At 64.2% G+C, this 56,328-nt stretch carries 53 protein-coding genes and 2 pseudogenes (1 of these 55 only partly in view); 27 read left to right on the top strand and 28 right to left on the bottom strand.

The annotated features are described in order from the left end of the window. The 6 genes and pseudogenes from U4Y88_RS22150 to U4Y88_RS22125 form a co-directional block, all read right to left on the bottom strand. Positions 1 to 1,256: the 5' portion of an iron ABC transporter permease gene (locus U4Y88_RS22150; RefSeq protein WP_321786366.1), read on the bottom strand. 526 nt of this gene lie to the left of the window's left edge; only the first 1,256 of its 1,782 coding nucleotides appear in the window; it begins with the start codon at positions 1,254 to 1,256; its stop codon lies off the left edge, out of view. Further along, positions 1,246 to 2,259: an ABC transporter substrate-binding protein gene (locus U4Y88_RS22145; RefSeq protein WP_321786364.1), complete on the bottom strand. Its 1,014-nt coding sequence runs from the start codon at positions 2,257 to 2,259 to the stop codon at positions 1,246 to 1,248. The genes U4Y88_RS22150 and U4Y88_RS22145 overlap by 11 nt, the downstream gene beginning before the upstream one ends. A gap of 99 nt (positions 2,260 to 2,358) precedes the next feature. Next, positions 2,359 to 3,375 (bottom strand): LacI family DNA-binding transcriptional regulator, encoded by a 1,017-nt coding sequence (locus tag U4Y88_RS22140; protein ID WP_224017598.1) that lies wholly within the window; start codon positions 3,373 to 3,375, stop codon positions 2,359 to 2,361. A gap of 205 nt (positions 3,376 to 3,580) precedes the next feature. Continuing rightward, positions 3,581 to 3,751 (bottom strand): annotated as a pseudogene (locus tag U4Y88_RS22135) (MBL fold metallo-hydrolase); the annotation flags it as partial. An 18-nt stretch (positions 3,752 to 3,769) separates the two neighbouring features. Beyond that, the gene (locus U4Y88_RS22130) at positions 3,770 to 4,096 is read right to left on the bottom strand and encodes a hypothetical protein (protein ID WP_321786360.1); all 327 of its coding nucleotides are present in this window, start codon (positions 4,094 to 4,096) and stop codon (positions 3,770 to 3,772) included. A gap of 7 nt (positions 4,097 to 4,103) precedes the next feature. Further along, positions 4,104 to 4,619 carry a sugar ABC transporter gene (locus U4Y88_RS22125; protein WP_321786701.1) on the bottom strand — a complete coding sequence of 172 codons (516 nt, stop codon included), beginning with the start codon at positions 4,617 to 4,619 and terminating at the stop codon, positions 4,104 to 4,106. A 165-nt stretch (positions 4,620 to 4,784) separates the two neighbouring features. Here U4Y88_RS22125 and U4Y88_RS22120 point away from each other — a divergent pair, with 165 nt between their 5' ends. Next, positions 4,785 to 5,678, top strand: coding sequence for a LysR substrate-binding domain-containing protein (locus U4Y88_RS22120; protein ID WP_321786358.1), 894 nt, complete (start codon positions 4,785 to 4,787; stop codon positions 5,676 to 5,678). Between the two features lie 23 nt (positions 5,679 to 5,701). Here the strand turns inward: U4Y88_RS22120 and U4Y88_RS22115 are convergent, their stop codons facing one another. Further along, positions 5,702 to 6,904, bottom strand: a complete 1,203-nt coding sequence (locus U4Y88_RS22115; RefSeq protein ID WP_321786356.1) for an MFS transporter — start codon at positions 6,902 to 6,904, stop codon at positions 5,702 to 5,704. A 106-nt stretch (positions 6,905 to 7,010) separates the two neighbouring features. Here U4Y88_RS22115 and U4Y88_RS22110 point away from each other — a divergent pair, with 106 nt between their 5' ends. Next, entirely contained in the window at positions 7,011 to 7,916 is a 906-nt protein-coding gene (locus U4Y88_RS22110) for a LysR family transcriptional regulator (protein WP_321786354.1), read from the top strand. Positions 7,917 to 7,961: 45 nt separating this feature from the next. Here U4Y88_RS22110 and U4Y88_RS22105 read toward each other — a convergent pair whose 3' ends face one another. The 4 genes from U4Y88_RS22105 to U4Y88_RS22090 form a co-directional block, all read right to left on the bottom strand. After that, positions 7,962 to 9,518: a methyl-accepting chemotaxis protein gene (locus U4Y88_RS22105; RefSeq protein WP_224017610.1), complete on the bottom strand. Its 1,557-nt coding sequence runs from the start codon at positions 9,516 to 9,518 to the stop codon at positions 7,962 to 7,964. A 200-nt stretch (positions 9,519 to 9,718) separates the two neighbouring features. Next, positions 9,719 to 11,032 (bottom strand): cytochrome c, encoded by a 1,314-nt coding sequence (locus tag U4Y88_RS22100; RefSeq protein ID WP_321786352.1) that lies wholly within the window; start codon positions 11,030 to 11,032, stop codon positions 9,719 to 9,721. Positions 11,033 to 11,037: 5 nt separating this feature from the next. Further along, complete coding sequence (locus U4Y88_RS22095; protein WP_321786350.1) at positions 11,038 to 12,807, bottom strand: GMC family oxidoreductase; 1,770 nt, start codon at positions 12,805 to 12,807, stop codon at positions 11,038 to 11,040. A 64-nt stretch (positions 12,808 to 12,871) separates the two neighbouring features. Next, entirely contained in the window at positions 12,872 to 13,777 is a 906-nt protein-coding gene (locus U4Y88_RS22090; protein ID WP_321786348.1) for a gluconate 2-dehydrogenase subunit 3 family protein, read from the bottom strand. An 82-nt stretch (positions 13,778 to 13,859) separates the two neighbouring features. Here U4Y88_RS22090 and U4Y88_RS22085 point away from each other — a divergent pair, with 82 nt between their 5' ends. From U4Y88_RS22085 to U4Y88_RS22075, 3 genes are all read left to right on the top strand, one after another. Continuing rightward, entirely contained in the window at positions 13,860 to 14,393 is a 534-nt protein-coding gene (locus U4Y88_RS22085; protein ID WP_321786346.1) for a MarR family transcriptional regulator, read from the top strand. Continuing rightward, complete coding sequence (locus U4Y88_RS22080) at positions 14,390 to 15,580, top strand: MFS transporter (RefSeq protein ID WP_321786344.1); 1,191 nt, start codon at positions 14,390 to 14,392, stop codon at positions 15,578 to 15,580. The genes U4Y88_RS22085 and U4Y88_RS22080 overlap by 4 nt, the downstream gene beginning before the upstream one ends. A 78-nt stretch (positions 15,581 to 15,658) precedes the next feature. After that, positions 15,659 to 16,693, top strand: a complete 1,035-nt coding sequence (locus U4Y88_RS22075; protein ID WP_321786342.1) for an MHYT domain-containing protein — start codon at positions 15,659 to 15,661, stop codon at positions 16,691 to 16,693. A gap of 135 nt (positions 16,694 to 16,828) precedes the next feature. On the opposite strand, the gene U4Y88_RS22070 is transcribed toward U4Y88_RS22075, so the two are convergent. The 3 genes from U4Y88_RS22070 to U4Y88_RS22060 all read right to left on the bottom strand — a co-directional run bounded on the left by U4Y88_RS22070 (position 16,829) and on the right by U4Y88_RS22060 (position 19,915). Continuing rightward, positions 16,829 to 17,134 (bottom strand): hypothetical protein, encoded by a 306-nt coding sequence (locus U4Y88_RS22070; protein ID WP_310632895.1) that lies wholly within the window; start codon positions 17,132 to 17,134, stop codon positions 16,829 to 16,831. A gap of 94 nt (positions 17,135 to 17,228) precedes the next feature. Then, a complete protein-coding gene (locus tag U4Y88_RS22065; RefSeq protein ID WP_321786340.1) occupies positions 17,229 to 18,929 on the bottom strand; it encodes a methyl-accepting chemotaxis protein in 1,701 nt (566 codons plus the stop codon). Positions 18,930 to 18,961: 32 nt separating this feature from the next. Next, a complete protein-coding gene (locus U4Y88_RS22060; protein ID WP_224017628.1) occupies positions 18,962 to 19,915 on the bottom strand; it encodes a chemotaxis protein in 954 nt (317 codons plus the stop codon). Between the two features lie 824 nt (positions 19,916 to 20,739). Here U4Y88_RS22060 and U4Y88_RS22055 point away from each other — a divergent pair. Then, positions 20,740 to 21,660, top strand: coding sequence for a proline dehydrogenase family protein (locus tag U4Y88_RS22055; protein WP_321786339.1), 921 nt, complete (start codon positions 20,740 to 20,742; stop codon positions 21,658 to 21,660). 151 nt (positions 21,661 to 21,811) lie between these two features. Beyond that, positions 21,812 to 22,984 (top strand): lysozyme inhibitor LprI family protein, encoded by a 1,173-nt coding sequence (locus U4Y88_RS22050; protein ID WP_321786337.1) that lies wholly within the window; start codon positions 21,812 to 21,814, stop codon positions 22,982 to 22,984. Positions 22,985 to 23,060: 76 nt separating this feature from the next. On the opposite strand, the gene U4Y88_RS22045 is transcribed toward U4Y88_RS22050, so the two are convergent. Beyond that, complete coding sequence (locus U4Y88_RS22045; protein WP_321786335.1) at positions 23,061 to 23,486, bottom strand: hypothetical protein; 426 nt, start codon at positions 23,484 to 23,486, stop codon at positions 23,061 to 23,063. Between U4Y88_RS22045 and U4Y88_RS22040 the strand changes: the two genes are divergently transcribed. The 3 genes from U4Y88_RS22040 to U4Y88_RS22030 all read left to right on the top strand — a co-directional run bounded on the left by U4Y88_RS22040 (position 23,485) and on the right by U4Y88_RS22030 (position 24,591). Then, entirely contained in the window at positions 23,485 to 23,664 is a 180-nt protein-coding gene (locus U4Y88_RS22040; protein WP_321786333.1) for a BON domain-containing protein, read from the top strand. The genes U4Y88_RS22045 and U4Y88_RS22040 overlap by 2 nt on opposite strands. 115 nt (positions 23,665 to 23,779) lie before the next feature. Then, positions 23,780 to 24,292: a PRC-barrel domain-containing protein gene (locus U4Y88_RS22035; RefSeq protein ID WP_321786331.1), complete on the top strand. Its 513-nt coding sequence runs from the start codon at positions 23,780 to 23,782 to the stop codon at positions 24,290 to 24,292. A 20-nt stretch (positions 24,293 to 24,312) separates the two neighbouring features. Continuing rightward, complete coding sequence (locus U4Y88_RS22030; RefSeq protein ID WP_321786329.1) at positions 24,313 to 24,591, top strand: hypothetical protein; 279 nt, start codon at positions 24,313 to 24,315, stop codon at positions 24,589 to 24,591. Here U4Y88_RS22030 and U4Y88_RS22025 read toward each other — a convergent pair. The 3 genes and pseudogenes from U4Y88_RS22025 to U4Y88_RS22015 all read right to left on the bottom strand — a co-directional run bounded on the left by U4Y88_RS22025 (position 24,588) and on the right by U4Y88_RS22015 (position 25,978). Next, positions 24,588 to 24,893 (bottom strand): hypothetical protein, encoded by a 306-nt coding sequence (locus U4Y88_RS22025; RefSeq protein ID WP_310632889.1) that lies wholly within the window; start codon positions 24,891 to 24,893, stop codon positions 24,588 to 24,590. The two genes, U4Y88_RS22030 and U4Y88_RS22025, sit on opposite strands and share 4 nt — an antisense overlap. 126 nt (positions 24,894 to 25,019) lie before the next feature. Beyond that, positions 25,020 to 25,254 (bottom strand): annotated as a pseudogene (locus tag U4Y88_RS22020) (thiamine pyrophosphate-binding protein); the annotation flags it as partial. Between the two features lie 4 nt (positions 25,255 to 25,258). Beyond that, entirely contained in the window at positions 25,259 to 25,978 is a 720-nt protein-coding gene (locus tag U4Y88_RS22015) for an IclR family transcriptional regulator (protein ID WP_321786699.1), read from the bottom strand. Between the two features lie 172 nt (positions 25,979 to 26,150). Here U4Y88_RS22015 and U4Y88_RS22010 point away from each other — a divergent pair, with 172 nt between their 5' ends. Then, entirely contained in the window at positions 26,151 to 26,903 is a 753-nt protein-coding gene (locus U4Y88_RS22010; RefSeq protein WP_321786327.1) for an SDR family oxidoreductase, read from the top strand. Between the two features lie 9 nt (positions 26,904 to 26,912). On the opposite strand, the gene U4Y88_RS22005 is transcribed toward U4Y88_RS22010, so the two are convergent. Next, positions 26,913 to 28,235 carry a serine hydrolase gene (locus tag U4Y88_RS22005; RefSeq protein ID WP_321786326.1) on the bottom strand — a complete coding sequence of 441 codons (1,323 nt, stop codon included), beginning with the start codon at positions 28,233 to 28,235 and terminating at the stop codon, positions 26,913 to 26,915. A gap of 371 nt (positions 28,236 to 28,606) precedes the next feature. Here U4Y88_RS22005 and U4Y88_RS22000 point away from each other — a divergent pair, with 371 nt between their 5' ends. Beyond that, positions 28,607 to 29,668, top strand: a complete 1,062-nt coding sequence (locus tag U4Y88_RS22000; RefSeq protein WP_224017649.1) for a porin — start codon at positions 28,607 to 28,609, stop codon at positions 29,666 to 29,668. A gap of 45 nt (positions 29,669 to 29,713) precedes the next feature. Beyond that, a complete protein-coding gene (locus U4Y88_RS21995; protein ID WP_321786324.1) occupies positions 29,714 to 30,088 on the top strand; it encodes a BON domain-containing protein in 375 nt (124 codons plus the stop codon). Between the two features lie 55 nt (positions 30,089 to 30,143). Here the strand turns inward: U4Y88_RS21995 and U4Y88_RS21990 are convergent, their stop codons facing one another. The 4 genes from U4Y88_RS21990 to U4Y88_RS21975 form a co-directional block, all read right to left on the bottom strand. Then, entirely contained in the window at positions 30,144 to 32,075 is a 1,932-nt protein-coding gene (locus tag U4Y88_RS21990; protein WP_415774484.1) for an alkyl/aryl-sulfatase, read from the bottom strand. A gap of 84 nt (positions 32,076 to 32,159) precedes the next feature. Then, positions 32,160 to 33,473 (bottom strand): MFS transporter, encoded by a 1,314-nt coding sequence (locus U4Y88_RS21985; RefSeq protein ID WP_321786320.1) that lies wholly within the window; start codon positions 33,471 to 33,473, stop codon positions 32,160 to 32,162. 76 nt (positions 33,474 to 33,549) lie between these two features. Continuing rightward, complete coding sequence (locus tag U4Y88_RS21980; RefSeq protein ID WP_321786318.1) at positions 33,550 to 34,731, bottom strand: acyl-CoA dehydrogenase family protein; 1,182 nt, start codon at positions 34,729 to 34,731, stop codon at positions 33,550 to 33,552. Between the two features lie 12 nt (positions 34,732 to 34,743). Further along, positions 34,744 to 36,315, bottom strand: coding sequence for an AMP-binding protein (locus U4Y88_RS21975; RefSeq protein WP_321786315.1), 1,572 nt, complete (start codon positions 36,313 to 36,315; stop codon positions 34,744 to 34,746). A 94-nt stretch (positions 36,316 to 36,409) separates the two neighbouring features. Between U4Y88_RS21975 and U4Y88_RS21970 the strand changes: the two genes are divergently transcribed. Both U4Y88_RS21970 and chrA read left to right on the top strand, forming a co-directional pair. Then, positions 36,410 to 37,327 (top strand): LysR family transcriptional regulator, encoded by a 918-nt coding sequence (locus U4Y88_RS21970; RefSeq protein ID WP_321786314.1) that lies wholly within the window; start codon positions 36,410 to 36,412, stop codon positions 37,325 to 37,327. Between the two features lie 80 nt (positions 37,328 to 37,407). After that, entirely contained in the window at positions 37,408 to 38,664 is a 1,257-nt protein-coding gene (gene chrA, locus U4Y88_RS21965; protein ID WP_321786312.1) for a chromate efflux transporter, read from the top strand. 2 nt (positions 38,665 to 38,666) lie between these two features. Here the strand turns inward: chrA and U4Y88_RS21960 are convergent, their stop codons facing one another. Continuing rightward, the gene (locus tag U4Y88_RS21960) at positions 38,667 to 39,716 is read right to left on the bottom strand and encodes a questin oxidase family protein (RefSeq protein ID WP_321786310.1); all 1,050 of its coding nucleotides are present in this window, start codon (positions 39,714 to 39,716) and stop codon (positions 38,667 to 38,669) included. A 37-nt stretch (positions 39,717 to 39,753) separates the two neighbouring features. On the opposite strand from U4Y88_RS21960, the gene soxR reads away from it, so the two are divergent. The 3 genes from soxR (at position 39,754) to U4Y88_RS21945 (ending at position 41,001) form a co-directional block, all read left to right on the top strand. After that, complete coding sequence (soxR, locus tag U4Y88_RS21955) at positions 39,754 to 40,239, top strand: redox-sensitive transcriptional activator SoxR (RefSeq protein ID WP_224017667.1); 486 nt, start codon at positions 39,754 to 39,756, stop codon at positions 40,237 to 40,239. A 99-nt stretch (positions 40,240 to 40,338) separates the two neighbouring features. Continuing rightward, positions 40,339 to 40,743, top strand: coding sequence for a GFA family protein (locus tag U4Y88_RS21950; RefSeq protein ID WP_321786308.1), 405 nt, complete (start codon positions 40,339 to 40,341; stop codon positions 40,741 to 40,743). A gap of 69 nt (positions 40,744 to 40,812) precedes the next feature. Then, entirely contained in the window at positions 40,813 to 41,001 is a 189-nt protein-coding gene (locus U4Y88_RS21945; RefSeq protein WP_321786306.1) for a pyridoxamine 5'-phosphate oxidase family protein, read from the top strand. Between the two features lie 34 nt (positions 41,002 to 41,035). Here U4Y88_RS21945 and U4Y88_RS21940 read toward each other — a convergent pair whose 3' ends face one another. The 3 genes from U4Y88_RS21940 to U4Y88_RS21930 all read right to left on the bottom strand — a co-directional run bounded on the left by U4Y88_RS21940 (position 41,036) and on the right by U4Y88_RS21930 (position 43,790). After that, entirely contained in the window at positions 41,036 to 41,848 is an 813-nt protein-coding gene (locus U4Y88_RS21940; protein ID WP_321786304.1) for a class I SAM-dependent methyltransferase, read from the bottom strand. 145 nt (positions 41,849 to 41,993) lie between these two features. Continuing rightward, positions 41,994 to 42,284, bottom strand: a complete 291-nt coding sequence (locus U4Y88_RS21935) for a hypothetical protein (protein ID WP_321786302.1) — start codon at positions 42,282 to 42,284, stop codon at positions 41,994 to 41,996. 210 nt (positions 42,285 to 42,494) lie between these two features. Then, the gene (locus tag U4Y88_RS21930) at positions 42,495 to 43,790 is read right to left on the bottom strand and encodes an amino acid permease (RefSeq protein WP_321786697.1); all 1,296 of its coding nucleotides are present in this window, start codon (positions 43,788 to 43,790) and stop codon (positions 42,495 to 42,497) included. Between the two features lie 597 nt (positions 43,791 to 44,387). Between U4Y88_RS21930 and U4Y88_RS21925 the strand changes: the two genes are divergently transcribed. The 6 genes from U4Y88_RS21925 (at position 44,388) to U4Y88_RS21900 (ending at position 51,523) form a co-directional block, all read left to right on the top strand. Next, a complete protein-coding gene (locus U4Y88_RS21925; protein ID WP_321786300.1) occupies positions 44,388 to 45,707 on the top strand; it encodes an FAD-binding oxidoreductase in 1,320 nt (439 codons plus the stop codon). A gap of 140 nt (positions 45,708 to 45,847) precedes the next feature. Further along, the gene (locus U4Y88_RS21920) at positions 45,848 to 47,179 is read left to right on the top strand and encodes an MFS transporter (RefSeq protein ID WP_224017679.1); all 1,332 of its coding nucleotides are present in this window, start codon (positions 45,848 to 45,850) and stop codon (positions 47,177 to 47,179) included. Between the two features lie 49 nt (positions 47,180 to 47,228). After that, the gene (locus tag U4Y88_RS21915) at positions 47,229 to 48,137 is read left to right on the top strand and encodes a dihydrodipicolinate synthase family protein (protein ID WP_321786298.1); all 909 of its coding nucleotides are present in this window, start codon (positions 47,229 to 47,231) and stop codon (positions 48,135 to 48,137) included. Further along, positions 48,137 to 49,630 carry an aldehyde dehydrogenase gene (locus U4Y88_RS21910; RefSeq protein WP_321786296.1) on the top strand — a complete coding sequence of 498 codons (1,494 nt, stop codon included), beginning with the start codon at positions 48,137 to 48,139 and terminating at the stop codon, positions 49,628 to 49,630. Before U4Y88_RS21915 ends, U4Y88_RS21910 begins: the two co-directional genes overlap by 1 nt. Before the next feature lie 98 nt (positions 49,631 to 49,728). Then, a complete protein-coding gene (gene yddG / locus U4Y88_RS21905) occupies positions 49,729 to 50,673 on the top strand; it encodes an aromatic amino acid DMT transporter YddG (protein ID WP_321786294.1) in 945 nt (314 codons plus the stop codon). A gap of 124 nt (positions 50,674 to 50,797) precedes the next feature. Then, the gene (locus U4Y88_RS21900; protein ID WP_224017687.1) at positions 50,798 to 51,523 is read left to right on the top strand and encodes a GntR family transcriptional regulator; all 726 of its coding nucleotides are present in this window, start codon (positions 50,798 to 50,800) and stop codon (positions 51,521 to 51,523) included. 24 nt (positions 51,524 to 51,547) lie between these two features. On the opposite strand, the gene U4Y88_RS21895 is transcribed toward U4Y88_RS21900, so the two are convergent. After that, a complete protein-coding gene (locus U4Y88_RS21895) occupies positions 51,548 to 52,543 on the bottom strand; it encodes a helix-turn-helix domain-containing protein (RefSeq protein ID WP_321786292.1) in 996 nt (331 codons plus the stop codon). A gap of 217 nt (positions 52,544 to 52,760) precedes the next feature. On the opposite strand from U4Y88_RS21895, the gene U4Y88_RS21890 reads away from it, so the two are divergent. The 3 genes from U4Y88_RS21890 (at position 52,761) to U4Y88_RS21880 (ending at position 56,144) form a co-directional block, all read left to right on the top strand. After that, on the top strand, positions 52,761 to 53,540 hold the full coding sequence (locus tag U4Y88_RS21890; protein WP_321786290.1) for an SDR family NAD(P)-dependent oxidoreductase: 780 nt from the start codon (positions 52,761 to 52,763) through the stop codon (positions 53,538 to 53,540). A gap of 148 nt (positions 53,541 to 53,688) precedes the next feature. Beyond that, positions 53,689 to 55,080, top strand: a complete 1,392-nt coding sequence (locus tag U4Y88_RS21885; protein WP_321786288.1) for a purine-cytosine permease family protein — start codon at positions 53,689 to 53,691, stop codon at positions 55,078 to 55,080. A gap of 26 nt (positions 55,081 to 55,106) precedes the next feature. After that, positions 55,107 to 56,144 carry a GlxA family transcriptional regulator gene (locus U4Y88_RS21880; RefSeq protein WP_321786286.1) on the top strand — a complete coding sequence of 346 codons (1,038 nt, stop codon included), beginning with the start codon at positions 55,107 to 55,109 and terminating at the stop codon, positions 56,142 to 56,144. The last annotated feature ends 184 nt before the right edge of the window (positions 56,145 to 56,328 follow it).

The following is a 56,328-nucleotide window of genomic DNA, read 5'->3' as shown; positions in this document are numbered from 1 at the left end:
AGGCCCATCACTGTGCCGGGCACGGCGAGCGAGACGGCGAACACGCCTTCGAGCACGCCGCGTCCGGGAAAGCGGCGGCGCGCAAGCAGCCAGCCCGCCAGCAACGCGGCGGCGGCGGTCAACGGCGCAGCGATCGCGGACAGGCGCAACGTTTCGAGCACCGCGTCCCACGCCGTGCCCGTCAGCACGAAGCGGCCATCGTCGAAGGCGACGCCCAGCACATCGGCGAAATGCGCGGCGGTCAGCGTGAAATCCACGCCCCACAGGCGCACGAAACCGCCCAACAGCAGCGTGCCGTAGACCGCAAGCGCGAGCCCGCACCACGGCACGCAGACGAGCGCGAGTGCGCCCTGCACGCCTGCCCCGAGCGGCGTGCCCTGCGCCGCCACCGGCTTGCCGCTCACGCTCGCGTAGCGCGCGCGGCCGAGCCACGCACGCTGCAACACGAACGCGCCGAGCGCGATCGTCAGCAGCCAGACGCCGAGCACGGCGGCGCGCGCGGCGTTCTGCTCCGCGCCCACCACGGCGAAATAGAGGTCCGTCGACAGCACGCGGAAATTGCCGCCGACCACGAGCGGATCGCCGAAATCGGCGACGCTCTCGATGAAGCACAGCAGCCATGCGTTCGCCACGCCGGGGCGCAGCATCGGCCAGGTCACCGTGCGCAGGATCGTCCAGTTCGACGCGCGCAAGGTCGCCGCCGCCTCTTCGAGCGATGCGGGCACGCGCGCGACCACGGTGCGCAGCGTGAGATACGCGAGCGGCGCGAACGCGAGACTTTGCGCGAGCACGATGCCCGGCACGCCGTAGAGCCAACGCCCCGGCGCGACATCGAACAGATCGGCGGCCTCGCGCGTGACGAGACCGTTGCGGCCGAACAGCAGGATCAGCGCGAGGCCGACCGCGAACGGCGGCGTGATCGCGGGCAGCACGGCGATGGCGCGCAACGCGGTGCGCGCGATAGGCGAACGCGCGGGCGCGCCGCGTTGCGCGAGCATGGCGAGCGCGCCGCCGATCAGCGTCGCCAGCGTGGCGCTCACGACGCCGAGCGCGAGCGTATGCCAGCCGCTGCCGCACGCGCCGCCGCTCACGCACGCGAGCGACCACACGCTGGCGTCGAACCAGTTGTGCCACGCCAGGGCTGCGGGCAGCAGCACGCTGCGCGCGAGCGGCGCGATCACGAACACGCCGAGCGCCACGCACACGGCGATCAGCACCGCGCGCGCGAAGCCGTCGAAAGCGCCATCAGTGCGCATGGGCGTAAATCTCCGTCGTCCAGCGTTCGAGCAGATGCTTGCGCACCGCCGGATCGCCGAAGCGTGCGAAGTCGTAGTCGATCAGACGAATGCCTTCGGGACGCGGCGCGTTCGCGGGAATCGCGGCGGCGCGGTTCGACGGAATCTGATAGGCGTGCGCCTTGTCGGCGAGCGATTGCACATCGGCGCGCAAGGCGAATTCGTAGAAGCGCTGCGCGAGCGCGGCATGCGCGGCGCCCGCGATCAGGCTCATGCCGCCGATCTCGTAGCCCGTGCCTTCGCAGGGCGTGACCGTCGCGATATCGAAGCCCGCCACGCGCTGCTTGACGAGGTCGTGCAGGAATTCGACTGCCACGTCGGCTTCGCCGCGCGACACGGCTTCACCCGGACCAACGCCCGTCGAGGTGTACTGGCTCACGTTCGCATTCAGGCGGCGCAGATAGTCGAACGCACCGTCCTCGCCTTTGAGCTGCACGAGCGTCGCGAGCGCGACATAGGCCGTGCCCGACGCGTTCGGATTGGCGATCTGGATCTCGCCGCGCCACGACTTCGCGAGCAGATCGCTCCAGCAACGCGGCGGCGTCTGTTTGCGACGGCGCAGCGCGTCCGCGTCGTAGCCGATGCCGAGCACGCCCTGATAGATGCCCACCGTGCGGCTCCGTCCAACCTGCGCGAAACGCTGCGCCCACGGCTGCAATTGCGCGAGTTGCGGCGAACGATAATCTTGCGTGAGGCCTTCGAACGCCGCCTGCAAATGCGCGTCGCCGGACCCGGCCCACCAGATATCGAATTGCGGATGCGCGCGTTGCGCGGCCACGAGCGCGAGCGCCTCGCCCGCGCTCTTGCGAATCATCGCGACATGCACGCCGGTCTCCTGCTCGAAGCGGTTTTTCATCAACTGGCACCACTCCAGATCGGCGGAACACAGCAGATTCAGGCGTTCGTCGGCATGCGCGGACGGCGTCGCGAGGCACAGCGCCGAGGCCAGCGCAGTTGCGGCCATGCGCAGCGAATTCTTGCACTCGATTGCAAAACGACGCGGCGGCTTGCGAAGTCGGGAGAACAGGGACATGGGATGGAACCGTGGCGAAGAGAGAACGCGTCAGCCGGTCGTGGCGCGGCGGACGAACGAAACAGAAATCACGCGGGCCTGCGTGGGCCGCGAGAAATCGCCGATACGCTCGGCGAGCAGATCGACCGCGCCTTGCGCGAGCGCGTCGGTGTTCTGGGCGATGGTCGAAAGGCGATAGCTGTCGAGCGAGGCGTGTTGAATATCGTCGAAGCCGACGACGCGCACGTCTTCGGGAATGCGCAGATTGAACGCGCGCCGCGCTTCGTCCATGAAACCGAGCGCGATCATGTCGGTCGCGCAGAACACGCCGTCGGGCACGTTGCCGCCCGCGAGCAGTTCGCGCGCCGCAAGCTGCCCCGCTTCATACGACACGATCGTGGTGTTGCACACGGTCACGCGCGCGCGGCGCACGCCGCAATTCGCGAGGCCGGCGAGAAAACCTTCGCAGCGCTGACGCGCGCCGTGGTGCGTGGCCTGCGGCCCGATAAACGCAAAGCGCAGCGCGCCGGAATCGAACAACGCGCGCGCGGCCAGTGCGCCGCCCGCTGCGTTATCGCTGTTGACGAGGTCGGCGCCTTCGAGTTCGGCGGCGCGATTGATCATCGCGACGGGCACGTGGCGGTCGAGATATTCGCGCGCGAGTGCGAGCGGCGGCGCGCCCGAGGTCATGATCACGCCCGCGATCCGGTAGCTCAGCAGCACGTGCAGCGCGTAGCCGATCTGGTCGGGATCGTCGGCGTTCATGAGGATCGGCAGCATGCCGCGCGTGCCGAGATGATGCGCGATCGGCGTGAGCAATTGCGCACGAAACGGGCTCGCGAGCGCCGACGTCACCACGCCGACGAAATTGCTGCGCCCCTGGATCGTGTTGCGCGCATTGATATCGACGTGATAATTCAGCGTGCGCGCGGCTTCGAGCACGCGTGCGCGCGTTTTCGCCGATACGCTCGCGCCCGGCGTGAACGTGCGCGAGACGGCCGAGCGCGAAACGCCCGCCATGCGCGCGACGTCCTCGGCCACGGCCCAGCTTTTCTCCTTGAGGCTCATCGGATGGATTCGGGTGGGCCGTCGCGCGGCCCATGGCTGCCAATGATGACCGCGGAGCTTAAGGGGCGTATGTGTCTGTCGCGTGACAAAGCGCCGGATGGCGGCGCGCGGATACGCCGCGGAGCGTGCTCGCGATCAGGTTTCGCGCTCGTAGCGCAGGCGATATTCGCCTTGGCTGCGCTCGATTCGCGCGAAGCCCGGTTCAATTGATATGCACAGCGGAAGGTGATTGCTCGCCTGCGTCGCGCTGCATCTTCGTCGCCTCGCTGGCGTCGATGTTCGCCAGGAAATCGAGGCTGGCGTTCAGATAACCGTCGCTGATCGCATGGATCGTGAAATCCCCCACTTGCTGACCCGGAAAAGATTGCGTGAACATCGTGATTCTCCAGATACGCTAATTGCGTGCGTATATCGTCGCGGCGGCATAGCCAAAACAACGAATGCGCGAGGTCAGCCCTGTGCGGCGTGCAATGACATGGTCGAGGTCTGCCATAAACGTGTTCATGACCTCGGGCGTGCGAAACGCAGTGAGCCGATATTGAATCTCCGCGAAGACGGGATGCCCGTAACCCTGCCGAACCGCCACATAAATCACGTGGACGTTTTTGAGGTCTGCGTCGAGCACATCGGTGCAAAGCTCGACGCAATCGCTGGACAGTCCGGCTAAATGCTCATCGGGTGGCATGTGCTCCGCGCGAATATAGAACGTCACATTTGGCATCGCGGGCCTAATCCGTCAGTTGCCCGCTCATCGGCGCATAGAAATGGACGCCTTCGGGCGCATTCCCGGCAAGCGGCGCACGGCTTTGCGGCCGTACCGCGAGCCATCGAGATTCGGGAAACTTCTCCAGCGCAACGGCTTGCATGGCCAGCGGCTTCAGGCCCATCTGGATCAGCGCCTCGGGGCCGCTCGCACTCAGCACGAGGAGTTCGTCGGCCTTGACCTCGGGCGCAAGACCGATATCGCCATAGAGATTGCGATGCCAGTCGGTAATGTGCTGCTGCCATTTGGCGAAATTGCCGCCGCCTTTCTGGCGATATTCCTCGCCCGTCAACACATCGAGACTATCGACCGTGTGAACCGCGAGATAAACGGGGCAACCCGCGCTGATCGCCTTGAAGCGTTGCGACGTGTGAAAGCCCGTTACGGAAATCAGCGCGGGCAATTTTTCGAGGCTATAAAAATTGTTCCATTCAGCTTCGCTATGGGGATCGGCGAAACTGCATTCGACGGTGTAGATCATTGGATTGTCCTTCATGACAGATAAACGCATTTCGCATTCGGATGGCACTCATTGCGTTGATGTAATGGTAATCTCCCATTTGCGGCACCGATAACGATATAAAGTCAGTCTTCAGTGACATTCACTCAAGCTGGCGTCAAACTGGCCTTGATCGGAGAGCATCCAGTGCGTCGCAAGATTCCCAGCAATTCCGCGCTGCTCGCGTTCGAGGCGGCGGCTCGGCATGGCAGCTTCGCCCGCGCCGCCGAGGAACTGTCGCTGACCGAGGGCGCCATCAGCCGCCAGATCGGGCGGCTCGAAACGTTCCTGGGCGTGACGCTGTTCAAACGCGTCGGTAATCGCGTGCGTCTCGCGCCCAATGGCATGCGCTACGCGGAGCAGGTGCGCGAGACTCTGGATCGGCTGGAACGCGACAGTCTGTATCTGATGGGGCAGCCTCTGGAGGGCGCGAGCATCGATATCGCGGCTATTCCCACTTTCGCCACGCGTTGGCTCATTCCGCGCCTGAAGCATTTTCAGCGGCGGCATCCGAATGTGACCGTGCATATCGCCGAACGCATGGAGCCTTTTCTGCTGGCCGGCAGCGGTTTCGACGCCGCGATTCATTTCGAGCATCCGGCGTGGGCCGGGATGCATCGGCATCATTTGCTGGAGGAAGTGCTGGTGCCCGTTTGCAGCCCCGCGCTGCTAGCGGAGGCTGGCGCCGATGCGTCGCTCGATGACTTGCCGCGCCTTCATCGGCGGCAAAATCCCGACGCGTGGCAGATCTACGCGCAAGAGACGGGCATCGCGTTGAGCAATTCGGCCGTTGGCGCGCGCTACGACCTGCATGCCATGCTGATCGAAGCGGCGCTCGCGGGCCTCGGCGTGGCGCTAGTGCCGCGTCTTTATGTCGGCGCGGAGCTTGAGCAAGGGCGCCTGATCGCGCCCTGGCCCGACGGGAAAGGTGTGGCGAAAAACTTTTGCCTCGTGCTGCCCGAGCCGATCGAATCGAGTGAAGGACCGATCCAGGCATTCGCGCGATGGCTGCTTGAGGAAGCACGCGGCTCGGCGAATTAAAACGGATTTAATTCCGCGCAGTTTCAATCGGATTCGTCATTGGATAATCGAGCGATCAACGGAACCAGCAAAACCGCGACGATCGCCATGGCCGCAGCCACGTAACCGATCTGGCCAATCCCGAGCTTTTCAATCGTCATGCCGCCGATGATCGCGCCCAGTCCAATACCGGCATTCGCCATCGACACATTGAGCGTGCCGGCCAGCGCCTGCGAATGCGCGGCGGCCCGCATCACGCGCACCTGACAAATCGGATAAAGCGCGGTGTTCGCGAGTCCCCAGACGCCGAGTGCAATCGCGAGTTCGAACGCGTTGCCGACCGCCAGCGTCGTCGCCGCCATGCCGACCGCGAGCACCGCCGACGCAATCAGCGTCGCGCGCAGCGGATGCGTTCCGACCAGGTGTCCACCGAGCCAATTGCCCGCGAGCCCCACTACGCCGAAGCCCATCAGCCACCAGCCCACGGCGTCGGTCGGAATATGCGCGAGCCGTTCGAGCATATCGGCGAGATAGGTGTACGACGTGAACATCGCCGTGAACACGACCACGGACAGCACGAGATTGCCGAGAAACATCGGATTCCTGAGAATCCGCATCTGATGACCGAGTTCGAGCCGCGCAGGCTTTTGAAGAACGGGCATGACGAGCAGCAGAAGCAGCGCCATCGCCAGCGAAAGCGCGGCGAGTATCCAGAACGTGCCGCGCCAGCCCACCGCGTTACCCACCAGCGTGCCGACCGGAATACCGAACACCATGGCGGCGGCGATGCCCATATAAACGTTCGACACCGCCCTGCCGCTGCGCTCAGGTCCGGCGAGCTGCGCCGCCGTCTCGCTCGACGTGCCCCAGAACACCGGCAGCGCGAGCGCGGGCAGCACGCGGCCAATGGCGACGATCCAGACGTTCGACGCCATCGCCACGAGCGCATTCGAAAACGCAAAAAGAAACAGCAGCGCGACGAATAGTTTTTTACGGTCGACATGCGAAACCAGCCCGGTCAAAAGGGGGCCGAATAACATGACCGTGAATGCGAATAGCGTGACCAGCCGGCCAGCACTGGCGATCGACATGCCGAGATCGCGCGCCATACTGGGCAGCAAACCCACAATAATGAATTCCGTGGTGACGATCACGAAAGCGGAAATAGCGAGCAGCAGCACAGCCAGCGCGCCGTTGGCCGGCGCGGTCGGATAACCGGCCGATGCAGCACGGGACGTAGACGACACGAGAACCTCCATTTCAAGGCCTCGAAATCTATCATTGACGCTTCAGAAAGTCGTGCGGCATTATTTCAAGCCATTGTTTCCATTCAGTCCAGAATAAGGGGCCATTTTGCTCCCATCCGAGCGCCTGAAAGGCATTGAGGCTTTTGTCGCCGCCGCCGAACTCGGCAGTTTCACCGCCGCTGCGGAGCGCCTGAATCTCACGACATCGGCGATCAGCAAATCCGTGGCTCGCCTGGAGTCGCGGCTCGACTGCAAGTTGTTCGAGCGCACCACGCGCCGCCTGGCGCTGACCGACGAAGGCAGTGCGTTCTACGCGACCTGTTCGAATGTGCTGAAGGAGTTGGCCGACGCCGAAGCCGTTCTCGCGGCGCACGGTTCGGTGCCGATCGGACGCTTGCGCGTCGATCTGCCCGTCGCCTTTGGCCGCTCGCGCGTGATGCCGCTGTTGCTGCGCTACGCGGAGCAGCACCCCGCCGTCACGCCGCGCGTGAGCTTCACCGATCGTTTCGTCGACGTGCTTGAAGACGGCATCGACGTGGCGGTGCGTATCGGCATCGTGCAGAGTTGGCCCGATGGTCTCGCGCGGCGTCATCTCGGCACGGAGCGGCTGATCTTTTGCGCGTCGCCTTCGTATTTGAAGCGTCGCGGCGTGCCGCGCGATATCCACTCGTTGATGAAACTCGACCGCGTGTTATATGGCCGCGCCGATGGCGGCACGTCACCGTGGCGCTTTGCCGAAGGCGCGAATGTCGAGCTACGCGACGCGCCTGAACGGCTCGTGCTCGGCAGCGCGGAGGCGCAGGTCGAGGCGGTGAAATCGGGTTTCGGCGTAGCGCAACTGGCTACATGGTTGATACGGCGTGAGCTGGACAGCGGCGAACTGGTCGAGATGCTGCCCGACCAGGCCACCGAGGGTTTGCCGCTGCATCTCGTCTGGCCGACGAGCCGGCAACTCATTCCGAAAGTGGACGCCCTGTTGAGTCTTCTGACACGCGAATTGCGTATCGACTAAAGCGGGCGTCCAGCGAAGCGAACAGGCAAACGTCGCTTATGCGGCTTACGCGCGCGCGAGTTGAAACACCGACACCGCCTCGCGCATGCGCTGCGACTGCGCTTCGAGCGCGCCCGCCGCAGCGGCCGCTTCTTCGACCAGCGCCGCATTCTGCTGCGTCACCTGATCCATCTGGCTCACCGCGTGGCCGACCTGTTCGATGCCGTCGCTCTGCTCGGACGTGGCCGTCGTGATTTCGCCCATCAGCGTCGCGACGTTGCGCACCGCGCCGACGATCTCGCCCATCGTGCTGCCGGCTTGCGTCACGAGCGCGTTGCCGCTTTCCACTCGCTCGATCGACTGGCTGATCAGTTCCTTGATATCGCGCGCCGCGCCCGCGCTACGCTGCGCGAGCGTACGCACCTCGCCCGCGACCACGGCAAAGCCGCGCCCTTGTTCGCCCGCGCGCGCCGATTCGACCGCCGCATTCAACGCGAGAATATTCGTTTGAAACGCGATGCTGTCGATCATGCCGGTAATTTCAGCAATCTTTTTGGAGCTTGCGCTGATCTCCGCCATCGTGCGCACGGCGCGATCGACCACATCGCCGCCCTGCTGCGCGAGATCGGCTGCGCCGCCCGCGAGCGAGCTGGCTTCGCGCGCGTGTTCCGCGTTCTGGCGCACCGTCGACGTCAGTTGCTCCATGCTCGCCGCCGTTTCTTCGAGCGAGGCCGATTGTTCCTCCGTGCGGCTCGACAGATCGAGATTGCCCGCCGCGATTTCGCGCGCGGCGGTATGGATCGCTTCGCAGCTATCGCGCACGCCGGACACCGTCTGCGTGAGGCCCGACTTCATGCGCTGCATCGCCGCGAACAGCAGGCCGATTTCGTTGCCGCTCGCGGGCGGCACATGCACGGTGAGATCGTTCGAGGCGATGCGGTCGAGCACGTTCGCGGCGAGCGCGAGCGGCTGCGAGACCACGCGGCGCAGCGCGAAATGCGTCGCCACGATCAGCGCCAGCGCGAGGCTCACGCCCAGCACGACCATGCCGACGATCCATTGATACTGCGTGTTGGCGCTCGCGAGTCCCGATTCGGAAAGCTGATTCGCGAGTTGCTGGAATTTTTCGACGTTCGTCGAATAAGCCGCGCCCGAAGACGTGATCGCGCTGTCGTTGAGCGTGGCGTAAGCGGAGGTATCGCCGTTCGCGAGCGCGTCGCGTGCGCGAGCCAGACTCGACGCGAGCTGCCCCGACGAATCGACGAGACTCGCCTTGAGCGCGGCATCCATGCCTTCGAACGGCGCGGCCTTTTCGAACGCCTGCGTCTCGCTCGCCGAAAGATCGAGCGTGCGTTGCGCGCTCTTGAGCGCAGCATCGCGCCCGGCGGTATCGTTGCGCTCCTTGAGCGCGGTGTAGGCGCGCATCAGCGCCGAGCGCGTGCGCGCGGTGTCCTTGTAAGCGTCGTTGACGAGAATGGTCTGGCGCGCCATTTCGCGCAGCGACTGGGTATTGCCATTCGCGCTATGGAGCGCGGTGATGCCCATCAGCCCGCCCAGCAGAATCATTGTCGAGAAAATGGCGAGGACAGCCAGCAGGCTGGCCCGTACGGTTACATTGCGCATGCTGCTGGTGCCGGCGGAAGCCGATTAGTCGTTGAGATACTTGCGATAACGGCAATAATCCCGCCCTGCTTTAGAGGCTAATTAAAAAGTCTTTTCGTCAGATCTTTAAAGCGAATTGACGCCCTGAAACGGTGCGTAAAACCATAAAAAAAGCGGCGCCACGCATCGCGCGGCGCCGCTTTTCGCGGAACGTTCAAACGTCACTCGTGATGCATCGCGCTACGCACTTTCGCAACCTGCCCGGCGTCCACCGCGCCCGCGTGATTCGACCAGCCGCCGCGCACGAAAGTCGCCAGCGCGGCCACTTCGTCGTCGTTCAAGCGGTAGGCGAAGCCCGGCATCGGCAGCACCGAAGGCGCCTTCGCTGTCGAAGGCGTTTGCGCGCCCGCGAGAATCACGTTGACGAGGCCGGTCGGGTCCGCCGCGTTCACGACCGTCGCGCCGTCGATATGCGGGAACACGCGCGGCGCGCCCTGCCCGTTGACGGAGTGACACGCGCTGCAATTGTCGAGATACAGACGCTCGCCGAGCGTGAGATTCTGCGCCGCCGTCAGCTTCGCCACCGTCGAACTCGCGCCGCTCGGCGCCGCGGCTTCAGACGTGCCCGAAACCGAAAGCGTCTTCAGATACGCGGCAATCGCGTTGAGATCGGCGTCGCTCAGATGCGAGGTGCTGTTATAGATCACCGAGGTCATCTCGCCCGCCACCGCAGCCTGGCTGTTACGGCCCGTCTGCAGATAATCGACGATGTCCTGCTGGCTCCAGCGCGACATGCCACGCAGCGCGGGCACGTTCCAGCCGTTGAGCTTGCCGCCCGCGAGGAACAGCGCGTCGCTGCTGTCGAGCGCCTTCTCGTTCATCGCGAAGCCGCGCGGCGTGTGGCAGCTGCCGCAATGGCCGAGGCTCTCCACCAGATACGCGCCGCGGCGCACCTGTTCGCTCGCGCCGTCCGGGCCGCTGAACGGCTTGTCCGACGTGAACGCCCAGTTCCACAGCGCCATGCCCCAGCGCTGGTTGAACGGGAAGCTCAGCGACGTCACCGGCGCGGCATCGTCGCTCGGCGCGACGCCCTGCATGAAGTACGTGTAGAGCGCGTGGATATCGGCGTCCGAGATCTTCGCGTACGACGGATACGGCATCGCCGGATACAGATGCGAGCCGTCGGCGCGAATGCCCTTGCGCACGGCGGCGCCGAACTGCGCCTCGGTGTAGTTGCCGATCCCGCTCTGCTTGCTCGGCGTGATGTTGGTCGAATAGATCGTGCCGATATTGCTCACGATCGGCAGCCCGCCCGTATACGGCTTGCGGCCCACCGCGCTATGACACGCCATGCAGTCGCCCGCGCGCGCCAGATATTCGCCCTGCTTGATGAGCGCGGCCTGCGGACTCTGCTCGTTCTGCGCGTTCTGCGCGGCCGCGCCGGTTTGCGCCAATGCGGAATCAGCGGCAAACGATGCGCCGAGCGCCACGGCCGTCACGAGCGCCGCGGACGTAAAGGTCTTGAGGAAATTCATGACGATCATGCCTGCACGAGAGGACCGGGGTTCTTGAGGTACTGTTCCTTGATCGCGCGAGCGGCGAACAGCGTGATCGCGCCGATGGTCGCGGTCGGATTGGCCTGGAAATTCTGCGGAAACGCATTGCCGCCCGGCACGAACACGTTGTGCACGTCCCAGCTTTGCAGATAGCGGTTCAGCGCGCTCGTTTCCGGCGAATCGCCCATCACCGCGCCGCCGACGTTGTGCGTCGACACATACTTGGTGATGTCCCAGTGCGAGTCCATCGAGAGGAAGCTTTCCGAATAGCTGTCCGGCTTCAGTTCCTTCGTGACGTCGAGCACGATCTTGCGCAGATACTGCTGCAGCTTCAGTTCGTTCTGTTTCCAGTCGAACGTGATGCGCAGCAGCGGCTGCCCCCACGGGTCCTTGTAGTTCGGGTCCAGATCGACGTAATGATCGCGATACGACATGCAGCTCGTCGTGATGCTGATCTTCATCGAATGGCCGTACCAGTCCTGCATGCCTTCCTTCCAGCCCTTGCCCCACGCGGGCGTGCCGTGCGGCAGCACGGTGCCGATCGGCGCGCCGCTCGATTGCGAGCTGTGAATCTTCGCGCCGCCGAGAATGCCGAGCGACGGGCCGTCGAAATTACCCGGCGAGACGTCGTTGAACATCTGACCGGTCGCGCCCGCCGTGGCGAACGGATTGAAATTCTTGTCCTTGAAGAACAGCGTTGCGCCGCCATTGCTCAGGAATGCGTAGTTTCTGCCGACGGTGCCCTTGCCGCTCACCGGGTCATACGGCTTGCCGATGCCCGAGAGCAGCATCAGACGCACGTTGACGAACTGGAAGCCCGCCAGCACGACGATCTTCGCGGGCTGGAACACTTCGTTGCCGTGCGCGTCGGCGTAGGTCACGCCCTTCGCGGTCTTGCCGTCGGCGTGCATGTCCACGCGCAGCACGTTCGCGTTCACGCGGTACGAGAAGTTGTCCATGCGCTTGAGCGCGTCGAGCACCGCCGTCTGCGGCGAGGCCTTCGAGAAGTTCAGGCACGGATACTTGCTGCAATAGCCGCAGTAATTGCACGGCGCGATCTGGTTGCCGTACGGATTGGTCCACGCGCGCGACACGTTCGCCGAAGGATTCGGGAACGGGTGATAGCCGAGCTTGCGCGCCGCGTCGGCGAACATCGTATTGTTCAGCGTGTCTTCGAGCGCGGGCAGCGGCGCCGGATTCGAACGCGGACCTTCGAACGGATCGCCGCCCGGCACGATCTTGCCGCGCAGATTGCCGGTCTTCGCCGAGAGGCCGCAGACCTTGTCGAAGAAGTCGTAGTACGGCTCGATTTCGTCCCACGTGAAGGGGAAATCCTGTGGCTGCATGCCCTCTTCGAGCTGGCCTTTCTTGTAGGCCTGATCGGCGTAAGTCTTGAGCTTGAGGTCAGTCGGCGTCGGGCGGATCAGCACGCCGGTCCAGTGCAGACCCGAACCGCCCACGCCCGTGCCCGGCACGAAAGCGCCCCACTTGCGCGTGGGCAGCGCGGTGTCCTGCGCCGAATGGCGCACGGTGAGCGCGCCGTCGCGCGGCGTCACCATGATCTTGTTGCGCACGCCATAGGCGTATTGATCGGCCGGCTTCGGATACGCGAAGTCGGCATTCGTGCGGTCCTCGCCGCGTTCGAGCGCGCGCACTTTCAGGCCTGCCTGCGCGAGTTCGATGCTCATGAGCGAGCCGGCCCAGCCCAGTCCGACGACGACGACGTCGACTGCGTCATTGGTTATTTTTGCCACGGTTTTCCTCGTTGATTCTGAATGCGCGATGTGTCGCGCGACGTAATGCGCGTCGGGTCTGCGCTCAAGCGCGAAGTCCGTTCAGGCTCACCGGCCCGAGCGGATATTTCACGTTGTGCTGCGAGACCCATTCGAGGAAGCTCGCCCGGGCTCCGGGAAAACCAATGGCGATCCAGGCTTTCATGCCTTTATTGCCGCCGTACATCGGATCGGAGAGATAGCCGTTTTTCGAATCCGACATCATTTCGCCGAAAAACTGGCTGGCCTTGAGCGCGCTTTCGCCGCCGTCGGCAAAGTGAATCTCGTTGTCCTGCAGCGCTTTCAGCACGACGTCCTGAGTGGCCGCGTCGAGTGCGCTGAAACGCTTTTGATATTTCTGGCGGCAATACGCGTCGGTCAGCTTGATACCGCGCTGATAAATCTGCTGCGGCGTATACGGCAGCTGATAGCCGAGTTCTTTCGGCGCCTGCGTATTGAACGGCCCTTGCAGATAAATCTCGTGGCCGAAATCGCCATGCATCTGCTGATCGATAAACACCGGCACATTGGTTTCGAGCGCGCCGGGACCGCGTCCGTCGGCGGGAATCAGCCGGTCGCAGGCCGCGAGCATGAACGCCCATTCATCGGCGGAAAAGAACGCCGGGCGATAGGTTTTCAGATCCGGCGCGGCCATTTCGGCGGCTTCGGCGGCGCTCATGGTGTTGACGAACACGCCCATGGTCGGCAGCGCGAGCACGGCCGTCATGAGGAATTTACGTCTTGAGGTCGAAATGTCAGACAACATGGTCGATTGATTCAACTGTCGCGAGAGTCGGGGGTGGTCTGGGCGGATTGCCGACGCTCGAAAGCCGCTACACAGCAGGGCATCGGTCATCGCCTCAGTATTTGGGATCGCGACCATACCACAAAGTTGTCGTACATCAATACGAAATGTGCAAATCTGGTCATACCCCTTTTGCGGACGGGCCATTGCGGGTTTTGCGTTGCCGCTTGCATTCCGCTTTGAACATGTGCAGACTGCATATGTGCACATTGCATGTATCGGGAGGCGTATGACTCAGCGCACGGAAAATCTGCTCGGCGCGCTCGCCGTGCTCGTGATGGACGAGATGCACGCGCTCGACACCCTGCCGGCGCTCGCCGGCCCGACCGCGCGGGCGATGCTGAACGCCATCGGCCAATACCCCGACGCGTCGATCGAACTGCTGCGCGACGCCGTCGCGCTCTCGCATCCGGCGGCCGTGCGCGCCGTCGCCGCGCTGGCCGACGCCGATCTGGTGGAAAAGCGTCCCGGCATCGACAAACGCTCCGTCGCCCTCGCGCTCACCGACGCCGGACAGCGCGAAGTCGCGCGCCTTCAGCACGCGCGCGACGCCATGCTCACGCGCATCGTCGGCCATCTCGACGAAGGCGAGCGCAAGGTGCTCGAAGCGCTGCTGATCAAGCTGCTCTGGCACGAGACGCGCGACGCCGCGCAGGCGATGCAACTCTGCCGTTTCTGCGACGACGGGCCGTGCCTCGAAGCGGGTTGCCCGATCGAATGCCGCGAAAACGGCCTGCCGATGCCCGCCGGGAGCGCGCAGTGAAAGCCGCGCCTGCGGTGCGCTGGCCCGCGATTGCGGCGCTGACCGCCGTCTCGACGCTCGCGCAGATCGGCCAGTTCGGCGTGGGCTTTATCGTGCTGCCGGTCTGGCTCGCGCATCAGGGGCTCGACGCGCAGCGCGCCGGGTTGTTCGCGGCGTCGCAATGGGCCGGCATGCTCGCGGGATTGATGGCCGCGCCCGCGCTGGTCGCGCGCCTCGGCGCAAAACGCACGGTCTCGCTCGGCCTCGCGGCGAGCCTGGCCGCGCTCGCGTCGGTGCCCTGGCTCGCGTGGCCGCTCTGGATCGTGCCCGGCATGCTGATGGGACTCGGCATCGGCCTGCGCTGGATCGCCAACGAATCCTGGCTTTACGGCCTCGTGCCCGAAGCGCTGAGCGGGCGCGTGGTCGGCGTGCACGAGACCCTGATCGCGGCGGCGGGCGTCGTGGCGCCCGCGCTGGCCGCGTGGTGCGGCGCGGACGGCCGCGTGACCATCGACGCGGGTCTCGGCTTCACGTTGGCCGCGGCGATTCCGCTGTGGCTGACCGCGTCCGGCGCGCCCGCCACGGCGGCGGTGTGCGAGACGCCCGCGCACATCGAGACGCGCGTCGCCCCGATCAGCGCGCTCGTCGCGCTCGGTATGGTCGTGGTCGCCGTGGGCGGCATCAGCGACGGCGCGCTCTACGGCCTCTTTCCGCTCTACGCCGCCGCGCGCGGCATGAACAGCACGCAGACCACCGTGCTGCTGTCGTGTCTCGGTCTCGGCGGCATGGCGCTGCAATTTCCGGTCGGATGGCTGGCCGACCGCGCGGGCCTCGGCAAGACCGTCGTCCTCTGCGCGATGACGAGCACGCTCGCGCTGGCCGCGTTCGCGCTCGCCGCGCCGACAACGTGGCTGTTTCCGGCGAGCGCCTTTCTCGCGGGCGGCATGAACAGCGCCTTCATCACGCTCGGCATGTACGCGGCCGCGCGCGGCGAAAAGGCCGCGCTGATCCGCAACATGCGCCGGGTGTCGCTCGCGTTCACGGGCAGTTCGATCGCCGGGCCGATGATCGCGGGCGCGGCGATGGAACGCCTCGGCAACGACGTGCTGCTCTGGCCGCTCGCCATCGCGAGCGGGATGCTGGCCGTTTTCACGCTCGGCATTTTCGAAGGCCGGCGGCAGAGCAACGCGCCTTCGCCCGCGAACTAGCGCGGCTTCATTGCTTCGTGCAGCATCGCGGCATTCATGCTTCACGCATTCTTTTAATGCGATTCACATATCGCCGCATTGAAATTTTCCGACCCTCGATTTAACGAGGCAATCAAGCGCTCATTGCGCATTCTTTTCCAGCCGCTTCAAATCATTCCCAATCGTTTCGAGCAGGCTTTATTCGGGTTCTGCCCCGGTATTGCGCGCAAACGTTTCTCGCTATACTCGACGCCATTCTTAAAGCGAAACGGACGCCCGGGGAAGCCATATTCGCGTCCTGATCAGGTCTCGCCACCTGTCGTTCTCACGAGTCGAACCCATATGACCGGCTACTACGATCCCTCGCTTGTCGTGCTCTCCTGCCTGCTCGCGATCTTTGCGTCGTTCACGGCATTGGATATCTCCGATCGCCTCGATGTCATCGGCAAGCGCCCGCTTTTACCGTGGATCGCGTTCGGCGGCTGCATCATGGGGCTCGGCATCTGGTCGATGCATTTCATCGCCATGCTCGCGTTTCATTTGCCGATTGCCGTCGGCTACAACCTTCCCATTACGTTCGCCTCGCTGCTGATTGCCATCGTTGCATCCGCCATCGGCTTTCTGCCGTTGTGCCGATACGAACTGAGCTGGCCGCTATTGACGGGCGCCGCCGTGGCGATGGGCATCGGCGTGGCGGGCATGCATTATCTCGGCATGCAGGCCATGGATATCTGCCCGGCCATTCACTACACGATCGGCCTGGTGATCGCTTCGGTAATCATCGCCATTATCGCGAGCGGCGCGGCGCTGTTGCTCGCGTTCGACCTGCGCCGCCGCAGCGCGATGCGGCGCGCGCGACAGGCCGGTTCGGCGGTCGTGATGGGCGTGGCCGTCTGCGGCATGCACTATTGCGGCATGGCCGCCGCGCATTTCGAAGCCGGAAGCTATTCGGTTTCCGATCTGCGCAATATGCCGGTGCCGTGGCTCGCGGGCATCGTCGTGACGTTCAGTTTGCTGATCTTCGCGGCGTCCATCGTCATTGCGATGCTCGACGCGCGGCAGAGCGCGAAAGCGCGCGCGCTGGCCGATGCGATTATCGACAGCCACGTCAATCGGCGTCATCCGGCTCGCTGATTACGCGCTCATTGCGCGCGGTCTGCGGCGTCGAAGTGATCAAGGCCGACGCGTCTAGCAAGAGGCGCGGATAAGCGAAAGACAAAGCAAAGCCCGCCGCGTCTGCACAACGCGGCGGGCTTCACCCGAGGCCCATCAGGCGGCGTCGCCGCCGATCGGCTTCATCTTCCATTGCTTGCTCGCCGCGCCGTCGACCGACGTGTCGAAGCCCGTGTCGAGCACCCACTCCCAATCGGGCGCCGGCATCTTGCCGCCCGCGACGCGCGCCACCTGAGACTCGACCTGCTCGCGGTTCGCGAGAAACTTCAGCGGCCCGCACACCACATTGAAAAGCGGCACCGTGGCATCGACCATGAACACATGGGCGACGGCGCCGTCGGCACACGCAATGCGCGTGGAAGCGCCGACTGAACGGGGAAACGACACTGCGGGGGTAACCATGAAACTCCTTATACGTCGGAACAAAAACCGCCGGTCAACAGCAGGGATCCAGGAGGGATCGTGCCTCCGATTAACGGCAGCGCGCGATCGAACTTTAGAAAGTCTCCCACTCCTTGTCATTGCGCTCGGCGGCGCGCTCGACAACCGGTTGCGGCGTGGGGCGCACGGCACGCTTCGGCGCGGGCGTTCGCGCGACCGGCGCGGCCCGGCGCTGGGCGATCTGCACCGGCGCAGCCTCCTGTTGAGCCGACGAAACGCGGAAGAAACTTACGAGTTCTTTCAACGTGGCCGCCTGCCCCGCCATGGACTGCGCCGCCGCGGCCGCCTGCTCGACGAGCGCCGCATTTTGCTGCGTGACTTCGTCCATCTGCGTGACCGCCTGGTTCACCTGCTCGATGCCCTTATGCTGCTCGTTCGACGCCGACGAAATCTCGCCCATGAGATCGGTGACGCGACGCACCGACGTCACCACTTCGCGGATCGTCGATCCGGCTTCCGAGACCAGTTCGCCGCCGCGCTTGACGGTGCCGACGGAATCGTCGATCAATCCCTTGATTTCGCGCGCGGCGGCCGCGCTGCGCTGCGCGAGCGAACGCACCTCGCCCGCCACCACCGCGAAACCGCGGCCTTGCTCGCCCGCACGTGCGGCCTCGACCGCCGCGTTCAGCGCGAGAATATTGGTCTGAAACGCAATGCCTTCGATCACCGAAATAATGTCGGCCATTTTCTCGGCGCTGTTCGTGATGTGGCCCATCGTTTCGACCACGCGGCCCACCACTTCGCCGCCCTTGATCGCGACTTCCGATGCGCCCGCCGCGAGACGATCGCCTTGCGCTGCATTTTCGGCGTTCTGCCGCACGGTGGAAGTCAGTTCTTCCATGCTCGCCGCGGATTCCTGCAACGAAGCGGCCTGCTCCTCGGTGCGCTGGCTCAAGTCGATATTACCGGCGGCGATTTCGCCGGACGCGGTGGCAATGCCGTCCGCGCTTTCCCGCACACGCGTGACGATCGAGCCCAGCTTGCGGTTCATTTCGCTGAGCGCCTGCAGCAGTCGCGCCGCCTCGTCGCGGCCTTCCACTGCGAGTTCACCGGTCAGATCTCCTTGCGCAACGGTCTCCGCCATATGCACGGCCTTCGCCACCGGAATCGTGATCGAGCGCGTGATGAGCCACGCAGCGCTCGCCCCGCAGATCAGCGCGACGATGACCGTCACCCACGTCGTTAGCAGCGCGAAATGATAATCGGCCTGCGCCGACGCGCGTGCGTCCTGGCCGCCTTGAGCGTTCAACGCCTTGTCGTCGCTGATCGCCTTGCCGAGTGCCGTGAACGCGACGGAAGCCGGTCCGAGCGCCAGCGCGCGCGCATCAGCCGACGCGCCCGCACCGTTCATCGCGTAGTCGATCAAACGATTATCGGCATCGAGATACGTTTTCCATTGCGCGTCGATGTCTCGTGCAAGCGCCGCTTCCTGGTCCGACGAGATCATCTTCCGGTAGTCGTCGAGGCGTTTCGAGAACTGCGCAACGGCTTCGTCGTGCAGGCGCTTTTGTTCGCGCACACCGCTATCGCTTGTTTCGATCAGCGCGCGCAGCGACAGACGGCGCACGCTGTTGGCCGCCATATCGACAGACCCGAGCGCCTGCACGCTCGGCAGCCAGTTTTCCGCCAGGTCCTCGGCCCCGGCATAGACGTGTTTCATCTGCCACAGCGACACCACGCCAAGCAGGAAAACCAGCAGCATGGACAAGCCAAATCCGAGCGCGAGCCGGGAACCAATTCGAAGATTGTTCAACATGATGAGTCGATTGCTAAATCAGTGAGTAATGCTCAGGCTGCGAGTGCCTTGCGAATCGCCGCGGAGAGTTCGGCGGGGGCGAACTTCGCGATATAGCCGTTGGCGCCGGCCTTGTGCGCGTGCGCCTCGTTGGCGCTGCCGGACAGCGACGAATGGATGATGACCGGCACGTGCTTGAGGCGCGCGTCGCCCTTGATCTTGCGGGTCAGCATGAAGCCGTCCATCTCCGGCATTTCCAGATCGGTGATGACGAGCGAGACCTTGTCCCTGACCGGCACGCCTTCGCTTTGCGCCTCGTCCGCCATCCGTTGCAGCAGATCCCACGCGGCCTGGCCGTTATTGGCGAGCATGTGCGGCACTTCCAGCGCCGTGAGCGCCTGCCCGATCAGCGCGCGCGCGAAGCCCGAATCGTCGGCCGCGAGAATCCGGCCGCCCGCAAGCTGCACCGCGCCGCCAACCGCGTCCGAGGTCACGTCCGTATGCTGCTGAGGGAACGCGTCGCGCATGATCTGCTCCACGTCGAGCAACTGCGCGAGACGCGTGCTTCCATCGCTGGCTTCGATGCGCGCGACGCCCGTGACATAACCGGTCGTTCCGCTCGACTCCGCGCTCAGCACGTTCGACCATTCGAGCCGGACGATGTCCTCGACTTCGTCGACGGCAAAAGCCTGCGTGCCGCGCGAAAACTCGGTCACCAGCAGAATGCCCGGCGGGCGGTCGCTCACCGAACCGATGATCGAAGCAATGTCGACAACGGGAATGATCTGGCCGCGAACATCGACGGCGCCTGCGAGATGACTCGGAGAGCCCGCGATGGGCGTCAGTTCCGGCATCGTCGCGATTTCGCGAATCTTGAACACATTGATCGCATAGAGGCCGCGGACGTTGCCGCGTTGCGGCGCGCCCAGCCTGAACAGCAGAAGTTCGAGGCGGTTGCTGCTCGTGAGGGTCGTTCGTTCGTCGATACCGAGCTGGTCGCCCTTCATTTTGTAATCCTGACTATATGAATCGATTATGCAGCGCTGTTCTCGGACCAGGAATGTCTCCGTTAATCCTCTGATCAATGGCGCATCTGAATCGCCGCTCCGGGAGCTTGGGCTCCGTTTAACGTTGCGTCCGATCTCTGCAAGTTAACGGCAGTTTTATTGCCGACTTTACCCACTATTTGCGCTTGTTTTAAAGGCAAAACATCACGAACGTGCGGTCATTTTTTTGAACGCGACGGCCCGCGTGACGGCGTCGCGCGCTCAAAAAAAAGGCCGCCCAGAGCGGCGGCCGAAGTTCTGCGAAAGTTATGGCTTCATGTCTGCTGATCGACATGCAAGCGCGATAAGAGGCACTGGATGCTAGCCAGCACAAGCCGTGAATTTTCGAGGATGAAAACGACGGCGGGGAATATGAGGGACGACGTGATTAACCAATTGGTACAACCCGGTACAAATCGGCGCGTAATGTATTACGACCAACCTTAAGGGAACCTTAAGCCGACTTACTGCGGCGCCCGATTTAGCGCCCTGCTCACGCGCGATCCAACCCTTGTTCCTGTTCTTTCCACACGCGTTCATGCTAGGATTCGCGCTGCTGTAAAACGTACTCGTCGTCAGCCGGAAACCCACACAACACCTCACGCGAACCATGTACGCAGCTGCCTGGCCTCCCGCGAAAGCGCACTGAAAGCCTGAGTCGATGCAGTGACTGCATCCACCAGGGCATTCGTCCCGGACCTGTCGTGAAAGACAGTCCGGTGATATCGCTTGAATGAATCGTTCGTATCGAGATTCAAGCGATTGCGTTTTCACGAGACCACAACATGCGTATTCTCAATACGATGGCGGCCCGCGCCATCCCGCTCGTTCCGCGTTCGCTGATTCAGAAGATTTCGCGCCGCTATATCGCCGGCGCATCGCTCGACGATGCGCGCACGCGCATCCACGCGCTCCACGCAGAGGGCTTTCGCACCACCATCGACGTGCTGGGCGAAACCGCATCGTCCACCGCTCAGGCGGAGTCGATGGCCCGCGATTATCTTCATCTGATCGAGGCGCTATGCGCCGACAATGAAACCGCCGAACTGTCGATCAAACTGACCGCGCTCGGACTACATCTCGACGAACACGCGTGCATGGCGCGCGTTGCCCTGATTCTGCGCGCGGCGGCAACGCACGGAATCCGTGCCTGCATCGACATGGAAGACATTCGCTGCACACAGAAAACGCTCGACGCTTTCGCGGCATTCGAAGCAAACGGCTATCCAGTCGGCATCGCGCTGCAAGCCTATTTGAAGCGTACCGACGACGATATCGCTACGCTACAGGCGCGCCAGAGCCGCATGCGGATTTGCAAAGGAATTTACGCCGAGGCTGCCGAACATCTTGTGGAGGGCGCATCGACGAATCGAGCCGCGATTAATCCGCATTTCATCCGGCATGTATCGAATGCCCTGCGAGCCGGATGTTTCGTGGGTATTGCCACGCACGATGCGCCATTGATCGACATGCTGACGCGTTGGCTGGAAGACGAGCGCATTGACCGCTCGCGATTCGAATTTCAGATGCTGCTGGGCGTATGCGAAAAGCAGCGCGACGCGTTGCTTGCGCAGGGATTCAATGTCCGCGTCTACGTGCCTTACGGTCAGGACTGGTATGGCTATAGCACGCGGCGAATCAAGGAAAATCCGCGTATTGCCGGCTATATTCTCTCGGCGTTGCTTTCCAGCAGCCGGGCGCGCTAGCCGTTAAAGCCGTACTTGTGAAAGTGGCCGGCTCAACGTCGGCCACTTCGAGTCGCGCCCTGCCGTGAATTAAACTACCCCATTCCTATCGCCCGGCGATGTTCCTTGCATGACACGGCTCCATCGCCTCAACAACACGGGATTGTTCGACATGAAATACCCGATCGCCGCGATGGCGATGCTGCTGTGCACGACTCACACTTACGCCGCGTCGTTCGATTGCGAAAAGGCCGCGTCGAGCGTTGAAAAAGCGATCTGCGCGGATTCCTCGCTGAACGCGCTCGATGAACAACTCGCGCAGCAATACCGCGAAACGCTCGGCAACCTGCCCGCCGATGAAGCGGCGACTGCACGCAGCGCGCAACGCAACTGGTTGCGCGAGCGCGATGCGTGCGCGGCACAGGCGGCGGGAGCGCGCGATTGCCTCAAGAGCAGCATGGAGCGCCGCATGACGGCTCTGCAGGCGCTTGGCGACGGCGGATCGAAGGCGCTCGACAGCGCGATTGCCGAAATCCCGTCGAAGCCAGCCGACGCCGCCACGCGTCTGCGTGCGTATCGCGGCGGTCTCGCCTCCGCGTGGCTTGTTTATCTTCATCAGTTCGAGCCGTCGTCGGGCGTATCGGCGGCGGAAGCGCAGGCGCGCCAGAAATTGGCCGTCGCAGCATTGTCCGATGACGAATTCTCGCAATCGGTGCTCGCGGATGTCGAAAAAGATCCGAAGACCAGTCGCGACCAAAAGGTGTTGACGCTGCTGCGCATGCAGATCGAGCGCGCGGACTATGGCGGCGACCGTCCCTACGTGCATTGCTTCGTCTTCGCACGTCAGGGCGATGCGGCTTACGACGCGATGGGCCCGCTGTACGGATCGACCCGCGACGGCAGCGCGCCGGTCTGCCAGCCGACCGGCAATCTGTTCGAGCAGCCCGCCTGGAAGCGTCTCGACGACGCGTTCGGTCCCTTGATGGAAGCCATCGGCACACAAGGCGGCACGATCCGTTACGCGTCGTACGCGAGCTTCGCCGTGCTGAGACTGCGCGCGACGCTGTCGCCACGCGACTTCCTCAAGCCTGCCCTGCGCAAAGACGCGAACGATCCCAGCAACGAGCTGCGCCGATGGACCGACAACAAAGACTGGCCCAATGCGCAGCGCCAGGCCGCGTTGAAAGCGTTGCCCGACACGCTCGCGACGACTGCACAATGGCTGCACGCGCAGCGCGGCTTGACCGAGCAGGAAGCGCAGCAGGCGGCGCGTGCGATCGTTTTCGGTTGGGTCAACGGCTGGATCGGACTCGCGGGCGATTCGCTCGAAGCATCGGGCAGTTAAGCGGCCTCGACGGGCTTTGACGGTCGCCCGCTTGCGGGCGCGAACTATGCGCATGCTGTTTACATCCGTCGTCATTTCACTTTTCAGTGGAGAACAGCATGCTTTCCATACCGATGTTTCTGGTCGCGCTGTGTGCGCTGATCGTCGCGATGCACCGTGGCGTGACACGTCGAGCGGACGCGCAACTCCGTGCGCGCTTCGATGCGGAAGGATCGCCAAGCGCGGTCTCACGCGGGTTGATGCGCGCTTCGGGATACTGCACCTGAGCCGCAACGATCCTGCGCGGAAACTTCAGGCGGACAGCCTCGCGCTGCCCACCTCTGCACGCTTGCGCCCGCGCCGCGCCACCGCGCGCGAGCGCCGCATCCGCCGAAACCGCACCGAACGCCGCGCGGCCGCCCTCGACCTCGCCTTCCGCCATGAACAACGGCGATACGTCGCCCACATTGGCCAGCAAGACCGCCGACACGCTCATCACCGCCAAGGCGAAAAGCGAACTCATGAGCGCACGCGAACTGGACTCGCAGAACATTCACGTGACCACCGAAAACGGCACCGTAACGCTGACCGGCGCGGTAGCACGGCGCGCGCAGAAAGAGACGGCGGCCCGGATCGTCGGTGGCATCGACGGCGTGGCGAACGTGCGCAATGAACTGGGCGTCGACGAAGCGCCGCGATGAACGCACTCTCTCGCGCACATCGACTTATCAGGATTCCGTATCAATGTATGCCGTGGGCTCGCGGTTTGCTCAATCGTTCAGGCCGCACCACCCAACACTCTTCAAGGAGGCCATCATGGCACTCAGCTCGCAATCCCCTCAAACCGGCGCACGCATCATCGGCAAAGGCAGCGAGACCGCCGCCGGTCCCGGCCCCGACGTCATGGCTGCCAACACGCTCGAAGGAAATCGCGTGGTGAGTTCGGACAATGAAGATATCGGCAAGATCAAGGATGTCATGGTCGACGTGCAGCGCGGCCGGATCGCCTACGCCGTGCTGTCGAGCGGCGGTTTTCTCGGTATCGGCGACAAGCTGCTGGCGCTGCCGTGGGGCGCGCTCACGCTCGATACCACGCAGAAGTGCTTCCTGCTCAATGTCACCGCCGAGCACGTCAAGAACGCGCCGGGCTTCGACAAGGATCACTGGCCGTCGATGGCCGATATCGGTTGGGCCACGCAAGTGCACGAGTACTATCATGCCGAGCCGCACTGGCTCAATGATCCGCTCGCGCAAGAGCGGCGTATCGAATCGGGCGCGCCCTACGACGAACCGCCGGAACCGCCCGAAGCCGGCAGCGTGAAGCTCTGATTGTGCTCACGGCGCTCCCATTGCGTGTCGGCTGGCGCAAGGTGCTGGCCGCGCGCTTCGCCGGTTACTGTTCGGCCAAGGGTCGCCTGCGCGCATCGTCGGCGAGCACCGGGTCGACGACAAAACGCGCGCAGGCGAGCGCCGTGGCGTTGAAGAAGGAAAGCTCGCCGGCCGCAGTGTCGAAGCAGGCGAAGACTGCGGCGGCGCGACGTCCTGCCGCGAGCCGCTCGGCCGCGGCGAAGAAGGCCGCGAAAACGCGCGCGGCTACGAAAACCCGCGCGTCGTCGGCGCATCGTTAGCCGGGCTTTCTGCGCACCGGCGCGCTATTGTGACCTCGCGCGCCGGACGGCAGCCCTTCCGCGCCCGATCCGAGCGGCACCTCGTCGGTCTGCTCGGGATGCGGGCCGCCTTCGCGCGGCATCACATCGGGATTCGGTTCGGGTTGATCGAAGCTGCCGGGCGCGCCGCGCGCGGGCTTGCCGCCACGCGCGGGCCGATCGGCTTCGTCCGGCGTTCGCGGCGCCTTATGTACGGGCTCGTGAATTTCGCCGACGAGTTCGGTTTCGTCGTGGTGGGAGGATTCGTTGGACGGTTTCATCATGAGGCTCCCGAGTCGATCATGCCTGTCGGGCGCGCATGGCGCGTTCCCGTCGCTTTCTCCGCATCCTGATGGCGGCCCAAACCGACGCTATCCGCCCGGATCGGTGGCGAAATGGCGGGCCTGATCGAGCACGGGCATGTGATCGAGCCGCGCTTCGTGGACGCCGTCAGCAGATGTGCGGCGCCCGGCCCCGACATGGCGATGCAGACGCCGAGCCTGCCGCTGAACTTCGCACAAGCGCTCGCCATGAACGCGGCCATTTCCTTCTGACGTGCCTGCACTCAGTCCATTTTCCCGTGGCACGCAGCAAGGCGCCGAACGGGCCGTTGATGCGGTCGCCGGGATAGCCGCTCAACCGCATCGACTCAGCACTTGATAAGGTTGAACAGATCGCGCATCGAGCGCTTCGCCAAGCGGCGCATGAAGGCCGGATTGAGCCGCGTGGCGGGACCGCCCGCGCTGAGCGCCGCCACGACTTTCCCGCGCACCCGCAACGGCAGCGCGACGCAATTCAGATCGCGCTCGGAGGCTTCCATATCGACCGCGAAGCCTTCCGCGCCGATCGTCGTCAGTTCCGTTTCGAGGTCGGACGAAATGCGCCGCGCACCGCGCAAGCGGCCCGCAAGCACCGGATCGTTGGCGAGGAAAATCTTGCCCGCCGCCGAGGTAATCAACGCATCGCGACGCGCATCGGCGGGCAGGCTCAACGCGCGTCCGTCGCCATCGAGCGCATCGAGAATGAGATACGCGCGCGTGCCGCCCGGCACCGTGAGAAAGCAGTTTTCGCCGCACATTTCGTTGAATGCGCGCAATGCCGGTGCGAACGACTTGCGCAGCGTGTCGCTTTGCGCGCGGACCGGACGCGCCGTCGATTCCAGTCGATGGCCCAGCGCATAGCGCGTCCGCTCGCGCGTGACGTAGCCCATTTCGACCAGCGTATCAAGCACGCCGTGGACGGTGCTTTTGCTCAGACCGACCGCGTCGGCGAGTTCGCCCAGTCGCGCCGATCCGCCCAGTTCGCTGAGCGCTTCGAGCAGGCGCATGGCCCGTTGGACCGACTGAATTGATCGCGCCTCATGTTCCATATTCACGTTCCCTCGACTTCTCCAGATTACTACCGGCAGCGGCTCGCACACTCCACTCGCCGCAAAAATTCGGCCGTGGCGAACTTCGCACTAATTCGACGCACGCCGGTCACGGCCTGCCGCCGGGGCTGCTTATAGTACCCGCTCGAATCTGAATGGCAAGGAGCCGGAAATGGAACTCGGTTTGGCGGGTGCGAAGGTATTGGTCAGCGGCGGCTCGCGCGGCATCGGGCGCGCGATTGTCGAAGCGTTCGTCGCGGAAGGCGCGCGCGTGGGATTTTGTGCGCGCGGCGCGGCGGGCGTGCGCGATACCGAGGCGACGCTCGGTGAGCGCGTGTTCGGCGCGGCCGTCGACGTGACCGATCCCGTTGAAGTCGACGCCTGGGTCGAGGCGAGCGCGGCGAAGATGGGTGGCATCGACATCATCGTGCCGAATGTGAGCGCGCTCGCGGGCGGCGGCGAACTCGCGACGTGGCGAGCCGCGTTCGAAACCGATCTGCTCGGCACGGTGAGTTTCTTCAATGCTGCCCTGCCGTTTCTACGCGATTCGGCGGCGGCGTCGGTCGTGCTGATTTCGAGCGTGTCGGGCCGCGAGGTCGATCGTTTCGCCGAGCCTTATGGCGTGCTCAAGGCCGCGTTGACCCACTACGGCAAGACGCTCTCCGCGCGCCATGCGAAGGAAGGCATCCGCGTGAATACGGTGTCGCCAGGCAACGTGTATTTCGCGGACGGCGTGTGGGGATCGATCGAGCGCAACGAGCCGGAAACGTTCGCGCAGTGCCTGGCCGCGAATCCGATGGGACGCATGGCCAGGCCGGACGAAGTCGCGAACGCGACGGTGTTTCTCGCGAGCCGCGCGGCGAGCTTCACGACGGGCACCAACTTTCTCGTCGATGGCGGGCTCACCCAGGGCGTGCAGTTCTAGATCAGTGCGTCAGTGCGCGTTGCCTCGCGCCGCCTTCGCGATCGCCATGACGGCGCGATGCAGGGCGTCGGCCGTGTCGAGCGGCGCGTGCTCGATCGCGCCGCCCGCGGCGCTGGTCGGGCGCGCGGCCTGATCGGGCGACGACGAAAACTTGACGACCGTGAGGCGCGCGCGCGGATCGATCACGATCGCCTGGCCGAAGCGGCCGCTCGCCGCGAAGCTGCCGTCGCCGTCGTTCAGTTGATACCAGTAGTCGCGATAGCCGTAGCCCGGGCGGCCCGGCGCGAGATTGCCTTTCGCGAAGGCCGCGGCGTTCGAAGCTGGCTGCAAGGCGAGACGCGTGGCGCGCGAAGGAAAGCGCGTGTCGTCGCCCGCCGCGCTCGTCCGCACGAGTTCACCGAAACGCGCTGCGTCGCGCAGCGTGGTGTTGAGGCCGCCGCTGGCCATTTCCGTGCCCGTACGGTCGACGACGATATCGGCGCCATCGTCGGCGAGCTTGCTCCAGATCGATCGCGAGGCGAGCGCGCTCCACGACTCGCCGCTCACGCGGCGGATCGCCCACGCAACCGCTTCGGGCGAGCCGTTCTGGTAGTACCAGCGCTCGCCCGCGCGCGCGTCGGGCGACGGCAACGCGACTTTCAGAAAGCCGTGGATGCTGTCGGGCGCGCCGCTCGCGCGCGGCACGAAACCCACCGCCGCGAACAGTCCGAGGTCCGGCGGCAGCGCGGCCGGATAGCGCACGGGCACTTCCATGTCGAGATTCTGCTGGAGCGTGGCGTCGCCGAACGGCGTGCCCGCCAGTTCGGGCACATACGTCGAGAGCGGCGCTTGCGGCGCGAGTTTGCCCGCGACGATCAGTTGCGCGGCGAGCAGGCCGGTCACCGATTTCGTCATCGACGCCCACATGTGCGTCTGATGCGGACCGAAGCCGTCGAAGTAACGTTCCATCACGATCCGCCCATCGCGCACGACGATAAAGCCGTCCGTTTCCGTGCGGCGCAGATAGTCGCTGAGCGTGAGCGTCGTGCCGTCGACGTTGAACACGATGGCATCGGGATCGATTTGCTCGCCAGCGGGCAGTGCGAGCGGTTCGCGCGCGCGTTCGAGATTCGCGGTGGGAATCAGCATGCGCGTGTTGCGCAGACGCCAGCGTAGCGTGGGTGCTTGAGCTTGTGTCCGGGCTTGAGTTTGTGCGCTAACGGCGGCGTTGCCGTTCGCTGCGGCTTCCGTGTCGCGTGGGGTTTGCGCGTGAGCCATCAGCGAGCATGCGCTCGCCGCGCTGAATACCCACGCGAGCAGCGCGCCATGCGGACGTGAACCAAAGCGTTTCATATCTGTGCCGTCTCCGATTTCATGCGTTGATTTGCACGCGAATCTGCGCGATCGGATGACTTTGAAAGACGCGGCCGGCATCGTCAAGTGCGCATCGGGCATAGCGGCATAGCCATCAGGCATGACATCGCGGTTGCCCTTGCGCGCGCTAATCCACGCTGATCCACGCGACTTCACACCGCCTCGCGTTTACACGGACATTTCCACCAGGAATGCATCTATTCCCGACGCTTGATGGCCGATGCCGCCCTGCTGTTCCACACTACGTCAAGGCGGCTTCAATCGTGCTGAACCTCGCCCTGACGAACAGCGATATCGCCGCCACACATCATTACGGAAACCTGATTAAATAAAAAGAATGAAGGAGACAAATGAAAAAGCTTGTTCTGGCTGCGCTGCTGGGCGGCCTGTCACCCTGTATTTCCTGGGCGCAATCGAGCGTCACGCTTTATGGCGACATCGGCGGCGGTATCCGTTGGGTCAATAATCAGAAAGGCGGCAACGTATTCGGCTTCAATAACAATATTCTCGCGGTGAATCGCTTCGGCCTTTACGGCAAGGAGGATCTCGGCAACGGTCTCGCCGCGATCTTCAAACTCGAAAGCGGCTTCAACAGCGGGACCGGAGCGTTGAAGAACGCGAGCGTGCTGTTTTCACAGGCGGCTTTCGTCGGCATCACGGGTGGCTTCGGGCGGCTCACTTTCGGCCGTCAGGTCAGCGCGAGCGAGTATTTCGCCACGCTCGTCGACCCGACCGGCGGCCAGGCCCAGTCGCTCGCCATCGAGCCGAACGCGCTGTACTTCTTCAATTACTTCACGAACGACACCCGCTTCAACAACACAATCAGCTATATCGGCCACACGGGCGGATTCAAGTTCGGCGCGAGCTATTCGCCCGGCGGCGTGGCCGGCAACACTCGCTCGGGCACCAATGTGTCCACGACCGCCATGTATCAATGGGGTCCGGCGCTGGGCGGCTTCGGCTATCAGAAAACATGGAATGCGGCCGCGACGCAATGGGCGCAGACCTTCCATGCGGGCGGATCGCTTCAACTCGGTCCCGCGCGTCTTTACCTGAGTTATGCCGATTTCAGCGTGAGCGCTGCAACAAATGGCGCACCGACGCGGCGCGATCATATTCCGAGCATCGGCATTCTGGTCGTCCCCACGCCTTCGCTGCAATTCACGGCGGCGGCCTATTACGACGACGCGCATCATCTCGCGAATGCGAAGAACGGCGACGGGCACAAGGTCACGACCTATGCGATGGCCGAGTACTACCTGTCGAAGCGCACCGAGTTGTACGCGGAAATCGATTACAACGGTTTTTCCGGGGCTTATCGCACCGATGCGTTGAATATCGCCGGACTGGGCATGCGCTCCGGCGCGAGTTCGACGACCGGCGTTTCTCTCGGTCTCATGACGCGGTTCTAGGCCGCTGCACCGCACTTTCCTCGTACCGCGTTATTCATACGTCAAATGAAACTATCCCACCCTTTCTCATGTTTCGCGGTCGTTGCGATATTCGCCGCGACCAGCGGGCATGCACTTGCGCAATCCGCACAATCCACACAATCCGCATCTTCATCGGCCGCTACGCCGCTCGCCGCGAGCAATACGAAAGCGGTCCGCGCCGCCAACCGCAAACTCGCGCATCGCGTCGAAAACGCCCTGGCGCGCACGCGCGGCCTCAATTCCGCACGCATTATCGTGACCGCACGCGACGGCCGCATCACGCTCTCGGGCGCGGTGAACTATAACGAGCAGATTCCGCTCGCCACCGACGCCGCACGCAAGGTCGAAGGCGTCACCGACGTCGAGAACCGCATTCGCGCAACGGGCGCTTCGCTCTGATCCACGAATCCGCTGCATCCGGCGCAAAGCATGAAGCCGGATGCAGCCCGCACCCTCAAGGCTCGACGACGTTGAAGCGTCCGTCGGGCTTTTCCAGCGTGCGTAGAAACGCGCCGAACAACGCCGCCGCGCCGTCCAGCGCGATCTCGCCTTGCGCGACGGCGGCGCCAAATTGCGTCTCCCCGAGCAGGATGCGATCGAGCGTCGCGCGCGTCATCGCCACGCCCAGATCGTGCCCGTCGCGATGCGGCGTCGCCGACCACGTGAGCGCGCCGTGCTTCAAATACAGCGCGTAACGCGCGTCGCGGTCGGTGAAATGCCAGCTCATGCGGATATCGAGCGTCTGCGCCTTGAGGCCGTCGATCATCACCGCGAGGTAATCGAAGAACGCGCCTTCGCTGAGCGAGCGCACGAGATCGTGACTGCGCATCGTGTGCCCGGCGCCCGCGCCCGGCCCCTCGCGCAGCTCGCGCGCGCCGAGTAGATACGCATTGCGCCACGTCGCCGATTCCGCCTGGAAACCCATCTGTTCGAGCGCCGCCGCGCCGAGTTCGCGCGCCTCGCGCAACGTGGGCTGTGCAAACACGAGACGGTTCATCACCTCCGCGACCCAGCGATAGTCGCCGCGCGCGAAATCGCGGTGCGCGCGTTCGAGCATCGCCTGCGCGCCGCCCATGTATTCGACGTAGCGCGGCGCGGACTGCTCGTCGGGCAGCGCGTGCAGATGCGCGGGGTTGCCGTCGTACCAGCTCAAATAGCGCTGATAAATCGCCTTGACGTTGTGGGACACCGTGCCGTAGTAGCCGCGCGCGTGCCATTGCGCCGCGAGCGTGTCGGGCAGCGTCATCTGCTCGGCGATTTCAGCGGCATTCAGGCCGCGATTGATGAGCCGCAGCGTCTGGTCGTGCAGATACTTGTAGAGGTCGCGCTGCTGTTCGAGAAAGCGCGTGAGGCGCGCCGTCCCCCAGGTCGGCCAATGATGCTGCGCGAACACGACATCCGCGCCGCCCGCATAGCGTTCGAGCGCCTGATTGAGGTAGCGCGACCACAGCTTCGCATTGCGCACCTGCGCGCCGCGCAGCGGACAGAGATTGTGCAGCGTGCGCGTGCCGTTCTCCGCCACGTTCAGCGCGTGCAGTTTCGGGAAGAAGAAATGCATTTCCGCGGGCGCTTCGCTATCGGGCGTCAGTTGAAACACGATTTCCACGCCATCGATCACATGTGTTTCGGTTTCCTGATGAATCAGTTGCGTTGGTTCGATCAGTGTTACGGTGCCCATCGGCATCGTCTTGCCGAGCCCTGCGTCGATCTGGCAACACGCGTTGCGCGCGAGCGTCTGGCCGAACTGGAATTGCGAGCGGCGCTCCATGGCCGTGCCTGCCAGCACGTTCTCCGAGACCGCCTCTTCCATGAAGCCCACAGGCGCGATGACCGCCACCTCGCCCGCGCGCACGCGCGCCTCGTCGATCACGCCCTTCACGCCGCCGAAGTGATCGGTATGGCTGTGGCTGTAGATCACGGCGAGCGCGGGGCGGCGCGGCCGGTGCGCGTAGTAGAGATCGAGCGCGGCCTGCGCCGTCTCGCGGCACGTGAGCGGATCGATCACGATCAGGCCGGTATCGCCTTCGATCAGCGTCATGTTCGACAGATCAAAGCCGCGCACCTGATAGATGCGCGAGGTGACTTCGAACAGCCCGTGCAGACGGTTCAGGCGCGCCTGCCGCCACAAGGCCGGGTTGGCCGTGGGCGGCGCGGTGGCGTCGTCGAGGAACGCATAGTCGGCCATGCTCCAGACGAGGCGGCCATAGGCGTCGCGAATCTCGGCGTCGGGAATCGTGCCGATGAAACCGCGCCGGGCTTCTTCGAAGTCGAGGTCGTCGTCGGCGGGCAGCGTCAGCAAGGCTTGCTGTTGTGCCTCGCGGGTCGCGTCGGTCGCGCGCTGCACGGGAAGCGCCGTCGGCGTCAGAGTTGAGGACGTGTTGTGCATGTGATGAGGGAATGAGAGAAGCGCGGGCTCGATGGCCCGCGCAGGAAAGCGTCTGTGTTTACCGTTGCGGTAACGAAGGCGCGCTCAGGACGTGACGGCTTGCGCTTCACGCACGGGGCGCAGCGCGGCACGCGAGCGCTGCGGATCGAGCCAGCGTGCGCACAGCACGCCGCAGCCGATCAGCACGAAGCCGCACAGCACGCACGATTGCTCGAAGCCGAGCGCGGTGGCGCGCGAACCGGCCGCATGCTGGATCAGCACGCCGGTCAGCACCGGCGCGGCGAGGCCCGCCAGCGAACCAATGGCGTTGCTCAGCGCGAGGACCGCGCCGCGCTGCCCGTCCGGTGCGACTTCGCTGAGCATGGCCGGGCCGACCGAGTACATCGCCAGCGTGAGACCGCTGCTCAAGGTGAGCATCAGCACTTTCACGAGCGGCGCGAATTCGGGCAGATAGACCGAGAAACGCAGCACGCCCGCGACCATCAGCGTCACGGCGATGAACACGCCGCGCGCCTTGCGCGACGGCACGCCCTTGCCGAGCAGATGCTGCGAGTACCATGCGAGCCCGAGACCCATCGGCGTGGTGATGGCGACGAACAGCGCGAACAGCCGCCCCGAACTCGCGGCGCTGTAACCGAGACCGGCCTGGAGATAGTGCGGCATCCACGTGAGGCTCGTGGCGAGCACCCAGTTGGCCGCGAAATGCCCGCAGAAGTTGCCGACCACGGTGCGGTCGGCCAGCAGCGTGCGCCAGGGCACGCGCCGTGCGTCGCGCTCGGCGCGCGGGCGTTCGAGCGGACCTTCGGCGCCCAGCAGCAGCCAGCACGCGCACCAGACGAAACCCAGCACGGCGAGCACCGCGAAGTTCGCGCGCCAGCCCCAGCGCGCGGTGATCAGCGGAATGGCCAGCCCGGCCACGAACAGGCCCAGCGCGCTGCCTTGATAGAGGACGGCCGCAGGCAAGCCGCGCTTCTGGTCCGGGAACCACTTGTAGAGCGCGTGCAGCGAAACCGGCGACGCCGGTCCCTCGCCCGCGCCGAGCAGCACGCGCGTGACGAGCACGACCGTCATCGAACTGGCGAACAGCATCGGCAATTGCAACAGCGACCACGACAGCGCCATCAACAGCAAAATCGCGCGCGTGGCCACGCGGTCGGCGAGCACGCCGCCCACCACGGCCGCGATGGCGAACAGCCAGTTGAGGCTGCCGCCGATCAGGCCGAACTGCGTGGGTGTGAGACCGAGGTCCCGCATCATCGGCACGGAGACCATGCCGAACACCACCTTGTCGAGAAAATTCACCATCATCATCAGCGCGAGCATGATGGCGATCGACCACGCGCGCGCGGGCCGATAGGGGTTGGCTACGCTGCGGGATTCGCTGCCGTATGCGGACATCCTTGTCTCCGATCTTTTCTTTTTTGCGGTGGCTTTTTATCAGCCATTCATTCGCAGATTCGCGGGGCTTTGCTGCTTATGCGCCCTGACCGCCCGGGTCGAGAATCGCGCGGGCGATCGTGTTGCGCTGAATCTCGCTCGTGCCCGTGAAAATGCGGAACATGCGCAGCTTGCGGAACGCCTGCTCCACCGGATGATGGCGCGTGACGCCCACGTTGCCGTGAATCTGCACGGCCTTGTCGGCAATCTCGAAGCAGCGCTCGGAGACGAACACCTTGCACGCCGCCGCTTTCATGCGCAGGTCGCCACCGGCATCGGCGAGCGCGGCAGTTTGCGCGATCATGCTTTCGCAGGCCCACAACGCCGCCGCCATATCGGCCAGCATGTGCTGGATCGCCTGAAAGCGCGCGATCGGTCCGCCGAATTGCCGCCGGCTGCGCGCGTAGTCGAGCGACGCCTGATACGCCGAGGTAGCGAGCCCGAGCATCGTCGGGCAATGCAGCAGCCGGTTCACGTTGATACGCGACATGCCGAGCTTGAAACCGTTGCCCGCGCCGCCGAAGAGATTGGCGCGCGGCACGCGCACCTGATCGAAGCGAATATCGGCATCGATATGCTGGCCCGACATCGGCACGTATTCCTGCTCGACCGTCACGCCCGGCAAGTCGAGATCGACGAGCACCGCGCTGATAGCGGGCGGCGTCGTGCTCGCATCGGTCACGCACATGACGATGGCGAAGTCCGCGAACGGCGCGCCGCTGATGTAGTGCTTGTGACCGGTGACGATCAGATCGTCGCCGTCTACGATGGCCGTGGTCGTGATGCTTTGCGCGTCCGAGCCCGAATGCGGCTCGGTCAGCGCGAAACACGTGGACTTCTCGCCCCGAATCACCGGCATGAAATAGCGCTGCAACTGGTCGGGCGTGGCGTACTTGAGCATGTTGCCGACGCGCGGCGGGCCGCCCAGGTCGCCGAGCACGTGCATCGCGAGCGAGCAGCCGCTCGCTGCGAGATCGGCTTTCAACGCACATTGCTGCAAGATCGAAAATCCCTTGCCGCCCAGTTGCACGGGCAGGCACGCCGAGTAGAAGCCCAGTTCGGCGGAACGCTTCCACACGCGGCGCAAGACCTCCCTGGGCCAGACGCTTTCCGAATCGAGCCCGAGTTCGCGCTCCATCGGCAAGAGTTCATCGGCGACGAAGCGGCGAATGCCTTCGCGCGTGGCGTCGAATGTCGGATCGCTAACCTGCTCGAACATGTTTTGGATTCCTTAGTTGACGCGACGATCTGCGCCTTGCCAGTATTGTTCGCGCACGATCTTGCGCGCGATCTTGCCGCTCGCGTTGCGCGGAAGTTCGGTGACGAAGCTGATCGAGCGCGGCAGTTTGTAGTCGGCCAGCAAGCTGCGGCAATGCGCGACCAGCACATCCTGATTCGCGGTGCGCTGCGGCTTGAGCACGACGGCCGCCTTCACGCCCTCGCCCCAGCGCTCGTCGGGCACGCTGAACACGCACGCTTCGAGCACATCGGGATGCTGATACAGCACGGCCTCGACTTCGGTCGGATAGACGTTGAAGCCGCCGGAAATGATCATGTCTTTCTTGCGGTCGACGAGATACAGATAGCCGTCCTCGTCGGTGCGCGCGAGATCGCCGGTCATCAGCCAGCCGTTGACGAGCACGTCGGCGCTCAGTTCCGGCTCGCCCCAGTAGCCCTTGAACACGTCCTCGCCACGCACCGCGATCTCGCCGACCTCGCCAGCCGGAAGCGGCTTGCCGTCCTCGCCCATCACGCACACTTCGGTCTCGCCCATCGGCCGCCCGCAGGACGCGAGTCGCTCGGGCCGCTGCGCGATGGCGTAAGCGTGGTCGGCGACCGAAAGACGCGTGACGCCCGAGGTCGATTCGCTCGCGCCATAGCCTTGCGAGAGAATCGGGCCGAACCGCGCCCAGGCTTCCTGGATACGCGCGGGCGCCATCGGCGCGGCGCCGTACGAGAGCGATTTCAGCGCGCTCAGGTCGGTGCGCGCGAGTGCGGGCTCGTTGAGCAGCATGTTGATCATCGCGGGCACCATGAACACGTGCGTGACGCGCAGACGTTCGAGATCCGCGAGGAATGGCGCGGGCTCGAAGGTGTCGAACAGCACGAGCGTCGCGCCGCAATAGAGGAACGGCTGCATGAGCATGCCCGACGCATGCGTGATCGGCCCGACCAGCGCGAGGCGGTCGCCGGGACGCGGCTGCGTGTCCATGCCCATCAGCAGCTTGCGCAGCGACGCCATGCGATTGCCGTAGCTCTGCATCGCCGCCTTGATCTTGCCCGTCGAGCCCGACGAGAAGTGCAGCACCGCGAGGTCATCCGCCTGACTGACGATGTCGAGCGGTTGCGCGCTCGCCTGGGCAAGCAGCGTTTCGTAGCCGCTGTAGTGATCGGCATGGCCACCCGCGCTACCCGGGTCGCCGAGGGCGATGAACGTCTCCACGCTCTCGAAGCCCCGCGTCGTGCGCGTGTAGCCCGTATAGCCGCGCCCGGCGATCAGCACGCGCGGCGTGCAGTTTTCCGCGACGTCGGACGCCTCCGCCGCCGTGAAGCGCGGATTGAGCGCCGCCTTCACGAGCCCGGCCTTGTACAGCGCGCATTCGATCTCGACAAGTTCCGTGCAATTGCGCGACTGCACCGCCACGCGGTCGCCGCGTTGCAGGCCGAGCGCGATGAGCGCATGCGCGAGCTGGTTCGAGCGCGCTTCCAGTTGCCGGTAAGTCAGCGGACGATCGCGATGGATCACGGCAGGCACGTCGCCCCAGAAGGAGGCAGCGCGCCGCAGAAAATACGGAAAGCTCATTCAGGTCTCCAGTGAATGTCGAACCAGTGTGTAAGATATCGGTCATCACCGCAATGAAGCACTGGATATAAACCCATAACCAAGAGGAATGGGCATGGAGACACGCGATCTGGACTATCTGCTCGAAGTCCATCGCTGCGGCAGCATCGGCAAGGCGGCGGAGGCGCTCGGCATGAGCCAGCCCGCGCTGACCAAGGCCATCAAGCGCATCGAGAACGAAGTGGGACTGGCGGTGTTTCACCGCAGCCCGAACGGCGTCGCGCTCACGCCGGGCGGCACGGTGTTTGTCGAGCGCGCGCGGCGCATCGCGCTCGAATACGACGACGCGCTCAAGGAACTCCGCGCGATCCAGACCGGCGAACAGGGCATTCTGCGCGTGGGTTATTCGCCGACGGTGCCCGACTCGATCGTGCTGCGCGCCTGCCGCCAGTTGATGAACGAGCGGCCCGCGGCGCGGCTGCGTCTGCGCCGGCGGCTCGCCAGCGACCTCTTCACGCTGATGAAGGCGGGCGAGCTGGACATGGCGGTCGCGCCGGAGCCGCCGGACATGAGCAACGAATTCGACACGCTGCCGCTGTTTCGCGACCGTCTGCACGTGATGGCCGACGACTCGCATCCGCTGCACCACAAAACGCGGCTCCGGCTGCGCGATCTGGTGAACGAGGAATGGCTGCTGCCGGGTTCGAACATTCCGCTGCGCCGTCAGGTCAACGACGCCTTCCGGCGCCAGGGATTGCCGGAACCGTCGCTGCGCGTCGAAACGGACTTCGCTGTGCCCGCGCTGCTCGAATTGCTGCGCGGCTCGCGCATGCTCTGCATCGCGGGCAATGCGGCGGCCAATGCGCAGCGCGGCATCCTGCCGTTGAATATCGACGAACAGGAGCTGGACCTCACGCGCAGTGTCGGCGCGGTGCTGCGCGCCGGCGGTTACGTCTCGCCGCTTGCGCAGCGGCTCGTGGAACTGCTGCAGCGCGCGCGGCCCAGCCCGGGCAGTCTTGCGCCGATGGAGTGAGCGCGCGGCTATCGTCGGCGCGCGCGTGCCGGTAATATCCATCCGATCGCGGCCCTTTCAATCAGCGGAATGCAGCCAACATGGATAGCGGCATGACCTCGTCGAGCCCGGCCCGCAGCGGCTCCGCGCCCGAAGTGTTCGCGGTCTTTCTGCGGCTCGGGCTGACTTCGTTCGGCGGCCCCGTCGCGCATCTCGGCTATTTCCGCCGCGAGTTCGTCGAGCGCCGCCGATGGCTCGACGACGAAACCTTCACCGATCTCGTCGGCCTATGCCAGTTCCTGCCGGGACCGGCCAGCAGTCAGACCGGATTTTCCATCGGCCTCTTGCGGGCGGGATGGCTCGGCGGCCTCGCCGCCTGGTGCGGATTCACGCTGCCTTCCGTGCTGCTGATGCTCGCTTTCGCCGCGATTTCGCCGCGCCTCGACGGTCCGGTCGGCACGGGATTGATTCATGGGCTGAAACTCGTTGCGGTCGCGGTCGTCGCGCAGGCCGTCTGGGACATGGCGCGACGGCTTTGTCCCGATCGACGGCGCGCCGCGATTGCCCTCGCCGGGCTTGCTGTCTCCTGCGCGCTGACGAGCGTCTATGCGCAGCTTGTGGTGATCGCCTTTGGCGCGGCGCTCGGGTTCGTGCTTTGCCAGCCGGTGGTGTCGAAGGATGCGTCGAAGGATGCGTCGGCGAACACGGCCGGGCCGAGACAGCACGCGCACGAATTCCGCGTTTCCCATGCGGCGGGCGGCGTCGCGCTCGTGCTGTTCTGCGCCCTGCTATTTGGACTTCCGACGCTGACACACACCGACGCCGGACACGCGATCCGCCTGTTCGACGGCTTCTTTCGTTCCGGCGCGCTCGTGTTCGGCGGCGGTCACGTCGTGCTGCCGCTGTTGCAGCAGCAGACGGTCGCGACGGGCTGGGTGTCGTCGAATGACTTTCTCGCCGGTTACGGGGCCGCTCAGGCCGTGCCCGGCCCGCTCTTTACTTTCGCGGCCTATCTCGGCTGGATGGCGGAGCCATCGCGCCACTGGGCCGGGACGCTCCTCGCGACGGTCGGCATTTTTCTGCCGGGGCTGCTGCTGGTGCTGGCCGCGCTGCCGTACTGGCAAGCGCTGCGCGCGCGCCCGTCGATGACCGCCGTGCTTTCGGGCGTCAACGCGGCGGTCGTCGGGCTTCTGGCGGCCGCGCTCTACTCGCCCGTCTGGACCAGCGCCGTGCGTTCCGGGATCGACTTTGCCATCGCCGCGATTGGCTTTTTTCTGTTGACGCGCTGGAAGATACCGCCGCTTGCCGTTGTCGTGATCTGCGCGCTGGCAGGTATCGCCGAGGCTATGCTGAAATAGGCTTACGACACGAGTCTTGCCGCTGAAGCGAGATAAAGCGGCGATGGGTCGCGTCGATGCTCGCAAAGACACGTGTAGGTCATTTTGATCACGTGATCGTCATCGGATGCGATTGCCAATCGGCACACGTCAGGCCATTCGATACCGCGATCCACGATGTCCGCATGCGTTCCTGTGTGTTCGCCCACCGTGGCGTAAGCGGCACACAGTGCGAACCACAACGCGGGCATCAATTGCGAAACAAGCGCGTCGTCGAGCAGCGCAAAAATAACTCGCACGGCGCGTGTGACCGTCACAGTGTGCAGAATCGTGAAGTCCGGTCTGTGCCAGTAGGCATTGATGGTCGCTCGCGCGAGATCGTCCAGCAAATTGGCGCGAGTGGGAGGCGCGAGCACGGCGATATCGAATCGCGGATCGGCAGCAACGGCACGTATACGCGCTGTGATCGAATCCTGCGTGAATGCCACCCCGCCGAATGCTTTGGCGATGTGATCGAAAGACTCTACAGCCTCCGCTTCGCGGCGACGTTCATCCGGCCGAATCTCAATCGGAAGATGCGATGAAATCAACGACGCGAGTCCCGCTGCAATCTCGCCCGCATGCCCGGCTTCAACGCCATACGCCAGCCGGATAATCGCGTGAAAAGCCTGTGTCGCGGGCGCAAAAGCGACTTCACTGAACACGGTTTTGATAACTGCTGCGGCCCCGGCATCCGCGATCCAGTCGAGAAAACAAAGGCGCAATGCGCCGAATGCCGCCCGTTCGCCCACATGCGTTTGCCATTCGCGACGCGAGATGCGCGTGACGACCGGCGGCGCATTCAACGCGTATTTGAGCGCCCACATTTCGAAGAACGCTTGCAGGCGGGCGGGCGACGCGCCCATTTCCGCCAACGCCACGAGCGCCATCGGGCAGTGGTTCGTCGTGCCTTTCGCCGCGAGATCGAAGCGTGCATTCGCATCGAGCAATTCGTTCAACTTGACGTGTAACGGGTCATCGCGCATCTCGACGCCTATTGAATCAGGAAGGGAAATCGCATTGTTAAAGTTCAAGTACACTTGAAGTCAAGAGAAAACGCAGGGACGACTCATGACCGGGACGGCGCTCACGATCGGCGAGCTGGCTAAACGCTCTGGCGTGGCGGCAAGCGCGATTCGCTTCTACGAGGATCAAGGGCTCATCAGCGGCACGCGCACGGGCGGCGGCCACCGGCTGTATCGCCGGGACATGCTGCGTCGCGTGGGCTTCATCCGCGCGGCGCAGGCAGTCGGTTTGAATCTCGCGGAGATTCGGTCAGCGCTGGCCACTTTGCCGAATCAGCGCACGCCCACGAAAGCGGATTGGACACGCCTTTCACGTGCGTGGCAGCCGCTCATTCAGGAGCGCATCGACGGCCTCATCGCGTTGCGCGATCAGCTTGCGTCCTGCGTGGGTTGTGGCTGCCTCTCGCTCAAATCCTGCGCGCTCTACAATCCGGGAGACGCCGCGCGTCGGCGCGGCAGCGGTGCGCGGTATCTGATGGGCGATACGGCGCGCGCCGTGCTGGCCGAGAATAACGCCGGAAAACAGAAGTGAATTCGGCTGCGGGGCATCGACCGACTGCCGGGTTTCGGCGGCGACCGCTCGAAGCATCACCATTTCCCTATTCACGCAATCGCCATACGAGGCGTCTGAATGCCCTTCACCGGTAGCTGCCTGTGCAAGTCTGTCCGATACGAAATCGACAGCCTCGACTCCCCCATCGCGCATTGCCATTGCGTGACCTGCCGTAAAGCGCACGCCGCCGCGTTCGCCACGACGGCTCGCGTCATGCGCGATCATTTCCGCTGGACGGCGGGCGCGGATCGGTTACGCAGTTTCGAGTCTTCCGCGGGCAAGTTTCGGCACTTCTGTTCGGCCTGCGGTACGCATCTCATCGCCGAGCGGCCGGTGCAGCCGCACGTGATTCTCCGCGTCCCCACGCTCGATGACGATCCCGGCGTCAAACCGGTCATGCACATCTGGACATCGCACGACGCGCCGTGGCTGCAAGACCCCGAGGCGATTGCGCATCATCGCGAATGGCCGCCCGAGCACTGAACCGCTCACGCGCTCGACGTGCTATTTTGAATCGTCGACAATGCGCTTTCCGCCCAAACGGAGACGACGATGCTGAACGACGCGGTGCTTGCAGCGATGAATAAAAGCGTGCTCTGCTGGCTCGCGCCCGTCGACGCGGACGGTTCTGCGAATGTTTCGCCAAAGGCACCGAGCTATCGGCTTTACCCGGAAACGTCCGAGACACAGCAAGTCGAATCGGCGATGCCAAGCTACGGCGTGCAGCCCGCCGTCATTTGATTTGCCGGGCTAACACGCTCGCGCGACAACGCCCCTATCCCGCCGCCACAATCACGTGCGCCTGAATTTTTCCGGCCACGGGACGTTCGCCATGGCGGCTGACAATCGCCTCCGTCGCGCGGTCCATTGCGAACTCCAGCAAGCTCGCGTCGCGCGCCTCGATTTCGTTGCGTAGCGGCGTGCCCAGGCAATAGGCCGTCGCGGCCTCGCGTGCCGAAGGCGCGTGACTTACCGCCTCGTGCGTCTCGATCGCGATATCGGCGAATCCGGCGCGCGTCAGTTCCGCCCGGATCACACCGGTATCGTGATAGCCGTGCGGCGTGCGTGCGAGGAATCGTGGCGGATCGTGCGGAAATACGGTGGCCAGCGCGCGGGTGACGTCGTCGGCGAAGGCGTTGTCTTCGATACGATCCCACACGCTCAAAACAAAGCGTCCGCCGGATTTCAGCACGCGACGCGCCTCGGCGTAACCGGCAATCCGATCGGGAAAGAACATCGCGCCGAACTGGCAAACGACGATATCGAATGACGCATCCGCGAACGGCAGCGCGAGCGCATCCGCTTGCCGCCATTCGATACGGCGATCGGCGCCTTGCCTGGAAGCGGCATAGTCGAGCATCGGCTGGTTCAGGTCGGTGACGACATAGCGCGCGCCCGCGTGCAGTTTTGGCGCGAGCGCCCGCGTGACCGCGCCGCTGCCCGCCGCCGTTTCGAGCACCGCGTCGGGCGAGAACGACGCGACGAGCGCGGCCGTCTCGGCGGCATAGGTCTCGAAGATCAGAGGGACCATCAGCGTGTCGTAGAACTTCGGGATCGAACCCGCGAACACCTTGTCGCGTTCAGTCATGGCAGCCCCTCGAATGCGCTTCAGGGCTTCATGTTGGGCGCGCCTCGTGGTCGCGTCAACATCGTCCGGCGATCCGTTCCAGCGAGTCGAGCCGCGCCCGTGCGCGATGCTCAACCTGCGTTTCAGTTCCGTTCAGGACGCGTGGTCAGTTAAACGTGACGTCTGCGAGAAATGTGGCGAAGTAATCGTCGTCGAGCCAGCCCGACACATGCTGCGATGCCTCGATGCGCAGGATTTCCCTCTGGCCTTTATCGGTGAGGATGGCGATCTGGAGTGTCGGGAGGAATTTGGTGCTGGGAGGCGGTTTCTGATCGAGGATATCGATCAGGCCTTGCGAGCGGAGTGAGGTAAAAATTGCCGGTCGCTTATGCCACGGTATCTGGCGATGCAAGGCAAGTCGGAGAGCTTCAAGTACGGCGCCATTGTTGAATTCCATGAGCTTCCTTCTGGTGTTCGACCAAGTTCGGCTAAATCGTTCTGCAGGCTCTGAACACGCAAGGTAACACATGAAGCGGTCTGGACGATGACGCACACTGGAAAGCATTCGTTCCAGAAGAATAAAGCAACGCAGCAGGCAAGTAAGGGCTGGTAAGCAGAGAGGGCATCGCTGCCCTCTCTTACACGCAATTTTCGGCCGGCCGATACCTCAATTCCGCCGCTGGCGCAGGTAGCCCACCAGCGCGAGCGCGCCGCAACAACCGAGCGTCGCGATCACTTCACGCCGGTGATCCTCGCTGAGCACCATCACCACGAACGCACCGCAGATCAACGCGACCACGAGCACGCCGAGCAACGGATGGAACCACATCCTGACCCGCAGCGGCCCCGAGGCCACGAGGCGCTTGTGCAGACGCAACTGGCTCACGGCAATCACGAGATAGACCAGCAGCGCGATCGCGCCGGTCGTCGACAGCAAGGCGTCGAAGACATATTTCGGCGCGAGATAATTCGCCCCGCAAGCGACGAACGCCACGAGGCTCGACGCCATCACCGCGCGCGCCGGCACGCCGCTCGCCGTCGTGCGCGTCACGAAGCGCGGCGCCTGTGCGCGTCGGCCGAGCGAATACATCATGCGCGAAGCCGTATAAAGCGCCGAATTCAGGCAGCTGCCGACCGCGACCAGAATCAGTCCATCGGTAATCAGTTGTGCGTAGGGAATATGGAAGTTACGCAGCACCGCCTGATACGCGCCGAGGCGTGTCAAATCGGGATCGTTCCACGGCACCGCGCAAATGATGATCAGCACCGAGCCGATATAGAACAGAGAAATGCGCCACACGACCGACGTAATCGCGCGGCCGATTTCGCGCGCGGGATTTTCCGATTCCGCGGCGGCAATCGTCACCACTTCGGTGCCGAGGAACGTGAACATCGTCGTGAGCAGCGCGCCGACGATCGGCGCCATGCCTCGCGGCATGAACCCGCTGTGGCCGGTTATCGTGTGCCACGGCGTCAGGTGAACCGATGGCAGCAGGCCCGCAATCGCCGCGATGCCGCAACCGATGAACAGCAGAATGCCGGTCACCTTGATGATCGCGAACCAGAACTCCAGTTCGCCGTAGTTCTTGACGCTCGCGAGGTTCGCGACGGTGAGCGCCGCCGTCACGAGCACCGAGATCTGCCAGACCGGCATGTCGGGCATCCAGCCGTTCAGGATGTTGGCGGCGGCCGTCGCTTCGAGCGGCACCACCAGCACCCAGAACCACCAGTACATCCAGCCGATCGTGAAGCCGGCCCACGAGCCGATCGCCTTGTCGGCGTAGGTGGAGAACGAGCCGGAATCGGGCATCGCGCAGGCCATTTCGCCGAGCATGCGCATCACCGTCACGACCAGCAAACTGCCGAACACGTAGGCGAGCACGGCGGCGGGCCCGGCTTCGGCGATGGCGTGACCCGAGCCCACAAAGAGCCCCGCGCCGATGCTGCCGCCAATGGAGAGCATCACGACGTGCCGCTGCTTGAGTCCATCGGCGAGGCGGTGCGAGTCGGGACTCGCGCCGACCCGCGCACCGGGATCGGTATAACCGGCGGGCGGGCCGTCGATCAAACGGGCTTGCCTATCAATCTGTCGCATTTGTCTTCCTCCGTGTTTTTGTCGGGGACATCGTCAGGCATTCGTCTCTGATCGCCTTCATCATCCCGAGCCAATAACGCCGGATATAGAACCGTTTCGACCGCCCATAGAACGGTCGCGACGGCGCGACGCCGCCCCTTTCTTCCCCCGCCGCCTTGCCTGGCCAGCCCGGGCGCCCGAATCCCACGCACCGGATCAGTGCAAACCCTGAGCGCATGCGCGCCCTGCCCGCCGCCCCGACGATGCGCAATCGCAGAGCGTAAACCCTTATTCTTGTTCGGTCTTTTTAGAACCTATACTGCGTCTACAATTTGTATACAGCAGTGTTGGACGGCAGAATACTTAAGCACCAACCGACGGAATGGAAGACGCCGTCGCGCTGTACGGCCCCGAGGGGCGGCGCATGAATCTGGTGCGCGATCACCCGAAGGCGCAGTGGGTTTCAAAAGCGATATTGGAATAGCAATGCAAACGGTTACCTCGCTCCCTGCGGACGACAAGATGTGTGGCTGGTATCACACGAGTCCCGCGCGCACTCCCAAGCCTGGTCATACGGGAGAATCGAAGGCTCACTGGGCGGTTATCGGCGCCGGTTTCACCGGCCTCGCGGCGGCCCGGCAGCTCGCCCTGAACTTCCCCGACGATGAAGTCGTGCTGATCGAAGCCCAGGAAGTCGGCTTCGGCACCTCGGGGCGCAATGCCGGTTTCGCGATCGACCTGCCGCACGACATCGGCGCGGACGATTACATCGGCGACATCGACACGGCCAGAACCACGCTCAAGCTCAACCTGCTCGGCCAGAACATCCTGCGCGAGATCGTCGGCGAGCACGGCATCGACTGCCATATGACCGCGTCCGGCAAATATCAGGCCGCCGTGGAAGAACGCGGCGTGGCGGTGCTCGACGCGTATCGCCGCGGCCTCGACAAGCTCGGCCAGGCGTATGAGGTGATCGATGGCGCGGCGCTGCCCGAGCACATCGGCACCTCGTTCTATCGCAAGGCGCTGTTCACGCCGGGCACGGTGCTCGTGCAGCCCTCGGCGCTCGTCAAGGGCCTCGCCGACTCCCTGCCGCCCAACGTCACGCTCTACGAGGGCACGGCGATCACCGAGGTGGAATACGGCGACAAGATCGTGCTCGCGCATCGCAACGGCCGCATCGTGGCCGACAAGCTGGTGCTCGCGAACAACGCCTTCGGCATGCGCTTCGGTTTCCTCGCGCGCACGATGCTGCCGGTGTTCCTCTACGCGAGCCTCACGCGCCCGCTGACCGGCGCGGAGCAGGCCGAACTCGGCGGCAAGCCGTTCTGGGGCGTGATTCCCGCGGACCCGTTCGGCAGCACGCTGCGCCGCACGCACGACAACCGCATCCTCGTGCGCAACAGTTTCTCGTTCAATCCCGACGGCCGCCCGAAGGAACAGAACCTGCCGCGTTTCGCGCAACGCCATCGCCTGTCGTTCGAACGACGTTTCCCGATGTTGCCGCAGGTCGATTTCGAGTACACCTGGAGTGGTTCGCTCGCGCTTTCGCAGAACCACAAAGGCTTTTTCGGCCAGCTCGCGCCGAACGTGTTTGGCGCGCTGTGCTGCAACGGACTCGGCATCACGCGCGGCACCGTAACGGGCACGCTGCTCGCCGACTGGCTCGCGGGCAAGCCGAATGAACTGACGAATTTCCTGCTCGACACCTCGGGGCCGAACAAGGCGCCGCCCGAGCCGTTCCTGTCGATGGGCGTCAATGCGACGCTCTGGTGGGGACAGCGCAAGGCCGGGCTCGAAAGCTGATTCGCAAATCGACTGCGAAGTAACGCGATAAACGGCCCATCCACATAGAGACCGATCGCACCTCGTACGAAGCACAGGACGCGGCAGACATGATTCGTATTACGAACCATCGCGTCCCATTTCATGGAAGGAGACAGGCAATGTCGAACAATCACGTATCCATCGAGGACGTCCCGCTCAACGGATTCCATCAGTTGCTGACCATCCGCTCAAGCGGCGGCTGGCTCATGGATGGCTACGTCCTGAGCATCATCGGCGTCGCGATGGTGCAGTTTTCCTCGGCGCTCGGTCTGACCAGTTTCTGGGAAGGCATGGTGGCCGCCTCGGCGCTGATCGGCATCTTCGTCGGCGGTTTTGCGGGCGGCTGGCTGTCCGACCGGCTCGGTCGCCAGAAGCCCTACTTTTTCGGGCCCGTCATCTTCTTCGTCTGCTCGCTCGCCCAGCTCTGGGTGCAATCCGGCGAGGCGCTGTTCTTCCTGCGCTTTCTGATCGGCATCGGCGTGGGCATCGAATATCCGGTGGCGGGTTCGCTGCTGGTCGAGTTCATGCCGCGCAAATACCGCGGCCCGCGTCTCGCGATGCTGACGATCATCTGGTTCCTCGGCGCCGCGCTCGCGTATATCGTCGGCAACCTGATTCTCAGCAGCGGTGCGCACGACGCGTGGCGCTGGGTGCTCGCGAGCCCCGCCGTGATCGGCATCGTGCTGTTCATCGTGCGCCTCGGCACGCCCGAGTCGCCGCGCTGGCTGCTCAGCAAGGGACGCAAGGCCGAAGCCGAAGCGATCATCAAGCAGGTCTATGGCCCCACGTTCTCGCTGAAGAATCTGCCTGAAGAAACGGCCGCGAAGAAGACCACGCTTCTCGACCTGCTGCACTCCGGCTACGGCAAGCGCATGTTGTTCGTCACGCTGTTCTGGAGCTGCTCGGTGATCCCCGTGTTCGCGGTCTACTCGTTCGCGCCGCGCGTGCTCGAAGCACTCAATCTGACCGGCCGCTGGGAGTCGCTCGGCTCGGTCGCCATCACGCTGCTGTTCGTGGTCGGCTGCATCATCGCCACGCGTGTCATCAATACGATCGGCCGCCGCGCGATGGTGATCCACAGCTTCCTGTGGTCGGCGCTCGCGCTGCTCGCGCTCGGTGCGTGCTCGAACGGCTCCGCCATTCTGATTCTCGTGTTGTTCGGCGCGTATGCGGTGCTGATCGGCGGCGCGCAAGTGCTGCAACTCGTGTATCCGAACGAGATTTTCCCGACCGATATCCGCGCCTTCGCGGTGGGCATGGGTGCGTCGCTCTCGCGTATCGGCGCGGCGATCGGCACCTGGCTCGTGCCGATCGCGCTGAACAGCATCGGTATCGGCAACACCATGTATGCGGCTGCGGCCGTGTCCTTCATCGGTCTCGTTGCATCGCTTGCGCTCGCGCCGGAAACGCGCTCGCTGAGCCTGCAGGAAGCCGCTTCCCTGAATCACTGAACCCGTCGACCCGACGCTTCCTCATTCTTCTTTTCACGGAAAAGACATCATGAAATTCGAAGGCATCTACACCCCGGCCATCACGCCCCTCGACGCTGCGGGCCAGATCGACAACAAGGCCTTTGCCGACGTGCTCGAATCGCTGATCGCAGCCGGCGTGCACGGCATCATCATCGGCGGCTCGACGGGCGAGTACTACGCGCACACCGCGCAGGAACGCTTCGATCTGGGCGCGCTCGCGAAGGAAGTGATCGGCTCGCGCACCGCGCTGATCATCGGCACGGGCGCCGTGCGCACGGAAGATTCGGTGGAGTATGCGAAGGCCGCGAAGGCGATCAAGGCCGACGCGATTCTGGTTGGCTCGCCGCCCTACGCGCTGCCGACCGAACAGGAAAACGCCGAGCACGCGCTCGCCATCGACCGCGCGGCGGATCTGCCGATCATGCTGTACAACTACCCCGGCCGCATGAGCGTGTCGATGGGCCGCGAGTACTTCAACACGGTGACGGCTGCGTCGAAGAACTTCGTCGCGATCAAGGAAAGCTCGGGCCAGACGGGTCAGCTGCATATGCTCGCGCGCGAATTCCCGCAACTGAGCGTGTCGTGCGGCTGGGACGATCAGGCGCTGGAATTCTTCGCGTGGGGCGCGCGCAGCTGGGTCTGCGCCGGCTCGAACTTCCTGCCCGCCGAGCACATCGCGCTGTACCAGGCGTGCGCCGTCGAGAACGACTTCAGCAAGGGCCGCCGCATCATGTCCGCGATGCTGCCGCTGATGGACTTCCTCGAAGAAGGCAAGTTCGTTCAGTCGATCAAACACGGCTGCGAAATCATCGGCCTGCGCAGCGGCGGCGTGCGCGCCCCGCTCAAGGGTCTCAACGACGACGAGAAGCAGCGCCTGCAAACCATCGTCGCTGAAGTCAAGCGCGAAGTCGCGGCTGTCGTGGGAGGTCAGGGCTGATGGCTGATCTGCTCTCCGCCCAGGAATACGCCGCGCTGGCTGCGAAGCTGAACTTGCCGACCGAGGCGTTCATCGACGGCGCATTCCAGCCTTCGCTGTCCGGCGCGACGTTCGAGACCACCAATCCGGCCACGAACCAGGTGCTCGCGAAAGTGACCGCGTGCAACGCCGCCGACGTCGATCGCGCCGTCGCCAGCGCACGCGCGGCATACCAGGATGGCCGCTGGCGCAAACTGCCGCCGTCGCAACGCAAGTCGATTCTGCTGAAATTCGCCGATCTGCTCGAAGCGAACGCGCACGAACTCGCGACGATGGAAAGCCTCGACAGCGGCAAGCCGATCCGCGAATGCCAGAACACCGACGTGCCCGAGACGATCCATACGATTCGTTGGCATGCCGAACTGATCGACAAGATCTACGACTCCACCGCGCCGGTCGGATCGGGCGCGCTCTCGCTGGTCGTGCGCGAGCCGATCGGCGTGGTCGGGCTGGTGTTGCCGTGGAATTTTCCGCTGCTGATGCTCGCGTGGAAGATCGGCCCGTCGCTCGCGGCAGGCTGCTCGATCGTCGTGAAGCCCGCGAAGGAAACCACGCTCACTGCTCTGCGCGTTGCCGAACTCGCGCACGAAGCGGGCGTGCCTGCGGGCGTGTTCAACGTGCTGCCCGGCGGCGGCGGCGAAGTGGGCGAGCCGCTCGGCCTGCACATGGACGTCGACATGGTGAGCTTCACGGGCTCGACGGCCACGGGCCGACGCTTCCTGCACTATGCGGCCGAGTCCAACCTCAAGCGCATCGTGCTCGAATGCGGCGGCAAGAATCCGGCCGTCGTGCTCAAGGACGCCGACGATCTGGACGCGGTCGCGCAACACGTCGTCAACGGCGCGTTCTGGAACATGGGCGAAAACTGCTCGGCCTCCTCGCGCCTGATCGTGCATGCGGACATCAAGGACGCGCTGCTCGAACGCATCGGCGTGCAGATGCGCGAATGGAAGATGGGCGATCCGCTCGATCCCGAACACCGCATCGGCGCGATGGTCAGCAAGTCGCACTTCGAGAAGGTCCGCTCCTATCTGGAGCACGCGCAGAGCGAACAACTGCGCGTGGCCTTCGGCGGCGACACGGAACGCGGCATTTTCGTCGAGCCGACCGTGGTCGACGGCGTGAGCGCGACGAGCCGTCTGTTCCAGGAAGAGATCTTCGGCCCGGTGCTCGCCGTCACGACGTTCACCGACATCGACGAAGCGATCGCACTCGCCAACGACTCGGTCTATGGTCTCGCCGCATCGGTCTACACCAGCAACCTGAATCACGCGATTCGTCTGTCGCGCGAGATCCGCGCGGGCGTCGTGACCGTCAACTGCTTCGGCGAAGGCGACATCACGACACCGTTCGGCGGTTACAAGGAATCGGGTTTCGGTGGCCGTGACAAGTCGATCTGGGCGCACGACCAATACACCGAGATCAAGACGATCTGGATCGACGTACCCGCTTAAACCAGACGGATTCGTCGATGGATGCGCCGTGACCGGGCATGCACGTCCGGTCACGGCGCACGCGCAGGAAACATGAATTATCAACGCAGGTTCGAGGTATGAAAAAGGATACGGCCACCCTGATCGGGCTCGTCGCAATCATGTTGTGGGCGTCGATCGTCGCCCTGATTCGCGGTGTCAGCGAAAGTCTGGGCGCGACCGGCGGCGCTGCCATGATGTATTCGGTGGCGTCCGTCTTTCTCGCGTTGACCGTCGGCTTCCCCAATCTCAGGCAATTTCCGCGAAATTATCTGATTTGGGGAAGTCTGCTATTCGTCGCCTACGAACTGTGTCTGTCGCTGTCGATCGGCTATGCCCATAACGGCCGGCAGGCGATCGAAGTCGGCATGGTCAATTATCTGTGGCCGACCTTCACGCTCGTGTCGGCCATCGTCTTCAACAAGCAGAAGGCCAATCTGCTCGTCGTGCCCGGCTTCGTGCTCTCGATGCTGGGCATCGGCTGGGTGCTCGGCGGCGATCAGGGCATCGATCTCGCGGGCATGCTCGCGAACGTCAAGGACAATCCGCTGAGCTACGGCCTCGCGTTCAGCGGCGCGCTGATCTGGGCCGCGTATTGCACGGTGACGGCGCGCATCGCGAACGGCAAGAACGGCGTCACGCCGTTTTTCATGCTCGTCTCGGCGGCGCTCTGGCTCAAATATGCGCTCGAAGGCGGCGGCGCGATGCACTTTGACATGCACGCCCTGATCTATCTGTTTCTGGCCGCTGCGGCGATGGGCTTCGGCTACGCGGCATGGAACATCGGCATTCTGCATGGCAACGCCACGGTGCTCGCGGGCGCGTCGTATTTCATTCCCGTGATTTCCGCCGCGCTGGCCGCCACGCTGCTGCACGCGCCGCTTGCCGACGCGTTCTGGCACGGCGCCATGATGGTCTGCGCGGGATCGATTCTCTGCTGGATCGCCACGCGCCCTCGCCGCCCGAAAAAGCCCGCGCCGGATGCGGTCGACGCCGAGGCGAAGCGAATTGGGGAACGAGTCTGATGCGCCGCTGCGCGGGCTTTAGAGGCCAATGAGCGCCCCATAAAACGGGCCGCCGCCCGAGGCGTCGTATGGAGATTTTTTGTCCGGCGATTTATAGTACACAAAAGGTAGACAGAGAATCCCGATGAAAACGAGCCCCGACGAATCCCAGATCGACAGCAACGCCCCCACCGACCGCAAGGCCGTTTTGGCCGAAACCCTGCGCCGCCGCATCGTCAGCATGGAGCTGAAGCCGGGCGCCGTGGTGGACGAACTGGCGCTGTGCGAGGAATTCGGCCTGTCGCGCCCGCCCGTGCGCGAACTCATGCGCCAGATGGCCGCCGAAGGCTATATCGAACTGGAAGCCAATCGCGCGGCGCGGGTTTCGTCGATGAACTATCACTCGCTGCGCAGCTTTTTCCTGGCCGCGCCGCTCATCTACGTGGCCACGACGCAACTCGCGGCGGCGAACGCCACGGCCGCCGACGTCGCGAAGCTGCGCGACATCCAGAAGCGTTTCCGCCAGGCCATCGACGCTCACGACGTGGAGAATCGGGTCCTCTACAACGACCAGTTTCACCTCGAAATCGGCACCATGGCGCAGAACGATTATCTGATGCCCAGTTTGCGCCGCCTGCTGATCGATCACGCGCGGCTCGGCAAGACGTTCTATCGCTACCCTGCCAGCGAAAACATGCAGCACGAGATGCATCAGGCGGCGCATCAGCACGACGAGATCATCGACGCCATCGAGCGCCACGATACCGAGCGCGCGGGCGAACTCGTGCGAGCGCATTGGGAACTGTCGCGCCGTCACATGACTGACTATGCGATCCCGGAAGGACTGGAAGTGCCGCTGAGCTTTGCCTGATTGTTGCCTGATTGTTGCCTGAGTTCAGGCACTCGACGCGCGCCGGCAACGTCGCACCGTTTCCGAAGGCAATTCGCCGAACATGGCGCGATAGTCCTGCGCAAAGCTGCCGAGGTGCAGGAAGCCCCATTTCGTGGCCGCCGCCGTGACGGAATCGCCGGCGCGCAACGCGCGGCGCACATGATTGAGCCGCACCGCGCGCAGATACGCCACCGGGTTCAGATCGAGCACGTGTTGAAACGCGTACTGGATGGTGCGGCGGCTCACGCCGAGTTGCCCGCACAGTTCCGCGATCGACAGCGGACAGGTTTCGGCGACCTCAAGACAACGCTGCGTAGCCGCGACCAGCGCGGCATGGCTCGCATGCGGCGCCACGCTGCGCTCGACGCCGCGCGCGTCGTGCTCCAGCGCTTCCGATAACACCGACAGCACCGCGCCCTGCAACGCCATCGCCCGCTCGCGTTCGGTCTGCGTCACCGTGATCGACAACGCGTGATGCAGCACATCGCGAAAGCGCTGCGCCGTGGCCTCGCTCATCGCAACGACGGGAGCCATATCGGTCTCGTAAAGCGAGCCTGCAAACGCGCGCAACGCGTCACTGTCGATCTGATCGAGATGGATTTCGACGTTCGCCAGCACATGATGATCGGGCGAAAAAAATTCGAATTCCTTAACGCTCGAAAACACATGCAGGCTGTTGCGTCCGCTCGCGTGCCCGCACATGCGCGCGTGGCCGTCGAGTTCGAGCGGCACGGCAATCGCAATGCGGCCCGCCGGCACCGAGCCGCGCTGAAGAATGACCTTGTCGAGATGTTCGACCAGCACGCGCACGCCGCCAATCGATGCAATCGACGACGACCCGCTGAACGCGCCGCGTGAGATCTGCGTGTAATCGAGATCCCAGCCCTTGAAAATGCGGGCCTGTTCATCGACGTCCGTGAACGCGCAAAACGTGACGGAACGCGCCGCGTGGGCGGCGTTACCCGGCAGTTCCGCAGAAGGACGAAGATCGGCGCGCATACGCATCAGGCTCTTGACTCACTATCCGGCTCATTCTAGCGAAATCCCCGACTCGCCAAAATACCCTTCAAAAGCCGGGGAAAACCCGCAATTGCCGAAATCCGATAGTCACGCGTTCAGCCAATACCTAATCTGCGATGCGCACGGCGCTTTTCAAACGGCCGTGCCAATTTGCCCGTGGCGCACTCATGCGCCATGCAACACAGGATAACGAATCATGAACGCTCGACTCGACGGCCGGCTCGCTGGCAAGGTAGCCATCATCAGTGGCGGCGCGGGAGGCTGCGGCGCTGCGGCTTCGACATTGTTCGCGCGTCAGGGCGCGCGCGTCGCGATCATCGACCGTGACGGCGACGCCGCCGAAACGCTCGCCGCGATCCTGCGCGACGAAGGTTTGAGCGCAGCGGGCTTCGGCGCCGATGTCGCGCGCAAGCAGGATGTCACGCGCGCCGTTGCGGCCGCGCGCGAAACCTTCGGCCCCGCCGACGTGCTGTTCAATCACGCGGGCACGCTGGTCGTCAAGCCGTTCCTCGATATCGAAGAGGACGAATGGGACTGGCTCATGGCCGTCAACGTCAAGAGCATGTATCTGATGACGCAAGCGGTCCTGCCGCAGATGCTCGAAAAATCGGCGGGCACGATCATCTGCACGTCGTCGATTTCCGCGGTGTGCGCGACGCCCGGCGAAGTGCTCTACGACACCACCAAAGGCGCCTGCCATATGTTCGCGCGCGCGATTGCCGTCGAGTATCGCGAGCGCGGCATTCGCTGCAACGCGATCGCGCCGGGATTCATCCGCACGCCGCACGGCATCCGCGAAATCGATCAGTTGCGCGCGATGGGCGTGGACGTGTCGGAGCAATCGATCGCGCAGCAGCAAGGCCGCCTGTGCGAGCCGTCCGAAGTCGCGGCCGCCGCGCTGTTCCTTGCGTCCGACGAATCGAGCTTCGTGAATGGCGCGCATCTCTTCGTCGACAACGGCTTTTCCGCGCTCTGATTTTTCGCGTCACGCCACGCGCCCGGTATCGACCCTGGGTTGCCGATATCCGATAGTGGTCAAAAAAAGCGTCTCCTAGAGTGGGCGCATCACGCTGTCACTCGTGCCCTGCGCGCAGGAGTGACGGCCAACCCGGAGGAGATCCGTCATGGACGTCGAAAATCGCAGCATCGAATTTATCCCGCATGGCGAACGTTACGGCACGCCCAAGCGGCTGTTCACGATCTGGTTCAGCGCCAACATGCAGGTGACCGCGCTGGTCGTCGGCACGCTGGGCATCGTCGCGGGCATGAGTCTCGCGTGGACGCTCGTGGCGCTCGTCGTCGGTAATGTGATCGGCACCATTTTCATGGCGGCGCATTCGGCGCAAGGTCCGCATCTGGGCATTCCGCAGATGATCCAGAGCCGCGCGCAATTCGGCGTCTATGGCGCGGCGCTGCCGCTCGTGATCGTGACGCTCGCCTACGTGCTGTTCGTCGCGGCGGACGGCGTGGTCATGCGCGAGTCGATCAAGTCGATTTATCCGATGTCCGACAATGCGGCCATTATCGTGTTCGGCGCGCTGACGTTCGTCATCAGCTACATCGGCTACGAATTGATTCATCGCTTCGGCGCGACCATGACGGTACTCTCGATTCTCGTCTTTGCAGCGACGGCGCTGATTCTGCTTGTTTCGCCGCACGTGCATGTGACGCTGCAAACCGCGAAACACGGCTTCTCCGTGGGCGCGTTCAATCTCGTAGTCGCCCAAGCCGCTTCGTGGACGCTCGGTTTCGGCCCCTATGTCGCCGACTATTCGCGCTATCTGCCGGACAGCGTGCGCACGCGCGACACGTTCTGGTACACCTATCTGGGTGGCCTGCTCGGCTCGCTCGCCGTGATGGTGCTGGGCGCCGTGCTCGCCACCGTGTCGACCTCCGTGGTCAACGATCCCGGCACGGCCATCGCCGCGCTGTTCGGCGGCTGGGCGCGCCCGGCGCTCATCGTGATCGTGCTCGGCGTGCTGGTGTTCAACGTGCTGAGCCTGTATAGCGCGTATATGTCGTCGGTGACGATCTTCAGCGGCTTTCGCAGCATGACGCGCATTCGCCGCTCGACGAAGTTTCTGGTGCTGTTCATGCTGTTCGCGATTTCCACGTGGATCGCGATCGCCACGCAATATCATTTCTCCGACTATTTCGCCGATATTCTCAACGCGCAGATTTACGTGCTCGTGCCCTGGAGTTCGATCAATCTGGTCGATTACTACCTCGTGCGCCGTGGCGCGTACAGCGTGAAAGACATGTACGACGCGCGCGGGCAATACGGCAAATTCAACCTCAAGACCATCGCGATCTATTGCGCCGGTTTCGCCAGCACGCTGCCGTTCATGGACCTCTCGTTCTATCACAGCTACTTCGCGAAACTCATCGGCGCGGATGTGAGCTGGATTCCGAGCCTGCTGGTGCCGGGCGTGCTCTATTACGTCACGTTCGGCCTGCGCGCACGCACGGCGGACGACCTCGTCGCCGTCGAGCACGACGCCATGCAGCCACATTGAATCATCCCGTTCAACGCGTGTTTTCCATGCCTCACCCGATCGCCCCACTCCCTTCCGAAACGCGCCGGCCGATTCGGTTCGGCATCGTCCTGCTGCCGAATTTCACGCTGACGGCCTTCTCGGGATTCGTCGATCTGCTGCGGCTCGCCAGCGACGATGGCGACATGAGCCGGCCCGTGCGCTGCTCGTGGACCATCGTCGCGGAAACGCTCGCGCCCATCCGCGCGAGTTGCGGCATCCAGGTCACGCCGTGGACGACCTTCGACGAAGCCGGCACGTTCGACTATCTGCTGGTGGTGGGCGGTCTGCTGCACTCCGGCCCCTCGGCGACCGAAGCGACGCATCGCTTCATTCGCACGGCGGCCGCGAGCGGCGCGACGCTGGTCGGCATCTGCACGGGCGCGTTCGCGCTCGCCCGCGCGGGCGTCATGGACGGCTACCGGATCTGCGTGAGCTGGTTTCACTACTGGGATTTCGTCGAGCGCTTTCCCGCGATTTCCGAGTCGAATCTGATCGCCGACCGTCTGTTCGTGATCGACCGCGCGCGCATCACCTGCTCGGGCGGGCGCGCGTCGATCGACGTGGCCGCCGCGATTCTCCTGCGGCACCTCGATGCGGCGATCGTGCAGAAAGCCCAGCGCATCCTGATCGTCGACGATGCGCAGCGCGGCAACGCGCCCCAACCCTATCCGCCGGGCCTCGATCCCGCTTCGCATCCCAAGGTGCGGCGCGCGATTCTCATCATGGAGCAGCACATCGCGAATCCGCTGCCGCTGACCGAACTCGCGCGGCGCGTCGATACCTCCGTGCGCCAGCTCGAACGCTTGTTCGTCGCCGAAACCGGCAAGTCGCCCAACGTCTATGGCCGCCAGATGCGCGTGCGCATGGCCGCGTGGATGCTGCACGGCTCTGACCGCACGGTCGCCGATATCGCCATGTCGTGCGGATTCTCGGACGCCTCGCATCTCGGCCGCGAGTTCCGCAAGGAATATGACGCGTCGCCTGGCGCCTATCGCACCGCGCGCCCGCCCGTGCTCGAAGACGCCGCGTGCGCAGCCGCCTGAGACGCGTCCCAGCGGCTTGTCGCAATCGTTCTATCGCGCCCTTCGCGCTTGCTCTTAAATAGCTGCACGGCCTGGGGCAATCAACACCACGCTGGAACCTGAGAGCGACTACAAGGCCGATATCGCGGCTGCCTCGTCTAAACCAAAACTGGAAAAGCCATGTTCAAACGCGTCGATTCAACCC

The sequence above is a fragment of the Paraburkholderia sp. J94 genome, assembly GCF_905220285.1.
GTDB lineage: Bacteria > Pseudomonadota > Gammaproteobacteria > Burkholderiales > Burkholderiaceae > Paraburkholderia > Paraburkholderia tropica_A.
The sequence above is the reverse complement of the archived record's forward strand: the minus strand, read 5'-3'. Positions and strand labels throughout refer to the sequence as shown.

Bases quoted from the DNA above. Each gene is read 5' to 3' on its own strand.
- U4Y88_RS22000 (WP_224017649.1), top strand. From the start codon at position 28,607: ATGAAAAAGCTTGTTCTGGCTGCGCTGCTGGGCGGCCTGTCACCCTGT.
- U4Y88_RS21930 (WP_321786697.1), bottom strand. From the start codon at position 43,790: ATGCTCTCCATTGGCGGCAGCATCGGCGCGGGGCTCTTTGTGGGCTCG.
- soxR (WP_224017667.1), top strand. From the start codon at position 39,754: ATGACCGGGACGGCGCTCACGATCGGCGAGCTGGCTAAACGCTCTGGC.
- U4Y88_RS21980 (WP_321786318.1), bottom strand. From the start codon at position 34,731: ATGTTCGAGCAGGTTAGCGATCCGACATTCGACGCCACGCGCGAAGGC.
- U4Y88_RS22050 (WP_321786337.1), top strand. From the start codon at position 21,812: ATGAAATACCCGATCGCCGCGATGGCGATGCTGCTGTGCACGACTCAC.
- U4Y88_RS22015 (WP_321786699.1), bottom strand. From the start codon at position 25,978: ATGGAACATGAGGCGCGATCAATTCAGTCGGTCCAACGGGCCATGCGC.
- U4Y88_RS22045 (WP_321786335.1), bottom strand. From the start codon at position 23,486: ATGAGTTCGCTTTTCGCCTTGGCGGTGATGAGCGTGTCGGCGGTCTTG.
- U4Y88_RS22065 (WP_321786340.1), bottom strand. From the start codon at position 18,929: ATGTTGAACAATCTTCGAATTGGTTCCCGGCTCGCGCTCGGATTTGGC.
- U4Y88_RS21910 (WP_321786296.1), top strand. From the start codon at position 48,137: ATGGCTGATCTGCTCTCCGCCCAGGAATACGCCGCGCTGGCTGCGAAG.
- U4Y88_RS22145 (WP_321786364.1), bottom strand. From the start codon at position 2,259: ATGGCCGCAACTGCGCTGGCCTCGGCGCTGTGCCTCGCGACGCCGTCC.
- U4Y88_RS21975 (WP_321786315.1), bottom strand. From the start codon at position 36,315: ATGAGCTTTCCGTATTTTCTGCGGCGCGCTGCCTCCTTCTGGGGCGAC.
- U4Y88_RS22005 (WP_321786326.1), bottom strand. From the start codon at position 28,235: ATGAAACGCTTTGGTTCACGTCCGCATGGCGCGCTGCTCGCGTGGGTA.
- U4Y88_RS21950 (WP_321786308.1), top strand. From the start codon at position 40,339: ATGCCCTTCACCGGTAGCTGCCTGTGCAAGTCTGTCCGATACGAAATC.
- U4Y88_RS22040 (WP_321786333.1), top strand. From the start codon at position 23,485: ATGAGCGCACGCGAACTGGACTCGCAGAACATTCACGTGACCACCGAA.
- U4Y88_RS22060 (WP_224017628.1), bottom strand. From the start codon at position 19,915: ATGAAGGGCGACCAGCTCGGTATCGACGAACGAACGACCCTCACGAGC.
- U4Y88_RS22025 (WP_310632889.1), bottom strand. From the start codon at position 24,893: ATGATGAAACCGTCCAACGAATCCTCCCACCACGACGAAACCGAACTC.
- U4Y88_RS21880 (WP_321786286.1), top strand. From the start codon at position 55,107: ATGCCTCACCCGATCGCCCCACTCCCTTCCGAAACGCGCCGGCCGATT.
- U4Y88_RS22105 (WP_224017610.1), bottom strand. From the start codon at position 9,518: ATGCGCAATGTAACCGTACGGGCCAGCCTGCTGGCTGTCCTCGCCATT.
- U4Y88_RS21985 (WP_321786320.1), bottom strand. From the start codon at position 33,473: ATGTCCGCATACGGCAGCGAATCCCGCAGCGTAGCCAACCCCTATCGG.
- U4Y88_RS21990 (WP_415774484.1), bottom strand. From the start codon at position 32,075: ATGCACAACACGTCCTCAACTCTGACGCCGACGGCGCTTCCCGTGCAG.
- U4Y88_RS21940 (WP_321786304.1), bottom strand. From the start codon at position 41,848: ATGACTGAACGCGACAAGGTGTTCGCGGGTTCGATCCCGAAGTTCTAC.
- U4Y88_RS22085 (WP_321786346.1), top strand. From the start codon at position 13,860: ATGACTCAGCGCACGGAAAATCTGCTCGGCGCGCTCGCCGTGCTCGTG.
- U4Y88_RS22055 (WP_321786339.1), top strand. From the start codon at position 20,740: ATGCGTATTCTCAATACGATGGCGGCCCGCGCCATCCCGCTCGTTCCG.
- U4Y88_RS21945 (WP_321786306.1), top strand. From the start codon at position 40,813: ATGCTGAACGACGCGGTGCTTGCAGCGATGAATAAAAGCGTGCTCTGC.
- U4Y88_RS22010 (WP_321786327.1), top strand. From the start codon at position 26,151: ATGGAACTCGGTTTGGCGGGTGCGAAGGTATTGGTCAGCGGCGGCTCG.
- U4Y88_RS21915 (WP_321786298.1), top strand. From the start codon at position 47,229: ATGAAATTCGAAGGCATCTACACCCCGGCCATCACGCCCCTCGACGCT.
- U4Y88_RS21890 (WP_321786290.1), top strand. From the start codon at position 52,761: ATGAACGCTCGACTCGACGGCCGGCTCGCTGGCAAGGTAGCCATCATC.
- U4Y88_RS21885 (WP_321786288.1), top strand. From the start codon at position 53,689: ATGGACGTCGAAAATCGCAGCATCGAATTTATCCCGCATGGCGAACGT.
- U4Y88_RS21925 (WP_321786300.1), top strand. From the start codon at position 44,388: ATGCAAACGGTTACCTCGCTCCCTGCGGACGACAAGATGTGTGGCTGG.
- U4Y88_RS22100 (WP_321786352.1), bottom strand. From the start codon at position 11,032: ATGAATTTCCTCAAGACCTTTACGTCCGCGGCGCTCGTGACGGCCGTG.
- U4Y88_RS21970 (WP_321786314.1), top strand. From the start codon at position 36,410: ATGGAGACACGCGATCTGGACTATCTGCTCGAAGTCCATCGCTGCGGC.
- U4Y88_RS22140 (WP_224017598.1), bottom strand. From the start codon at position 3,375: ATGAGCCTCAAGGAGAAAAGCTGGGCCGTGGCCGAGGACGTCGCGCGC.
- U4Y88_RS22070 (WP_310632895.1), bottom strand. From the start codon at position 17,134: ATGGTTACCCCCGCAGTGTCGTTTCCCCGTTCAGTCGGCGCTTCCACG.
- U4Y88_RS21895 (WP_321786292.1), bottom strand. From the start codon at position 52,543: ATGCGCGCCGATCTTCGTCCTTCTGCGGAACTGCCGGGTAACGCCGCC.
- yddG (WP_321786294.1), top strand. From the start codon at position 49,729: ATGAAAAAGGATACGGCCACCCTGATCGGGCTCGTCGCAATCATGTTG.
- U4Y88_RS21900 (WP_224017687.1), top strand. From the start codon at position 50,798: ATGAAAACGAGCCCCGACGAATCCCAGATCGACAGCAACGCCCCCACC.
- chrA (WP_321786312.1), top strand. From the start codon at position 37,408: ATGGATAGCGGCATGACCTCGTCGAGCCCGGCCCGCAGCGGCTCCGCG.
- U4Y88_RS22125 (WP_321786701.1), bottom strand. From the start codon at position 4,619: ATGATCTACACCGTCGAATGCAGTTTCGCCGATCCCCATAGCGAAGCT.
- U4Y88_RS22130 (WP_321786360.1), bottom strand. From the start codon at position 4,096: ATGCCAAATGTGACGTTCTATATTCGCGCGGAGCACATGCCACCCGAT.
- U4Y88_RS21995 (WP_321786324.1), top strand. From the start codon at position 29,714: ATGAAACTATCCCACCCTTTCTCATGTTTCGCGGTCGTTGCGATATTC.
- U4Y88_RS21935 (WP_321786302.1), bottom strand. From the start codon at position 42,284: ATGGAATTCAACAATGGCGCCGTACTTGAAGCTCTCCGACTTGCCTTG.
- U4Y88_RS22035 (WP_321786331.1), top strand. From the start codon at position 23,780: ATGGCACTCAGCTCGCAATCCCCTCAAACCGGCGCACGCATCATCGGC.
- U4Y88_RS22090 (WP_321786348.1), bottom strand. From the start codon at position 13,777: ATGGCCCGTCCGCAAAAGGGGTATGACCAGATTTGCACATTTCGTATT.
- U4Y88_RS21920 (WP_224017679.1), top strand. From the start codon at position 45,848: ATGTCGAACAATCACGTATCCATCGAGGACGTCCCGCTCAACGGATTC.